We start from the raw sequence: 57,671 nt of genomic DNA on the forward strand, positions 1-57,671 counted from the left end.
TTCACCGGGATGCCCAGTCGATTGAGCCAGCGCCCCCAGTGGTGGGCGGAGCCGCAGGCTTCCATCACCACCAGCCCAATGCTCCGGTTCTGGAACCAGCGCTCGAACTGGTGTCGGGTCAGCCGCTGCTGCTCGACAAGCTTCCAATTGCCATCTGCAATAGCGATTTGGAATACACTCTTGGCCAGATCCACTGCAACGGTAGTAGCATGCATTTCGGACTCCTTTCGTCGAAACCCGATCCCCATCCCCATGAGCACCGGAGGCGCTTATTCCGCGCCAAAAAGACGGGGGAGTCCATCCCATCAGTCAACACGGACCGCCCGCAAGCTACGCTTGCGGGTTCCCTCCGCGCTTCGCGCTCCGGCGGCCGGTTACCTTCACGTTATGGCTCAGGAATGACACGCGCCTTTCTCTTCGCTCTCTTGTTACTTGTAACCCATTGCTCCTATGCCACAGCCCAAATACCAGAATTGATCGAATTGGATGGTGTGGAGCAAAGTCTTTTTTCTGAGCCGTTCACAACTTATTTGGCTAACAACCAGAATGAAATTCCCAAACTGGAGAAACTTGCACAAGACGTATGCACTGGGTCTTGGCGAAGGTATCAAGGTCGATGGTTTATTCTGGATAAGAAACTTTTTCTAAGGTCTCTCGCAGCGAACCCATGCAGAGAATCGCCGGAGCAGATTCCGCTCTCCGTCTTCTTTCCCGATGCCACAGGGCCCGTCCACGCGGAGTGGTATACGGGAAAACTTGTTGTCCCTCGTGGAAAGCGTGTGCGATATGTGCACATAGGCTATGAGTCGGAATTTGAGCAGTACTTGGTCTTTACTGTTCAGAACGGGCTAATTACCGCTCAAGAAGAAAGCAATACGAAACCAAAATGAGCCATAACATGGCTCTCAACCTCGCTCCCTTCGGTCGCTGGACGCTGCGCGATAAAGCTGCGCAGCGCCGGTTAGCTCTACGTTCCTGAACGACTGCTTTCCAAATCCAGTATGTCCGCAAAGGGTCGAATGTGTGAATTCGCAGGATAGAGAAGCTGTCGCTCGATGCCATCACCGCCTGAACGGCAGTTAACCACCACATTGCCGCCCGATACCGCAGGCTAGGCCAATGGCAGCAATGGCCGAACTCCCGCCCAATCCAATAACCAGCCCCTTCCATACCCATGCCCTCCCCCCACCCCCAACCAGCAAACCTCCGCCCCTGCCCTACCTGTGGGGCGCCGGAGATTTCCTGTCTGGCTCTGCTGCATTCGGCCCAGGGGATAGGCCCCCATCCCCGCTGCCGTCATTGCCGTGGGGCCTGGAGTGTTGGCTCCCGTTGGCAGGGGAATTACGCCGGCGCTTTGCTGCTGGCTTTTGTTTTTGCCGGGGCCTTGAGCGTCAAGCATCGCTCTTACCTGCCCTACCTATTGCTGCCCCTGGTCCTGGGCGGCGCTTCCCTGCTGGTCTGCCGTTTCGCCAGGGCCCGCCCGGTACTACCCATGGCGGCCTGGCTTAAATGGCTCCATTACCTGGTTCTGGTGCTGTTTCTGGTGGTGCTGCTGCGCTTTTGAGCGGGCCTACCGGGATGGCCCCCGGGGGCGGAAATGAGAAAGGCCGGCGCTAGGCCGGCCTTGGGGGGCTGAGGGGCGGGGTGGCTTATTTGCCAGACAGGGCCAGCATCAGGTCGTTGATGCGCTTCACGAAGCCGGCCGGGTCTTCCAGCTGGCCCCCTTCGGCCAGTTCGGCCTGTTCGAAGAGCAGGGCGGCCCAGTCGTCGAAGCGGGTTTCTTCGTACTTGAGGCGCTGCACGGCCGGGTGGCTGGGGTTGATTTCCAGGATGGGCTTCACCTCCGGGGCCTTCTGGCCGGCGGCCTTGAGGATGCGGGCCAGGTTGCCGGAAACGTCGAAGTCCTCGGTCACCAGGCAGGAGGGGGAGTCGGTCAGCCGGTGGGTGACGCGCACGTCCTTGACCCGTTCGCCCAGGGAGGTCTTGACCTTTTCGATCAGCTCCTTGTATTCGTCGGCGGCCTTTTCGGCTTCCTGCTTTTCGGCTTCGTCTTCCAGCTTGCCCAGGTCCAGGCCGCCCTTGGCCACGGATTGCAGGGGCTTGCCGTCGAACTCGGTGAGGTTGCCCACCACCCATTCATCGACCCGGTCGGAGAGCAGCAGCACTTCGATGCCCTTCTTCCTGAAGATTTCCAGGTGCGGGCTGTTCTGGGCGGCCTTGAAGGATTCGGCGGTGACGTAGTAGATCTTTTCCTGGCCTTCCTTCATGCGGCCGATGTAGTCCTTGAGGGAGACGGTTTCCTCGGGGGTGTCCCCGTGGGTGGAGGCAAAGCGCAGCAGGCCGGCGATCTTTTCCTTGTTGGCGAAGTCTTCGCCCACGCCTTCTTTCAGCACCTTGCCGAATTCGCCCCAGAACTTGGCGTACTTTTCCTTTTCTTCCGCCTCGTCGCTGTCGGCCAGGGCTTCCAGCATGGAGAGCACCTTGCGGCTGCAGCCGTTGCGGATGGCTTCGATGTCCTTGCTTTCCTGGAGGATTTCCCGGGAGACGTTGAGGGGCAGGTCGGCGGAATCCACCACGCCGCGCACGAAGCGCAGGTAGAGGGGCATCAGCTTTTCCGCGTCGTCCATGATGAAGACCCGCTTCACGTAGAGCTTCACCCCGTGGCGGGCGTTGCGGTCCCACAGGTCGAAGGGGGCCCGGGCGGGAATGTAGAGCAGCTGGGTGTATTCCTGCTTGCCTTCCACCTTGGCATGGACCCAGGTGAGCGGGTCCTCGAAGTCATGGCCCACGTGCTTGTAGAACTCCTTGTACTGCTCGTCGGTGATGTCCGACTTGCTGCGGGCCCACAGGGCGCTGGCCTGGTTGACAGTTTCGTCCTCGCCGCTGGGCACCTGTTCCTTCTTTTCCTCGTCCCACTTTTCGCCGGCCATCAGGATGGGCAGGGTGATGTGGTCGGAGTACTTGCGGATGATGGATTTCAGCCGCCAGGCATTGAGGAATTCGTCTTCCCCTTCGCGCAGGTGCAGGATCACGTCGGTGCCGCGCCCGGCCTTTTCCACCATTTCCACGGAGAAGTCGCCTTCGCCGCCGGATTCCCAGCACACGGCCTGGTCGGCGGGCAGCCCGGCACGGCGGGAAACCACGGTGACCCGGTCGGCGATGATGAAGGAGGAGTAGAAGCCGACCCCGAACTGGCCGATCAGGTGGGCGTCCTTGGCCTGGTCGCCGGTCAGGGCAGTAAAGAATTCCTTGGTGCCGGACTTGGCGATGGTGCCCAGGTGGGCAATGGCCTCTTCCCGGGACAGGCCGATGCCGTTGTCGGAGATGGTGATGGTGCGGGCTTCCTTGTCGAAGGCAACGCGGATCTTCAGTTCGGAGTCATCGCCATACAGGGCGGCGTTGTTGAGGGCTTCGAAGCGCAGCTTGTCGCAGGCGTCGGAAGCGTTGGAGATCAGCTCCCGGAGGAAGATTTCCTTGTTGCTGTAGAGGGAATGGATCATCAGATGCAGCAGCTGCTTCACTTCTGCCTGAAAGCCCAGGGTCTCCTTGGTCGCGGTAGTCATGTGTGGTGTTCTCCCATTGAAGGCAATGGAAGGGGAAATGCGGCCGGTTTACGCCATTTCAAGCCCCCGGCCGGAAAAAACCGGGCCCGGCCCCAAGCCGGGTCCCAACCGCCCTCAGAAGCGGCCCATGCCGCCGCCCATGTTGCCCCCCATCCCGCCACCGCCCATGCCGCCGCGGCCGCCGGGCCCCATGCCGCTCCGCTCGGGGCCGCCGCGCTCCTGGTTGCCGCCGCCCTGGCAGACCAGGCCCGAATAGAGGGCGGGCACCGTGGCCGGCAGGCGCTGGTCGGCCACCTTTTTCTGCTGCTCGTCCAGGGACTGGTAGAGCATCTCGGCCCGCTGGGCCAGGTCTTCCATAGCCGTGAGCCGGTTGCGCACCACCGCCACCCGGGCTTCGATCTGCCGGGGCGCATCCTGGCGCCGGGCCTGCACGGGTTCCAGCTTGAGCTGGTCGGCCATGAGGGCGGCCACGGCGTCCTGGTAGGCGTCCCAGAGCACCGCCTGCCGGGGTGTCAGCTTGAGCGCCTCGGCGGTGTCCCGCAGCTGTTGCTGCAGGGATTCCACCACCATCTGGCTGCCCCCGCCGCCGCCCCGCCCTGACTCCGGACCAGCCGGGCCACCTTCCCGTCCGCCCATGGGGGACGAACAGGCGCCCAGGGCGATGAAGCAGAGCAAGACAAAAAGACGGGAGAAGAAAGGGACCTGCATGCTGGACTCCGGTTGTGGGTGTGGCCGGAATTCTGCCGCCCCCCCGACGTGGCCGGAAGGGCGGTTCAGGCAAAAACAGGTAAATCCTGTTGCGCCAGGTTAAGCCGGGCCGCTCCAGCGGCCTGGCTCAGTCCAGGGGCTGGTAGCGCACTTCGAGGATGTCGATTTCCCGCACGCCGGCGGGGGTCTGGAAGCGGATGGCGTCGCCCTCCCGGGCCTTGATCAGGGCCCGGGCCAGGGGAGAAATCCAGCTGATGCGCCCCCGGGAGGCGTCCGCCTCGTCGATGCCGACGATGCTGAACACCTGTTCCGCCTCCCCGTCGAAACTCAGGGTCACCGTGGCCCCGAAGAAGATCTGGTCGTTTTCCCCCTGCAGGGTGGGGTCCACCACCTGGGCGTTGTCCAGGCGCTTGCCCAGGAAGCGGATGCGCCGGTCTATCTCCCGCAGGCGCTTCTTGCCGTACAGGTAATCGCCATTTTCGGAACGGTCCCCGTTGGAGGCGGCCCAGGCCACCACCTCCACCACCTTGGGGCGTTCCACCTTGATCAGGAACTCCTGCTCCTCCAGCAGGCGCGCATGGCCGGCCGGCGTGATGTAGTTCTTGCTGCCGGGGGGCAGCTTCAGGGACGGGGAGAGTTCGTCGTCCTCCTCATCCCCTTCCGGTTCCCGGGTGAAAGCCTTGCTCATAAACCTCTCGAAAAAAACAGGCTGCCCGGTCAGGCCGGGCAGCGGATGACAACCAGGGGGTCAGGAAAGCTCAGTAGCCCAGGCGCATGTGCTCCACGTCCACCCGCACCAGGTCACGCCCCAGGGTCAAGGCCACGTTGCGGGCATACTGCCGGGCCCACTCGTTTTCCTGGGAAAAACGGGATTCGCCCACGGTTCTGGCCACGGCCAGCAGCTTGTCGATGATCAGGATCTTGCCGGTGGGGCTGGTGATCTCGCATTTCAGGTCGGCGAACTCCTTGTCCAGCCAGCGTCTGGCCTCTTCCTGGGTGGTGACGCTGACCTCGCCGCTGGCCGACTTGAATTCGTAGGCACGGTCTTTGGCGAAACTGACGATGATGTGATAAGTCATGGCCCTCTCCTCTCTGTTCTTGGATACAGGCCGATTTTATGCCGGAAAGGAGGCTCGGCGTCACCTTTTGCTTGTCACAATTGCCCGCCCCCCGGGCACCATGGCCTGAATGCCCCGGGTTCGGAAGACGCTGTTCCCCTCGCCCCGGACGACTTTCACGGTAAGATGGCGCGGCACGGACTCCCACGGACACACCATGGCCAATCCCCCCCTGACCCCCGAGGACCTGGAGCGTTACCAGGCACGTCTGCAGGCCCTGATCATGGAACACCGGGACCTGGATCAGGTCATCAGCCACCTGGCGGAAAACCCGCCACCGGACCAGTTGCTGGTGCCCCGCCTGAAAAAGCGCAAGCTGCAGCTGCGCGACCAGATATGGGAAGTGGAAGCCCTGCTCACCCCGGACGAACCCGCCTGACTCCCCCCGCAGCCCGGGAGAGCCCGGGCCATGCATCAGCCGGCTAGCCCTGGTCTTCCGGCCCCTGCTCCTCCGCCCCGCCGCCGGCTGCGAAGAAGGCCCAGTAGGCTCCACCGATGGCACCCGCCAGGGCCAGCTCCCAGAGCACCGGCAGCCACCACACCAGCCCGGCCAGGGCCGCCAGGAACAACAGGTAGGCCAGCCCCCTCATGGCAGGAAGAACTGCCCGAGTTCCCAGGCCATGGCCGCGATCAGGGCGCAGCTGGGAATGGTCAGCACCCAGGCCCAGAGGATGCCTCCCGCCACCCCCCAGCGCACCCCGGACAGACGCCGGGCCGAGCCTACCCCGACGATGGAGCCGGTGATGGTATGGGTGGTGGAAATGGGTATCCCCAGGGAGGTGGCCACGAACAGGGTAAAGGCACCGCTGGTTTCGGCGCAGAAGCCCCCCATGGGGGTGAGCTTGGTGATGCGCTGCCCCATGGTCTTGACGATGCGCCAGCCCCCGAACAGGGTGCCCAGCCCCATGGCCAGATGGCAGACCACCACCACCCACAGGGGCACCGGGTCGTCGCTCTGGGACACGCCGGCCGCCAGCAGCAGCATCCAGATCACCCCTATGGTTTTCTGGGCGTCATTGCCCCCGTGCCCGAGGCTGTAGAGGGCGGCGGAAACCAGCTGCAGGCGCCGGAACCAGCGGTCCATGCGGCGCGGCATCTGGCGCCGGCACAGCCAGGAGACCAGCACCAGCATGCCGCCGCCCAGCAACATCCCCAGCAGGGGCGAGAGGACGATGAAGGCCAGCACCATGCCCAGCCCTTCCCACTGCAGGGCGGCGGGGCCGGCCTTGACCAGGGCGCCGCCCACCAGGCCGCCGATCAGGGCATGGGAGGCGGAAATGGGCAGGCCGAAATACCAGGTGATGAGGCTCCAGGCGATACCCGCCACCAGGGCGGCGAACACCACCATCTGATCCACGGCCCAGGCATCGACGATGCCGGTGCCTATGGTGGCCGCCACCTTGAGATGGAACACGAAGAGCGCCGCCACGTTGAAGAAGGCCGCCCACATCACCGCCTGATAGGGTTTCAGCACCCCGGTGGAAACGATGGTGGCGATGGAGTTGGCCGCGTCGTGAAACCCGTTGAGGAAGTCGAAGACCAGGGCCAGAAAAACCAGGAAGATCAGCGTCGCAAGGCTGATGTGCAGGGCATCCATGGGGTGCTCAGGAGTTTTCCAGCACGATGGCTTCGATGATGCCGGCCACGGTCTCGCAACGATCGGTCACGGCTTCGAGCAGTTCGTAGGCCACCTTGAGCTTGATCACCTGGCGCACGTCCGCCTCGTCCCGGAACAGCCGCGACATGGCGGTGCGCAGCACCCGGTCCGCGTCCGATTCCAGCTGGTGGATCTCGGCACAGGTCTTCATGATCCCGGTGGCGTTGTTCATGGAATCCAGCAGCCCCACCACGGTGCGCACCCGCAGGCAGCAGGACAGGCAGAGGTCGGCCAGCTGCCGGGCTTCCGGGGTGACCCGGCGGATGTCGTAGAGGGTCAGGGATTCGGCCACGTCCTGGATGGTGTCGAGAATGTCGTCCAGCCCGTTGGTGAGCTTATGGATCTCGTCCCGGTCGAAGGGGGTGATGAAGGAGGTGTGGATCAGGGCCAGGGTGTCGCTGGTGATCTTGTCCGCCTTGCTCTCGAACAGGTCGATGGCCTGGGCATGAGCCATGGCCTCCCGGGGGGAATCCACCAGGGAAGCCATCAGGGACACCAGGGCCTGCCCCCCATCCACCACCTGCTGGGCGTGGGCGTTGAACAGCTCGAAGAAGCGGCCCTCTTGGGGCATGAAGCGCGCGAACATGGGATAGGCCACGGAACAAGGTGGCCCGATTCTAGCAGCCTGCCGGACTCGGTGTGTTACAGCGGCAAAAGGGCGATGGCGCCCCGGCTCCGGCCGGGACTGCAAGCCGGGCGGGAGCGCGCCGGCAAACGCCAAACCGTGGTAAAAAGCCGCCCATGCAAGCCCCGCCCTCCTTCGACCCCGACGATCCCCGGGCCTTTGGCGACCCTTTCCGCCTGGAAGACCTGCCCCTGCCCCGCCCTGCCCATGGCTACGGCGTCCAGTACCTGGGCCGCGACCAGCTGCTGGACCAGGCCAGCCTCGGCTTCCTGCCCATCCGGGATGGCCGCCTGCAGGGACTGTTCCCCAGCTTTGCTGCCGCCCGGGAAGCCGCCCGGGCCTGGCTTGCCGCCCAGGGCCCGGAGGCGGCCCAGGCCCCCCTGGCCATCGTCCCGGTGGCCTTCGACCCGGTATCCGCCCGGCACGTGCTCATCTACGGGGTGCTGCAACCCCAGCTGCAGCCCTTCGAGGAAGCGGCCTACCTGCCCGAGTCCCCATGAAGAAACGGCGTTCCCGCCAGGAAACGCCGCTGCTCCTGCACCACCTCGGACTTCAGCCCATCAGCCCCTTGATCATGTAGAAGATCATGGCCGCCATGAGGGCGGAGGCCGGCACGGTGATCACCCAGGCTGCCGCAATCTTGATCAGCTGGGAACGCTTCACCAGCTCCTGGCGATACACCTTCTTCAAACCCTTGCGCTCCAGCTTGGAAAAGTTGGCCGGGTCCATCTGCAGCTTGGACTGCAGCTTCAGCTCCGCCAGCATCACCCCCTTCTGCTGCAGGGTGGCCGTCTTGAAGCGGGCCAGGAAGGCGTTGATGGCCAGCAGGTCCCCCTCCGGGTGGTGCGCCCGGATCTCGTCCTCCATGCGGGCATAGTTGGCCTTGAGGTATTCCCGCAGGAAGCCCACGCCGAACACCCCGCCCACGGCGATGTGGGTGGAGCTCACCGGCAGCCCCATCTGGCTCGCCACGATCACCGTGATGGTGGCCGCCATGGCGATGCAGTAGGCGCGCATCTTGTCCAGCTCGGTAATCTCCGACCCCACGGTGCGGATCACCTTGGGCCCGAACAGGGCCAGGCCGACGGAAATGCCCAGGGCCCCCACCATCATCACCCACAGGGGAATCGCCGCCTTGTCCGCCACCTGGCCACCGGCAGAACGCACGGCGTCAAAGATGGCCGCCAGGGGGCCGATGGCGTTGGCCACATCGTTGGCCCCGTGGGCGAAGCTGAGCAGCGCCGCCGAAAAGATCAGGGGTAGGGTAAACAGCTGATTGACGCTTTCCTTGGTGTTCTCGATGCGGTGCATGCGCGCCCGCAGCAGGGGGCGCAGCAGCGCCAGCACGGCCACCCCCACCCCCAGGCCCGCCAGGCTGGCAAACACCACGCTCACTTTCCAGACCTTGTTCAGCCCCTTGAGCATCAGGTAAGTGGTGAAAGTCCAGGCCATCAGCGCCACCAGGATGGGCACCATCTTCACGGCGGCCTGCACCATGTTCTGCTGGTAGGTGATGCTGCGCTTGATCAGGTACAAAAAGCCCGCCGCGAACACCCCGCCCAGGAGGGGCGACACCACCCAGCTGGCGATGATTTCCGTCATGGTGTCCCAGTTGACCACCTCCAGCCCTGCCGCCGCCGCCCCGGCCCCCAGCACCGCGCCGACGATGGAATGGGTGGTGGACACGGGCGCCCCCACGGCGGTGGCGAAGTTGAGCCACACGGCCCCGGCCAGCAGGGCCGCCATCATCAGCCAGACAAAGGTATCGCCGCTGGGAATGCGGCTGGGATCGATGATGCCGCTGCGGATCGTGGTCACCACATCCCCCCCGGCAATCAACGCTCCCGCCGCCTCGAAGATAGCGGCAATCAGCAGCGCCCCCCCCATGGTGATGGCGTGGGACCCCACCGCCGGCCCCACGTTGTTGGCCACATCGTTGGCGCCGATGTTCATGGCCATGTAACCGCCGATCATGGCGGCAATCACCAGCATCAGGCTGCCATGGCCGCTCACATCCAGGGTGCTCGAATAGAGCATCACCCCCACGATGAAGAGCAACGCGATCCCCAACCGGAACAACTCGCTCTGGCCCTTCCTGGTGGCCTTCTCTATGTCATTGATATGTTTGAGCTCCATGCCCTCTCCCGCTGTTCTTGAAGCGGGGCGTATTGTTTCACAGATGCTACAAACACGTTACAAGGATAGCGAATCAAGCCGCGCAGCCGGGACGGCCGGGCCTCCAGACAACATGACGACAAAACGCGATTTCATCGACACATCTACCCCATATGTCGTCCGTGACGACAGGTCAGGAAAACCTGTCGATTTTTCATGGAAATATCGACACATTAGCGGGACCACTAAAAAGACGACTTACTGCTGCAACCGATCATTCAAGAGCTCCAACCAAAAGGTGGAACACTACTATTCCAGGCGATTCCGGTAGCATTTGACGGGACGGCAAGTTTCGCCCCTTTCCTATTGGTGGCGGCAAATGGCGGAAATCGTCTAGTGATGCGTGTTTCCGAGCTTTTCCGACTCATTGAGGAAAGTCGCACTTGAATCACGATGAATTGTCCTGCCCCCCTAAACCATTAACAACAATGCCCCGCGCTTTGCCCTCGTCAAAGCCACATACAGAAGGCGGCGTTGCCCTGCAGTTTCTTCCATCGGATCCAGATAGGACTCAGGGGCAACTATGATGACGCAGTCAAACTCCAACCCCTTCGCGCGATGCATCGTGGCCAGATGCACCACATTACGAGCATCTGCATGGTTGCTCTGCGCAGTAATAGGGATAGAGGCGATGCCAGCAGCCTGAAGTTGCTGCCCCAAGGCGTCACGGCTCTTTTCGCTGTTGCTCACCACGCAGAAGGACAAGCTCTCATGCTCGGCTTGCTCACTACGCCAGTGCAGGATAAAGGCTGTGGCCGCTTGAGCAGCCTCCTCTATCCCCGATGTCTTCCGCATCTCTGGTTGCGGGCCATGTGACAAAGACTTGTAGCGTTTGCTTTCATCCTGGCCATCATCCAGGTCGTCGATTTCGCAGCCTTCCAACAACGCTACCGCCTGGTGGCGGATTTCGTCTGTGGTTCGGTAGTTCAGGTAGAGCTTGCGCGACCGACCACGGATGTCGATACCACAACGACTCATCGCCGCACGGTTGCGACTGTAGATGCGCTGATGCCCATCACCAACGAAGAAAAGGTCGTTGGGTCCTTGCACAATCATCGCGCGCAGCAGCTTCAAGGCCTGCGGCCCGAAATCCTGGGTCTCATCAACGACGATGGACGCATAGCCAAGGTCTGAGTCTTGCTCCGTCGCAATCATCTCAGAAATTTCCCGATAAGCGTCGTCGACCTCCTTGAGCTTACGCAACGCGAGTTGCCCGCGATACTCCTCAAAGACAGGCCACACCGCATCACGCTTGGCCCGGCTCAGAATCACGCCACGGCCAATCCGCCGGGCGGTTCGGTATTGCTCCAAAGTGGTGATGCCCTGTGCAAGCACTACCTGCTCAAGCTCATCCGAGTAAAAACTATCGGGAAGATCGAGCGTGGCGTCTTTGGTAGCCAGCGCTGATTGCCAAGCCTGCAGCGCCCCATCCTGCTTGCGGTCGTAGACGATGCGGTGCTCCAGTTTGCGCGTACGCATGAAGCCCCCCACCCAGGCATCAAGGTTCTTCACCTCAATTTTCGCCATCGTGTTCGCACTGCACAGGGTCTTCAGGTTCTCCTCGATGTCGAAGGCGAGGTTCCGCGTGAAGGTGGTAAAGAGCACTTTCTTGCCGCCCAGGGCGCGGTTCTCTGCCAGCCACTTGGCGCGGTGCATCGCGAGTACTGTCTTGCCTGTACCGGCACCGCCAAGCACTCGCACCGGACCGCTACGATCACCCCGTGCAAGCTTGTTCTGCGTCGGATGCAGGAAGACACGCCACTGAGCGAGCGGCGCGTTCATGATGGCCTGCATGGCCTCGTCGTCATCGACCACCACAAAGCGGGACTGTGATTCGGCCGTCGCCAACGCCGCGGCAAAGTCGCTGGTGTCGATGGTCTGATCCACCCGGGTTTCACGGGACTGCAGCACCAGGTTCACGCTATCGCCCGCCGCCACAAGGAACAGCCCCTCGTAGGCCTCGGCGGGCAGACGAGGCTGCAAGGCATCAAGAGCCTCCTCGGAACAAATCCTCCGCACGCTGGAGATAAGCTCCTTTGGCACCCCGAGACTCATCAGTTCCGTGTCGGAGAGCTCACCAAAAAGCGGCGCTGAAACCGGCTCAACAGCGGTAGCCGGGACGGCGTAATCGGGGGCTTGCTGCTCTGTAGGCCCTGTCCCGGCCGTCTGCTCAACCACCTGCTCAATCGTCACCATCTGCATTGCCCCGGTCACCGGATTGATGGTCAGCTTGCGGTTCTCCGCCCAGCGGTAGGCATCATCATGGTGATCAACATAGAGCAGCACATAGACATCGCCCTTTGACGGTTTAAACACAATGCCGCGCCAATCCTTGTCGAGACGAACCGACTTCAGGTTGGAGTCCCTGGCACCGTTGATGTTCTCGTAGTTGATACTTGAACTCGTCGGGTCAGCCTGAAACAGAATGGCCCATTTCATGACCTTTGAGTGCACCGACACCGGTAAGCGGGCTAGTTGCAATAAAAAATCCTGCGCCAGTGCGACTTTCGGCTTGAAGCTCATTGTTGTTCCTCCTTGTCCAGGATCAGACCCAGCGCAGTCGCCACCACACCCTCCCATGGAGCAGCCCCCACTGTGAGCAGTCCTTCGTCCAGTTCCACCACTTGCCACTGTGCCGCAGCCCAAACCTCGCTCAGATCTGCCTGATCGTCACGCAGCACAACTAATCTTTCACCAGGCCACGCCAGTTCCGCGTCAGCCAGCACCCGCCCCTTGTCATCTGCCAGCTCCAGTCCCACCTCAGGCACGGTGGCCCCCGCTTCGGCACAGCGACGCAGCCCGGGACGCAAGACATCTAGCGTTTGCGCCAGGGTTGTCTCCCAAACGGCGAGCATGGCTGCCTGCCCCAACGCACCAGCAGCGGGAGTTCCTGCCGCCTCCTGCTTGTTCAGGAGCACCTCATAGTCATGGCCATCGAGTCCGCTTCCTGTGGCCATCAACATACCTGGTAGAAACTGCATTGCGTTAAAAAGCTGCAGCCAGCGTCGCCACGCGGCATGACGCTGCTCAGCGTTCTCCACCGCCGTCTCATCGAGCACCACAACACCGGGCGCGCGCCAGTCCGACTCCGGCGGCGTCGGGCTGGCCCAGACCATGGGCCACCAGCCCACAACTGTGCAGCTCCCCGAGGACAATCCGAGACTGGGCGCAAATCCGCTTCCTGGCGTCTTAATCGTCTCGGGCAAACGCGGCAACCACTGCGCAAGCTGGCCATCACAAACCAGCTTGTCAGCCGGCGTCGAGGGAATCATCAGGAAACCCAGCCAGAGCGCATTGCGCTGGAGCTGCGCCTGTGCCACCGGATCCTTATCACTGTCCCCAGGTGTCGCCAACCACGCGAGTAGGCGTGCCACCGCATGCTGAGTGAAGGCTTTTTCCTGGGCTCGGGGTATATGCGGCGGCGCCTTGCTACCATCGTGGCGCGATAGCGCAACCAGTGGCGATTCCAGATCATGCTCAAGGCGGCCACCCAGTGCCTCCTTCACATCGTCATGGGTCACTGACCACACCCAGCACTGACCGCTGGCCACAATGGCACTGCGCTTCTGCGCATCTTCCCGCATGCTGTGCTGGTGATCCGTCCAGCCATCACAGAAAACCGCGACTGGCTTGCGTTTTGAAGTCACCGACCATGGCCAGATAACGAAATCCGGCTTGCTCCAGGTCGTCAAGTTCAACATCGGCCCCAGCTCACACTGGGGCTCTATACGATAACGCTGGTTGCCGACTTCCAGCACCCAACCCGCTTTGCCATTGACCACGTCCTGCACGAGTTTGACCAATGGAAGCCCGCCAACGCCACTAAGACGCTTAAGACTCTCAATGAAACGCGCCTCAAGCACCGAGTCGAAGTTCGGGTTGATGAAAATATCCGAAATCGTGTCGACCCGCTGCAACTGCCCCAAGGCCCCGACCAAGTCAGTCAGTACAGCCTTGGCATTGTCGCGTGACACCTGCTCCATGCTGCGACCCAGCCGATACTGATACAGGCAGCGATAGCAGCCATCTTTTTCCGGGTCAGCGTTGCAGGCACAGTTTGTCACCGCCTCCAGGGCCATCCGCAAAACATCTGCGAGCGTTCCCGCGTCATGAGCCAGCAACTGGTGCAGATAGCCCGTCCCGCCCGGCACGGAGTCGTACAGCATCACATAAGACTTACGTGGCCCACCATCCTTGCCCGGCTCATCCTGCTGCACCATGCGCAGGTGGTCCACCTTGCCGCCGAAGCGGCGCTTCAGACCCAGTTGCAAAGCCGCCATAAAGGACTGCACGACCCGTTCATCAACACCATTCTTGGTGTATGGCACCAGGATGCGCAGCGCCTCGGACTCGAACTCGCGATACAGATACAAGCACTCCAGCAGATTGGCTGGGTCATGGCTGTCGTGCTTGGGGCAGTCGAAGCTATGGTTCTGCTCTATCGCTTCTCCATTGCGCCGGGGCGGCTTCTGCACCTTGCCGCAGTATCGACACAAACGGAAACCCGGCCTTGACGCCTCCTTGTCGGCCACCTTGAAAGCCTCGCCAGGTTTGGCGATTTCGCCAAAGTTCACATCCCGGAAAGTCACCCGCGAGATGAACTCGAAACCAAACGGCAAGGCACCATCCGCAATCTGCCATGCTTCGCGCACACTGCCCGGTAGGAAGTCAGCCATCAGCTGGCGTACGTAATACTTCGGCTCGCGATCCTCTGCGCTATCGTCAATGCGCACTTCAGCATCATTGCTGTTAGCAATCGCCTGGCGGAAGCGAAGCAAGGTCCGGCGCTGTGCCGCATCGCCCCACATGGCATCATGACAGCGCGGACATACCGGATGCACATCCGGCTCCACGCTCAGGTTTTGCATGTGGTGGCAACTGGGGCAGAAGCGCCAATCCTCAGTTCTCGCCAGATTCATGTTGATCTGATCCACTTCCACGCGCCGCTGGTTGGCGTAGAAGCGATTTTCCGGAGCGAACTCAGACAGTGCCGACTGTGCCGGGCGCTCATACTTCAGCGTATTCAGCGTGACATAGTTGCCTTGACCAGGCTCGTCCGCGCCCCGTCGGCGCCACAACACCGACTTCAGCTGAACTCCGGCCTCTGGAAAAGCGTAGTTGGGAATCAGGCCGTAATCCGTCAGCGTCCCCAGCAGGTCGCGAGCATTGATTTCCTTGATGAGCTCAATGAACTTGTCGCGCTCACGCAGCAGATTGTCGATTTCTGCCTTGGTCGCCTCGTCCTGAGGCTTCTGCCTGAGCTGCTTGACCGCCTTGTCGAGCTCATCCTTGCGCTTCTTGTAGCTGCGCCGCTCTTCCAACAGTTCGGTCAGCGCCTTCATCAAGCGGCTACGCAACCCATCCGTGTCGCCCTGCCCCTGCATGAAATCCAGCAGCCGCGCCCGCACCACCTCATCCACATCGCCCTCCAGCAACTGCACGAAGCCATTGAAGAGGCGCTCCTCGTGGGCCAGCACATGGTCGATGAACAAATAGGGGAATCGGTCGAGCTTGCTCGCCTCCATCACGTCCAGCGCCTGGGATGTCTTATCCGGCAAGGCGTTCTGATTACCGAGACCGGCAACCCAGTCGTCCATGCAGAAGGCGAACAACTGCCGACGGAGCACCTCGGCCGCTTGCAGGAAAACCCCCGGCGGCGACACCTCGCCGGCAATCATCTCCTCGGTCTCGGCGAAGAAATAGAGGTCGTGCGGGCTGTTGCCATCAGCCAAGGTGGTGGTCATCGCATTGCCATCGCGGCGCCCTGCCCGGCCGACCCGTTGCAGAAAGCTTGCCTGGTTGGGCGGCACCGAGCACAGCAACACCGACGACAGACTGCCGATGTCCACCCCCATCTCCAGTGTCGGCGTGGCCGAAAGCAGATTCTCGTACCAAGGCTGGGGCTGCTTGTCCTTGAAACGGTTCTCCAGCGCTTCGCGCATCGAGCGTTCCAGCAGTCCAGTGTGCTCAGCTGGGATAACCCGCCGCAGATCCCCCTGACTAAACCGCCGTGCCCACCAGTCCTGTGCATCCGGAATCAATGCCTCGTAACACGCATCAAGGGCATCGAGGCAGGGCATACCCAGCAAACATTCTGCGTCCGTTCGCGGCACCGCCAGACGCCGCTTACCGCCTTCGGTCGCCACAAACGCCACCTCACCATACAGCGTCAATACATCCGGATTGAGTGCCAGCGTGTCGCCTTGGTGATGACTGGACTTGATCAGCACGCCGTCGGCCACCAGCAGGCGGATAGCCTCATCGTAGAGGTCCGCTGCCATGCCCTTCGCCAGTAGCATCTGCTGCCCAAGCACTACGTTCGCCCAACGCTCATACCAGGTCAGCCGGCCTGAGCCGACAAGCTTGTCGAAGTCAGTGTGCTTGCCGAGCGTTACGAAGATAGGCCGCGGCGTATTCGCGCCCATCCCTGGCAGCCACTCCCCCCGCCCTGCCGTCTTGGTCAGTGCAAAAACGTTGCCATCCGCCGCATACACGCTCAGCTCAGGATCCATGACCCCACCGCGCTGACGCATGCGGGTCAGCATGCCCCACAGCCATTGCGCAATGATGGCCTGCTCGATAGCTTGCGCACCGTACTGCTCGCGAAATACAGGCAACAAACGCTCCGCGAGGAGGTTGAGTCTCGCCCAGGGCACCGCCAGTACTGCCTTGCCGATACGTTCAAGGGTCCGGCCGCGCTGACTCAGGTAGGTCAAATCGCTGAACAGCTGCCACAGCAGGCGTTTCTTGACCTTGGCCGGCAAACGGCTGTCAGCGGGTAGGTGGTTCTTTTGCAGCAACTCGACGGACCAGTCGTGCTGCCAGGCCATGTTCGGCCCGAGAAACTCCGACACCAGCTGTGCTGGCTCCATGTGCAAGACAGAGCCTGGCTCATTGAAGCGGGCACGAGCCTGCTCAATGAAAGCTGACCAGGGCATGGCCTTGAGCCCCAGCTCATCCATGACATGCGCCCAGGCGGTACGCACGTTATTCATGTAGGTCCGCGCACCGAAGAAGCCCGCCCGGTGCGCCGCGTCCTGCACCGAATCCGAGAAGGCAATCAGCTTCTTGTCGTCGTTGAAAGGACTGGCCCAGCTGTTCTCCACCACCTGCGATCCCAGCGTCGCGTTACGCGCACCCAGCAGCTGCAGCTCACCACGTTCGCCACACGCCGGGCAGGTCGGGTCGTGATGGGTATATTGCGCCTGGCCCACTACGCGGGTCTGCTGTGCCGTCACCCGATAAATCGGCATCAAGGTCTGGTGACCGCAAGCGAGACACGCCGCCTTGCCTTGCTGCACATTGCCGCAGCTCACACACACCTGTTCTTCAATGCCCTCGGCCAGAGGGCGACCAATACTGCGAGCTGCGTAGAAACGGGTTGCCTCCGGGCGTCGAGAAAACCAGGTGTTGTAGATTTCTTCGAGGTTGGTCGAGAGCTTATTGCTGCCCTGCACCAGTCGGGAAATCCATCCGGTGGTGCGACACTGCCTGCACTGAACCATCGGCAGATACACCCCATCGCGCTCGCCCGGCAGATCCCGCTCGCTACGCAGCCTGAGCTCCTCCGGATCCGCCGCAAGCTTGCCGACCATGCGACGCAGCTCCCGAACCCACACCTGCACGCGCAGCGTCACCAGAGGCTGCCCGCCATCCCGCAAGGCCCAGGCCATCAACACCAGCAATGCATCGAGTACCTGCCGGATTTCAGACTTTCCAGCACTGGGCATGTTGCGCGCAAAAGCCTCGGTGAGTGTGTCGTAGCTTGCCACGCCGCCTTTGAGGAGCTTGAGCAAGTTCACAAATAGCTGGTGCCGCTTGAGCAAAGACCCCAGGCTCTTGCGCCAGGCGCGGTCAGTCACGTCCGCAGGTGCAGGCTGGTCGGGAAAGAAAAGACCAAACCAAGCAGCCACAGCCGCCTCCGGCGAGCGGTAGCAAACCGGGTCAAGTTTCTCCATCCACTCGCGATGGAAGCTGAACATGAAGTCCACCATCGCATCTTCCAGGAACACGCCGACCGACTGACGGCTTTCCACCACCACCGAATCCGGCTCGAAGGGCACGCCAAACACCTGGCGGGCATACTCGCGCAGTGGCGTAGCATCCGAACCGCTACCCAATGTTGCCGAGGTGCCAGCACAAATCAGGCGCTTCGGGTCAATCTGCAGGCGCGCCCGCAGTCGGCGCAGCAATAGCGCCAGGTCAGTGCCCTGCGCGCCGTCGAACGTATGCAATTCATCGACCACCACATAACGCAGCGTGGTTGGCGTATTCGATGCCCACAGCTCACGATCCAACGGCCGCAGCATCAGGTAGTCGAGCATCTTGTAGTTGGTGAGCAGGATGTCAGGCGGGTGCTTCCTGAGCGTCGCCCGGTCGGTGATGACCGAATGAGGCGTCATCACCATCCCCTCACCGCTCTTGCTGGCATTACCGCCCACATACAGGCCAACCCGCAGCCCTGCAAATGCGGGCACGCCCGCCACCAGCTCGGCGATACGCCGGGCCTGGTCGGTCGCTAGCGCATTCATCGGGTAAATGACCAGCGCCTTGATACCACCCTCCCCGGCCTGCAGGGCGCGGGCGCAATGGTCCAGCACCGGATACAGGAAACACTCCGTTTTGCCGCTGCCGGTGCCGGTTGCTACCAGGGTATTGGCCGCTTCATGCTGACTGGAAAGCCGCCGCCACGCCTGCTCCTGATGGCTGAAACCTGGAAACTCGGTCTGGAATCCGGCAAAGAAATCCCGCCCTGACGCACCCGGCACGAAGGGCAGGCCGACCTGCACATAAGGCCCCTTCAACCACGTACGCTCGTCCTCGACAAAACGCCGCATCAAGCCATGCATGAAGGGGTCTGCGGGTTCAAAAGCAGCCACGAGAAACTGCTTGAGGCCGGTCTGGATGTCTTTGGCGAGAAGCGAGGGAAGCATGTCGTCCTTATTTCTGTGTGGGGCTACTTGCGCTGGCCCCTGGTAGCATCTTTCGCTGAACCCGCCGCTGCAAGGCCCCAGCGCAAGGCCAGTTCATCTGCCAGTTCCCGATTATCAAACTGCTGGCTACTGGCAATTGAAGTCAGCATGTCCGCCAGAGAAAAGGCAGGGTCTTTGAAGTCAGTTGCCGTCTTCTGCAAGCTTTTGCTCACCCGCTCCGAGTCTGCCTGATAAACCAGTTGCAGCACATCACCGGGGTGCAAAGGAAACACGCCAAAGGGTTCCAGCAAACCGTCCGGCAAATCTTTCAGGTTATCTGTCACGAGCACCACATCCCGACCTTCGGTGTGTGCCCAATCTGCGGCAGCCAGTGCCACATGCACATCATCAGGGTCGGGCAACTGCATCAGCGAGGCAAAAGCATCCTTGCCTCTCAGCAGTTCAAGCCGGTCGCCGTCCTCATCCCAACCTGGCAGCCTGAAACCAGGCACCAGATACTTCTTGATTGGCACCAAGCGCTGTTGCGCCCAAACCAGGTCTTCGAAGGTCGTCTCGCGCTGATTGGCCTGTGCCCTCAAGCGAGCCCGATGCCTGGCGTATTCCACTTCGATCTGCGGAGTCCAGCGCAGGTCGACGATTCCGGCCTTGGCAAGGTCGAAAAAAACGTAAGACACCACGTCCTTGACCAGAATATTGGCGTCTGCAAGAACAAAAAGCGGCAACATCAGGAAGCAATACCCAGCTTCTTGGCCAGCGCCTGCGCCCTGGCGCGAGACTGCTTACGCTCCTTGGGCGGCGTACCCTCGCCATCATTCTGCCGATTCAAATCCACCGCCTTCCGAGCTTGAGCCAGCGTCCTGGGAGCCTCCGCAGAAGCCTTGGCCACCAGCGCCTCAAACTCGCTAGCCAGCACCTTGCGATGCCCGCCGGGCGTACGCTGCACTTTGCCCTGATAGGCCCCCGAATCGAGGAGCGCAGCCACAAAAGGTCGGGAAAAACCGCAACGGTTGGCCGCCTCCTGGGTGCTGATCCACTCCTCCCTGGAAACCACCTTGGCCTTCTCGCTTTTTTTACCCAGGGAGACATCGGCCAGCCTGTTCAATCGGCGGGCAAGCGAGGTGGCAATGGCATCAATATCTGCCTTCGGCAGCGTCGTGCCATGGGCCTCAAGCTCCTCCGGCAAGGCTGCGCGTAGCGTTGCTACACAACGCGCCTGAAACGAGGCGGTTGCATCGGCCGATGCCTTGACCGGCTTGTTGGGGTAGGTAGTAGTACGCATGGCCTGGCTCCGTGATTTCATGTGACACAGGTAAAAGCATACGCCAAAAAAACGAAAAAATCGAAATAACAAACTTCAGGCAGGCACAGCTTTCTTCAATTCTTCCAAAAGCGGCGCTGAGCTTTCTTGAACCCACTTCAGCTGCTTCTGAATCTCGTCCGGCAGCTTTGCGAAACCTTCTTGCGTTCGCGCATAATCGGCTACCGCATGACATGCCTTGAAATATCTTTCCAGCTTCGCCGCCAGTTCCTTGTCAAAACAGAAATACGCAGTGAAAACGTGGCGGTAAAACTGCCCGACGACGCCCAAGTCCGCCCTCTGCCCCCGGCAAGTCAGGTGCATACTCAGATCAAGAAAGGCATCGAACACCATGCGTCGCTCGTGGTAACGCGCAGCATGGTTCGCACGCTTGGCCTCTCTTGCCGACCGGTGGGCGCTCCACCCTGCCCAGGCCGCCAGCAACAAGGCACAGAACGCAATCGTGTCGGAAACCCCAGCCAGCTGGTCAGCATCTCCAGCCAGTTGCAGCTCACCCCACCCCCTCCTTGCCTTCAAAAAACGTCCAGGCTATGCGGTAATCCTCCTCCCGGTTGGCGCGGCCGAAGGGGGCGGTGTAGCTGCGCTCGACGGTGCGGGGGCCGCCGGGGAGGGTGTCGTCGGTGACCCACTGGGTGATGACGGTGCCGTCGGGCAGTTTGGGGGTGCCGCCCTGCTTCAGCGTGGCCTCGTCGGCGCCTTCGGCGGGGTAGCTCCACAGGTCTTCCCAGCCGAAGTTGCCTTCGCGCACCTGGCCATCGGGGGTGGTGATGCGGGTTTTGGGGCTGCTGCGGCTGCCCTTGCGCGGCAGGCCGACGCCGACCAGGCCCTTGCTGTTGGTGAAGACGATGCGGCCCTTGATGTCGTACCAAGTGTCGCGCTCGTAGCCCTGCATCACCGGGAACTGGACGCGGTAGATGAGCAGCAGTTCATCAAGCGTCAGGCCGAGCGCCTGGGCCACCAGCACGTCGATTTCCACCAGTGCCATGCGGCGGGCGCAGTCGCTGCGCAGGGCGCAGTCGCGGGTCCAGTCGCGGGTGAGGCTGGGCCAGAAGTCCTGCGGCAGGCGCGGGTTGTCGGGCTGGCTCCAGCGCTGGTCGGCGAAGTCGGGGTCGAAGATTTCTTCCCACAGGGGGGCGTAGTGGAAGGTGAGGCAGTTGAGGGCGAGAGTACGGGCCACAACGTGCGGCTGCCAGCCCGTTGGAATCGGTAACTGCCCAACCAGCGTGGTGTTGGCGTGCCCCATCCCCGTCGACTTCACGCGGAAATCGGCAAGCAGCGACTGGGTGTAAGCCAACGCGCCGCACAACTCTTTGTCATCCCGAAAAGCGTGGGCAAGAAGGGTGTTGATGTGAGCAGCACCCGGCGGCATCAGCGTAGTGATGAGCGTCCGCTCAGACGAAGGTCCAATCATTTCCCGGTTCACCAGCCGGAAAAACTCCGTCACCGCCCGCCCCTGTGTCTCGCCCTCTTCCACCCAGCTCACCCGCGGCGTGCGGCGCAGGTATTCGGCGCGGTCGGCCATGGGGCGGTAGTTGGTGCGCGGCAGGTAGTCGTCGGGCAGGGCTTCGAGGTCGAGTTGCGCGTAGGCCTTGTTCGACGTGCAGGCCTTGAACGGCGTTTTGTTGAAGGGGTTGGCGACGAAGAAATGCGGGCCGGAGAGCACCCAGTCTTCCGGGCTGGCAGGGAAACCGGCGTCGCTGGTGGGGCGGCGACGAATAGTGCCATCGTCTTGCGCCAGTTTTTCGTTCCAATGCTGGGTCGAGTAGTAATCCTCACCAAGGTCTGCAAGCCGGCGAGGATAGACTGCCAGCTTAGCCAGCACGCTGTTCAAGGTGCCTGCATGCAGGGCCGGCAAGCGGGCACGGCGGGCCGGAGTGCCGGGTTCGTCGTACAAGCGGGCAAAGGTGGCGAGCGCTGCCTCATCCACCCGCACGATGCGGTCGCGGTGGCCGGCGGTGTTCCATTTCCCTGCCTCGTTCTTGTAGCCTCCTACCGGCCCAGCTCCTTCGTGCTGGTAACAGGAATCAATGGTTGCAGGGACAAACAGGTTAGCCAGTTGGTCAAAGCCCGGTGCGGGGCGAGACGGTCCATAAACATTGATGCTGTAGCGCGTGTGGTTATCGACCTCCGCGAACAACAGCATTTCGTTTGTGAACTGGAAATGCCGCCGCAGCCGCGCATACACCGCCTCGCGCAGCGGGCCACCGTCAGGATCGTCATACGGCCCTTCCGGATGCAGCAACCCTGTCACCCCCTGCGCACTGTTCAGCCCCCAGGCCAGCGGCATGAAGCACTTGTAGAGGTTTGCCTTCATGCCCTGTAGCAGTGGGTAGTTCTGGACCGCATTCAGAAAGTTCTGAGCGCCTGATGCTTCCTGCAGCTCCTCGGTCCAAGCCGCCTGCAGGCCGGGAAAGTCCTCGAAGGCCTGCGCCCGCAGCTTGGCCAGCTCACTGGCGCTGACCTTGCGCACCGCGAATACCGGGTTTTGCTCGCCCAGAATGCCGGCCTCGTTCCATTCCACCTTGAGCCAGGGCGGGTTCCCCAGAATCAGGTCGAAGCCACCGCGCTGCAGCAACACATCCGCAAAACACAGCTCCCAGTGCAGAAAGCGCTGGGCGGCGGCGACTGCCTCGACCTCCCCGATACGCGGAAAGTGCTGGCGCAGTTTGCTGATGCGTAGCTGGCCGAACTTGTCGTGCAGGTTGGCGCCGGCGGGCCGGGTGGCGAGCGTGGGCTGCACCACGCCGAACAGGTCGTCCTGAATGTCCGGCAGCAGTTGCTGGGGCACCGCCGGTTCGGTGAAATCCAGCCCCGGTTGCGGCGCGAGGTCGACCACGTTGCCTTCGAGGATGGCACCGATCTCCAGCCACCATGCCTCGCGGCTGGGCAGCTTGCTGCTCTCGGTGATGGGCCAGAACCACAGAGCGCACCAGTAATCCATCACCAGCTTGAGGCGGCGGAAGGGGGTGGCATAGTCGCCGTCTTCATTGAAGAGGCCGGCGCGGCGGATGGCTTCTTTCTGGGCGCGGGTGATGGCCTCGCCAGAAGCGTTGTCCAAGGCGCCCACCTTATGCGGCCAGAGGTCGAGGGCGTCTTCGGTGCGCTCGCGGTCTCTGGCCAGTGCCTGGGTGTGTTCCTGCCACAGGGCCTGGACGCGCTCGCTCAACTGCTGCAGGCGGGCAACCTCATGCGGCTCCAGCGGGCGGGTGAAGTCCTTGCGCCAGCGCTTGAGGCGCTCGAAGTCGTCCAGGTACAGGGCCTTGGCGGCCTTGTCGGTGTAGTTGGCCATGCCTGGGTCCGGCAGCAGGAAGTGCCAGATTTCGTCCGGCTTGCGCGGGCCATCCAATGTGACCCGGCGCGGAGGTTCCTCATGCCAGGCGGGCTTGGCACCCTTCCTGAGCGCAGCGGCGTTATAGACCTGATGGCGGGCACCGATGAGGCTGTTGCCGGCAAAAAGCTGGTAGCCGAACCAGGGCACGCGGGCGGGCAGCGGCCGGCCCTGGGCGTCGGTGACGGGATTGCCGGCCTCGTCCAGCTCGCCATAGATGGCGTTGAGCCACAGGGAGACTTCGGCCAGCTCCACCGCCACCGGGTTCAAGTCCACGCCGAACACATTGCGGTCGGCCAGGTACATGCGCACCTTTTGCAGTTCCTGCGGGTAGCGGTCGTGGGGGATGCGGCGGCCGAGTTCCTGTTGCTTCTTCTCCAGATAAGCCTCGGCAAGCTGGTTGACCGCTTCGTTCAGGAACGCCGCGCTGCCCATGGCGGGCTCACAGACGGTGAGCGTGAGGATGTCGTCGGCCAGCTTCACCCGGCCGTTTTCCGGGGCCAGCAGTTCCTTTAGGGCGTATTTGACCAGGCACTGGGTGAGCACCTGCGGGGTGTAGTAGCTGGCGCTCTTCTGGCGGTCACGGCCCGCCAAGCGGTAGATGAAGCTGCCCTTGGGGTACATGCGCAGCTTGCGGTGGCCGGCGTCGGTAGTGTCGTAGACGCGCTCGTCTTCGGTGTATTCATTCAGGCGACTGGCGGGCACGAACCAGGCGGTGTCGAGCTTGTCGGCGTCTGAGGCGACACCACTGCCCTTGCGGCGACCGCGACCGGCGCTGTCGTCGACGGCCTCGTTGTCGCTGCTGTCGTCACTGCCTTCATCGTCGCTGTCGGCGTCATCGTCTTCGGCGGCAGCCTTGCCCTTCTTGGGCGCGGGCTTGACCTCGTACAAGTCGTCGGACGCGAAGAAGCCTCGGTAGCTCAACAGTGCCTCATACACCGCGCCGAGCTGGTTGATGGAGAGCAGCTGATAGCTGACCCGGCCACTGCGCCGACCCCGGCCCTGCCCTCGGGTGAGCGACATGAGGCGGATGACGGTCTGCCAGATGTGGTTGGGGAAGCGGACCTTGCCCAGCAGCGGCAGGGTGCTGTCGTCGAACAGGCGGCTGTCCAGCGGCGCCAGGGCGAAGGTTTCGCGGGCGCCGGCGACGGTGCTGCCGCTGTTGTTGCCAGCCACACCCAGCGCCTGCTGGGTCGGGCCGCCCAGGCCGGTGCCTTCGGCTACCAAGCTGAAGAGACGGCGCAGGGTGGCGTCGAAGTAGAAGCCCTCGCGAGCATTCGGCGTGGTGAGCGGCTGCATCTCCAGGTCGCGCAGGCTCTCCAGGCTGTAGCCCTTGAGGTAGATGTCGCTCTTGCCGATAGGCACGTAGCCGAGTTCCGGGCGGGCCTCGATGTAGAACATGAAGAGCAGTCGATAGACCAGGCGTAGGCATTCCAGACTGAGGTCGCCGGCATCGAGCTGGTCCTTGCCGCTGAAAATGCCTTTCTTGGCTGCGATGGCCTGCTCGCGCAGCTGGCGAGCGGCTTCGTTGCCGAGCAGCTCGATGGCTTCGCGCAGGTCGTGCTTGAGGTCTTCGCTGACACCGAAGGCGTGCTTGTGGGCGTTTTCGTCCAGGCTTTCCAGCAGGCTGTTGCCTTCGCCGGGCGCGAGACAGTCCTTATGCAAGAGCGCGGCGCAGGCCTTGAGGGTGTCGGCGTCCTTGCGGTCGAGAATGTCGGCCCAGTTGAAACGCAGGGCTCGGTTATTCGGCCACTTGTAGCGGTCGAGCAGCAGCCATTCGTCGAGCCCGCACAGCAGGACGTAGCGCGGCGGGGCGTCGGCACCGAAAACGGCGTCGGAGAGCAGGTCGGCCCAGGTTTCATGACGCAGGGCTTGCGGCACCGGCTCGCCGCCGTAGTGCAGGCTCATCAGGCCGTGGTCGAGCAGATCTTCGTTTTCCGCGCCGGGCTGGTAGGCGGGGATGAGGGCGAGCTGCGGCAGTTGCAGGTGCCAGAACGGCAAGGGCTGACCGGCGGCAAGTTCATGGGCGGTGGGCAGCTTGCCCGGCGCGGCGTGGCCGAGGGCCTGCAGCAAACCGGTCTGGAGCTGGGAGAACAGGCGCCAGCGTTCTGCAGGATCAGCCGCTCGTTGCACCTGACTACGCAGGGCAAACCACTTTTGCGCCCAGGATTGCAGGCGCTTGTGGGGAGCACGGTGGCGGTCATCCTCAGCATCCTCGGTCTGGCTGGATTCTGCTGCTTCCCAGGCGTCAAGCCGGGCCTTGATGTCGCCCTTGAAGACTTCGGCCAGATAGTGATGGCTGTAGAACTCGTTTTCGTTGGTGATGCCGGCGAAGGTTTGTACGGCTTCAAGTACAGGCATGGTCAGGCTCCGGCAACGGCAGCGGTGGAACTGGGATTGCAGACGGCAGCGAGCACCTGAATCCAGGGCTGGGGCTCGGTGGTGAGGGTGTCTTCCACCCAGCGCCGGTAATCATCGAAGACGCGGTGAATGTCACGGCTACGCTGCTCGAAGCGGCCGCGCTTGACGGTTTCGAGCTGCTTTTCGAGGTCGAGACTGAGCTGCTCCAACTGGCGCCACTGCAAGCGCTGCAAGTCGGCCAGCGTGCCTTCGAGGCGCTGGGCGAGCTCGACTGAGAAGGCAGCCTGCTGCTGGAGCATGTAAGCATGCATGGTGCGCACCGCAGCGGGCAAGGCGCTCTGCATGGCCTGGGTGGTGGCGGCAAGTTCTGGGGTGTGGCCACGGTTGGGTAAGCCACCCGCCTTGAGGCCGGCGCGGGCGATGAAGGCGTCAAAGGATTCCAGCTTAAACGGCGCAGCAACGCCCTGCCCTACCCGGCTGGCCACCTGCCACTCGACCAGCATGGGCTGGCCTTTCTTGTTGGGGATGAGGCTCATGAGGATAAAGGCCTGCTCACCCGGCGCGAGCTTGTGGCTTTGCAAGAGCGGCGCCCGGTGGCGGCCGAAGTGAGTGAGCACGCGGTCGCCCATCCATTCGATGATGGGGTGCTGTGGCCAGAGGTAGTGCAGTTTGGGCCAGGTATCTTGCTCGGCACGGGCCTGCCGTGCTACTTCGATGGCGTCTGCCATGCGCTTGGGGTCGGCGCAGAGGGCGTAGTGGTCGTTGTCGGCCTGAGCTTCAAATGGTAGTACGCCCATTCGTTGCCGATTACCGACTAACCGCTCCTTCAAATCCAGCGGCGCGGTGAGCGCAATCAGCTGCTCGGCTTCCTCAGCGTTCCACTGGCACAGGGTCTGTCCCTGGTTGAGCAGGGTCAGCGCGGTCTTGGCGTAGTGGAAGTCGCTGTCGAAGAGCGAGGCGGGCTCGGCGATGTGGTCGAGACTGCTGCTCGCGGCAGGTGCTGGCGTGGCGTCTTCGGTGGCGCTGCCGCCGCCGAAGAGGGTCATCAGCCAGTCGCCGTCATTGTCCGAATCGGAAGCGGCCGCTTCGTCCATGGTGGCCTCGACCGCTTCCGGGCTGAGGCCTTCAGCCATGAAGTCGGCGACCTTCTCCGCTTCCTTGTCCGGGTCGAAAACGTTGAGGAAGGCGGATGGGTCGCCCAGGTTGAAGTTGGCCTGCTCGTCCTTGCGCTCAAGGATTTCCAGGATGCGCAGGTCGCCCCTGATCTTTTCGTTTTCCGTCTCGGTGAAGAGATAGACGATGTGCGGCTGATGCTTCTGCCCGTAGCGGTCGACACGGCCGTTGCGCTGCTGGAAGACCATTAGCGACCAAGGCAAATCGAAGTGCACCAGGCGGTGGCAGAAATAGTGCAGGTTAAGACCTTCGCTGGCGACGTCCGAGCACAGCAGGATGCGCAGCGGGTCGTCGAGGCGGCCAAAGCGCTCAACCAGCTCCTGCTGCTCGGTGTCAGCCATCTGGCCGTGCAGCACTTCGAGTTGATTGGGCTTGAGCTTGAGATCAGCCGTGAGGTGCTCACGCAGCCAGCGCAGGGTTTCGATGCGCTCGGAGAAGATGACCAGGCGGTCTTCGGCGCTCTTCACGTCCCAACCGAAGTCGGCCGATTGCAGGTGCTGCTTGAGGCGCTGGTATTTGCTGAACTGGGTCGCTGCCGGGTCGGTGGCTAGCGGCACCAGGGCTTCCTCGAAATAGCAGAGGCTCTCGATTTCGGTGGCTTCATCCGGTGTAGAGCCGGACTTGCTCTGCAACAACGCAATGCGCTTCTTTGTGGATTCCAGCGCAGCAGCCGGACTGGAAAACAGCGCCTTTTGCATGGCGACACGCTGCAACTCCTGCTGCTTGCCGGCCTTGTGCTCACCGCCCTGGGTGAAAGGAATTTCCAGCAGGGCACGGTAAGCGGCTTCTTCCTGCACGCTGGCGGGTGCCCGCAGGCAGTTGGTGACACGCTCCTGAAAGTCGGCGCTGACCTGGTCGCGGATGTCCTTCTTGAAACGGCGGATGACCAGACCCTTGCTGCGGAAGTCGTCCGGCGTGTAGTCGTCGGGATCGGAGATGGCCGTGGGGTCCAAGAGGCTCATCAGTGAGGCGAAGCTGCGCGCCGAGCCGTCGTGTGGCGTGGCCGAGAGCAGCATCAGGGTATCCGAGCGGGTAGCGAGCAGCTTGGCGAGTTTCGCGCGGCGCGAGAGCCCAGACTCACCAGCCCGGGCAGCGACGTTATGGCATTCGTCGATGACGATGATGTCCCACCAAGCATTCTCAAGGTAGTTGCGGTACTCGAGGTTGCTCTTGAGGGTGTCGATGGAAATGATGCTGCGGTCGAAGTAATTGAACGGGTTGTGATTGGCGGGGATGCGGTTGCGCACCCGAGCCAGGCCCACCGAATCCAGCCGCACCAGCGGGATGGAAAAGCGGCTCCACCACTCCTTCTGGAACTGGGTGAGCATGGCCTTCTGCGTGACGACCAGGATGCGCTTGCCCCGGCCGCGCTGAATCAGTTCGGTGGCGAGCACCCCGGCTTCCAGCGTCTTGCCCAGACCGACCGCATCTGCAATCAGGATGCGCGAGCGCGGCTGCCGTAGCGCCTGCAGCGCTGGGTCGAGCTGATAAGGCACGAGATTCATCACGCCACGGTGGCCGAGGTGCACCTTGTCGTCATTGGCGACGTTGCGCCGGCGCAGGCTCTCGAGATAAAGGAGGCTCGCGTTGTAGGCCGGTGTATCGTCGGGGATGAGCTCGGTCTTTTCCGGGTCAAGAACGGCGATTTCATCTTCAAGGCTGGTCAGGAACAGCGCCGACTGGCTGCGCACCAGCTCGGAAATACCATCGCAGGTGAGGAGCCAACCACCGTCAGTAGCGGGGTCGATGCGGCGGACAAGCCATTCTTCGTCGCGAATGAGGACGCGGGAACCGGGAGCAAAGGGAAGCATCTGGGAGGCGGCTTATGAAGCTTGCTTAAATCAGACCCTGGATTATCTCAGAAGCAGTGAATCAGGAGAGAGCACGGATAGCAAAGGCAATGTTTAATTCAAGGTCAGCTTTGCCCGGGAAAATGCCGAACAGTTTCACCTTTATCGGCTCTTTGATTTCCGCCGCAGCCCCCGCCTGTTCGATCTGCCCGGTGTCGTGGAACAGCATTGCCAAATGCGCCCAAGCAACTACATCTGCCGATTTGCTTAACAGTAGCCGCCAGCAAATCCCCATGGCTTCGGGCGACATGCCTGACCCCTGCTAAAATCCGCCCTTTGCCCGATACCGACAATCCCATGAGCAAGTCCGCCGACAGCGCCAAGCACACCCCGATGATGCAGCAGTACCTGGCCCTCAAGGCCCAGCATCCGGACACCTTGCTGCTGTACCGCATGGGGGATTTCTACGAGCTGTTCTACGGGGATGCGGAGAAGGCAGCGCGGCTGCTGGACATCACCCTCACCACCCGGGGCCAGTCGGCCGGGGTGCCCATCAAGATGGCGGGCATTCCCTACCACGCGCTGGAAGGCTACCTGGCCAAGCTGGTGAAGCTGGGGGAGTCGGTGGTGATCTGCGAGCAGATCGGCGACCCGGCCACCAGCAAGGGGCCAGTGGAGCGGGCCGTGTCCCGCATCGTCACTCCGGGCACCCTTACCGATGCCTCCCTGCTGGATGAACGCCGGGATGTGCTGCTCCTGGCCCTGACCCAGGCGCGCCAGACGGTGGGCCTGGCCCGCTTGAACCTGGCCAGCGGCGAATTCATCCTCACCGAGATTCCCGCCGCCCAGCTGGGCGCCACCCTGGAGCGTATCCGCCCGGCCGAAATCCTGCTGCCGGATAGCCTGGAGATCGCCCTGCCCGAAGGGGTGGCCCGCACCCGCCGGCCGGACTGGCATTTCGAGCCGGACAGCGCCAAAGCCCTGCTCTGCGACCATTTCAAGGTGCGCTCCCTGGGCGGCTTCGGGGCCGACGACCTGGGCCCGGCCCTGGCGGCGGCCGGCGCCCTGCTCCAGTACGCCCAGGCCACCCAGGCCCGGGCCCTGCCCCACGTACAGGGCCTGCAGGTGGAGCTGGAAGGCGCCTACCTGGGGCTGGACACCGCCACCCGGCGCAACCTGGAACTCACCGAGACCCTGCGGGGCCAGCCGGCCCCCACCCTGTTTTCCCTGCTCGACACCTGCGTCACCAGCATGGGGGCCCGTTACCTGCGCCAGGCCCTGCACCATCCCCTGCGGGACCCGGCCCTGCCCGCCGCCCGCCAGGAGGCGGTGGCCGTATTGCTGGAAGACTACGGCCATCTGGCCGGGCAGGTGCGCCGGGCCTTGAAGGGCCAGGCCGACCTGGAGCGCATCGCCGGGCGCATTGCCCTGATGAATGCACGGCCCCGGGACCTGTCCGCCCTGCGGGATTCCCTGGCCCAGCTGCCGGAACTGGCGGCACCGCTTCTCCCCGCCCGGGAGGCCAGCCCCGTGCTGGCCCCCCTGCTCACCCAATTGGCGGCCGAGCTGGTGGCTCCGGGGGAAGCCCTGGAACTCCTGAGCCGGGCCATTGCCGCCGAGCCCGCCGCCCTGATCCGCGATGGCGGTGTGATCGCCCCGGGCTTTGATGCGGACCTGGACGAACTCCGGGCCCTGAACGACAACTGCGGCGCCTTCCTGATGGACCTGGAAGTGCGGGAGCGGGAACGCACCGGCATCGCCAGCCTCAAGGTGGAATACAACAAGGTGCATGGCTTCTACATCGAGGTGACCCACACCCATGTGGACAAGATTCCCGAGGATTACCGCCGCCGCCAGACCCTGAAGAACGCCGAGCGCTACATCACCCCGGAGTTGAAGGCCTTCGAGGACAAGGCCCTGTCCGCCCAGGAGCGGGGCCTGGCCCGGGAAAAGGCCCTGTTCGAGGACATCCTCAACCGCCTGCAGCCGGAAGTCAGCCGCCTGCTGGCCATCGCCCGGGCCGTGGCCCAGCTCGACATGCTGGCCAGCTTTGCCGACACGGCCCTGCGCCGCAACTGGTGCCGGCCCGAGTTCAGCAGCGAAGCGGGCATCCGCATCCAGGGCGGGCGCCACCCGGTGGTGGAAGGAGAAATGGAAGGCAGCGGCGACACCTTCATCGCCAACGACCTGGACCTCACCGACAGCCGCCGCCTGCTGCTCATCACCGGCCCCAACATGGGCGGTAAATCCACCTACATGCGCCAGACGGCCCTGATCGCCCTGCTCGCCCACGTGGGCAGCTTCGTGCCCGCCGCGGCCGCCACGCTAGGCCCCCTGGACCGCATCTTCACCCGCATCGGCGCCTCCGACGACCTGGCTTCGGGCCGCTCCACCTTCATGGTGGAAATGACCGAGGCCGCCGCCATCCTGCACCACGCCAGCCCCAACAGCCTGGTGCTGATGGACGAGATCGGCCGGGGCACCTCCACCTTCGACGGCCTGGCCCTGGCCTTTGCCATCTGCCGCCACCTGCTGGAGAAGAACCGCAGCCTGACCTTGTTCGCCACCCACTATTTCGAGCTCACCCGCCTGGCCCAGGACTACCCGACCCTGGCCAACGTGCATCTGGACGCGGTGGAGCACGGGGAGCGCATCGTCTTCCTGCACGCGGTGGAGGAAGGCCCGGCCAACCAGAGCTACGGGATTCAGGTGGCGGCCCTGGCCGGCATGCCCGGGGCCGTGGTGCGGGCGGCGAAAAAGCAGTTGCGGGACCTGGAGCAGAAGGCTTCGGAAAATCCCCTGCAGCCCGACCTGTTCGCCAGCGCCCCGGCCCTGGAGCCGGAAGTGCACACCGAACCCCACCCGGTGCTGGACCAGCTCGAAGCCCTGGACCCGGACAGCCTTACCCCCCGGGAAGCCCTGGAGGCCCTGTACGCCCTGAAGGGGCTGCTGCATTGAGCCTGAGCGCACGCCAGGTCACGCTGCTGCTGGGGCTCCTGCTGGGGCTGCAGGCCGCCCTCCCGGCCCGGGCCGAGGGCCTGCCCGCCCCCACCTGGCGCGTTGCCCTGATCGGTGATGTGCCCTACTCGGAAGCCGAACGCCGGGAACTCCCCCTGATGCTGGAAGCCATCGCCCAGGCCGATACCCGGGTCGTCATCCACGTGGGGGACATCAAGCACGGCGGCGGCCGCTGCGATGACGCGGTATTCGCCGACCGGCTGGCCCTCTTCCAGGCCAGCCCGGTGCCCCTGGTTTATGTGCCCGGGGACAACGACTGGACCGACTGCCACCGGGCCAGCAACGGCAGCTACGAGCCCGAGGAACGGCTGGAACAACTGCGCCGCCTGTTCTGGACCGACAACCGCAGCCTGGGCCGGAAGAAACTGAGCCTGGAACGCCAGGCCGGCCCCTACCGGGAACACAGCCGCTTCATCCTGGGCCCGGTGCTGTTCGTCACCCTCAACCTGCCCGGCGGCGACAACAACTGGGGCAAGACCGACGTACCCTCCGAAGAATTCCGCCAGCGCCACCCGGCGGTGCTCGACTGGCTCACCAACTCCTTCGCCCTGGCCCGGCGCAAGAAGCTCGCGGGGGTGGTGGTACTGATCCAGGCCAACCCGGGGCTCAAGCACTTCGCCCAGGGGCTGGGCCACCGCTCTTACCTGCAGTTCCTGGAAACCCTGCGCGGCGAGACCGAGCGCTTCAAGGGCCAGGTGGTCCTGGTGCACGGGGACACCCACCAGGCCCGGGTGGACCATCCCCTGCTCGACCCGTCCCGGCGGCCCCAGCAACGCTTCACCCGGGTGGAAAGCTACGGCTACCCGAGCATGGGCTGGATCGAGGCGGTGATCGACCCGAACACCCCGGAACTGTTCAGCTTCACCCTGCACCCCTGGCCGCCGATACCGACGCCAATGCCGTCCCCAGCTCAATGAGAAAAGGCCCCGTCGGGGCCTTTTCAGTCAGGAAAGCGGCTTACTTGCCCGCTTCGGGAGGCTGCTCCCCCGCTTCTGCTGCGCCGTCCTCTTCGCTGCCGCGCGACAGGGCTGCCGCCTCGTCGATCAGCTTGGAGAGACTGGCGCCCCGCTCCAGGGAATCATCGTGCACGAAGTGCAGCTCGGGCAGGGTGTGGATGCGCACCCGGCGCCCCAGCTCCCGGCGCATGAAACCGCTGGCGCGGCGCAGGCCGGCCTGGATCTCAGGCAGGTGGGAGATGTCCAGGGTGGTGAAATAGATTTTGGCGTGGGCGTAATCGGGGGTCAGCTCCACGGCGGTGAGGCTGATCATGCCGATGCGGGGGTCCTTCAGTTCGCCACGGATGATGTCGGCCAGATCGCGGCGGATCTGCTCGCAGACCCGGTCGGCACGGGAAAAATTCTTCATGTCTAGACTCCGGGAAAAATGAAGCGAGGCCGGGGCTGTTCAGCCTCGCCTCGCCCCATGGTTTCCTTTGCTTGCTGCTTAAAGGGTACGGGCCACTTCCTGGATCTCGTAGGCTTCCAGCATGTCGCCTTCCTTGATCTCGTTGAAGTGCTTCAGGGACAGGCCGCATTCGAAGCCAGCCTTGACTTCCTTGGCGTCGTCCTTGAAGCGCTTGAGGGAGTCCAGCTCGCCATCCCAGGTGACCACGTTGTTGCGCAGCAGCCGGATGCGGGAAGTGCGCTTGACCACGCCTTCTTGCACCAGACAGCCGGCAATGGCGCCCACCTTGGAGATGAGGAACACCTGGCGGATTTCCACCATGCCGGTGATGACTTCCCGCTTTTCCGGGGCCAGCATGCCGGACAGGGCGGCCTTCACGTCATCCACGGCGTCGTAGATGATGTTGTAGTAGCGGATATCGACGCCGAAGCTTTCGGCCAGCTTGCGGGCACCGGCGTCGGCCCGGGTGTTGAAGCCGATGATGACGGCACCGGAGGCCTGGGCCAGGTTCACGTCGGATTCGCTGATGCCGCCCACGGCGCCGTGGATCACGTTCACCCGCACTTCCTCGTTGGAAAGCTTGGTCAGGGTCTGCACCAGGGCTTCCTGGGAACCCTGCACGTCGGCCTTGACGATCAGGGCCAGGGACTTCACTTCCCCTTCGCCCATCTGCTCGAACATGGATTCCAGCTTGGCAGCCTGCTGCTTGGCCAGCTTCACGTCGCGGAACTTGCCTTGACGGAACAGGGCGATTTCCCGGGCCTTCTTCTCGTCGGTCATCACCATGGCTTCCTCGCCGGCGGCCGGCACATCGGAAAGCCCCAGGATTTCCACGGGGATGGAGGGACCGGCTTCCTTGATGGGCTTGCCGTTCTCGTCGAGCATGGCGCGGATGCGGCCGAACACCGGGCCGGCCAGCACCACGTCACCCTGCTTCAGGGTGCCGGACTGCACCAGCATGGTGGCCACGGGGCCGCGGCCCTTGTCCAGACGGGCTTCGATGATCAAGCCCTTGGCCGGGGCATCCTTGGCGGACTTGAGTTCCAGCACTTCCGCCTGGAGCAGCACGTTTTCCAGCAGCTCGTCGATGCCCAGGCCCTTCTTGGCCGAGACCGGCATGAAGGGGGAATCGCCGCCGTATTCTTCGGGGATCACCCCTTCGGCCACCAGTTCCTGCTTGACCCGGTCCGGGTTGGCTTCGGGCTTGTCGATCTTGTTGACCGCCACCACGATGGGCACACCGGCCGCCTTGGCGTGGTGGATGGCTTCCTTGGTCTGGGGCATCACGCCGTCGTCGGCGGCCACCACCAGGATGACGATATCGGTGGCCTTGGCGCCGCGGGCCCGCATGGCCGTGAAGGCCTCGTGACCCGGGGTGTCCAGGAAGGTGATCATGCCGCGATCGGTTTCCACGTGGTAGGCGCCGATGTGCTGGGTGATGCCGCCGGCTTCACCCGCGGCCACCTTGGCGCGCCGGATGCAGTCCAGCAGGGAGGTCTTGCCGTGGTCCACGTGGCCCATGACGGTGACCACGGGAGCGCGGGGCTCCAGGGGCACGTCCTTGTGCTCGGCGTGATGATCGTCCAGGAAGGCATCCGGGTCGTCCAGCTTGGCGGCAACCGCCACGTGGCCCATTTCTTCCACCACGATCATGGCGGTTTCCTGGTCCAGAACCTGGTTGATGGTGACCATGGAGCCCATCTTCATCAGGGCCTTGATGACTTCGGTGGCCTTGATGGCCATCTTGTGGGCCAGGTCGGCCACGGAGATGGTCTCGGGCACATGCACTTCGCGCACGATGGGTTCGGTGGGGGCCTGGAAGCCGCCTTCGCTCTCGCCCTTGGGGGAGCTCTTCTTGCCGTGCTTGCCGCCCTCCTTCCAGCCGGTGCCACCCACGGTGCCACGGGTCTTGAGGCCGCCCTTCTTCTTGCCGTCGTCCCAGCCGTCCTTGCCCTTGACGCCCTTCTTGTCGTCGGCCTTCTTGTGCAGGGTCTTGTCGGTGGGCTTGGCATCGCTGGCGGCGCCCTGGGCTGCGGCCGCCTGCTTGGCGGCTTCGGCGGCCTTGGCGGCAGCGGCCTTCTCTTCGGCTTCGCGGCGCAGACGGGCCAGTTCGGCCTGGCGTTCCTGCTTTTCCTTCAGTTCCCGGGCCTGCATTTCCAGCAGGGCCCGGTGGCGGCGCTCTTCCTCGGCCCGGGCCTTCAGCTCGGCTTCACCCAGGAAGGATTGCTTGACCACGGTCTTGGTCTTGCGCACCGGGGCCGGAGCGGCCTCGGCGACAGGTTCGGGGGCTGCCTGAGGGGCGGCTTGGGGAGCGGGTTCAGGCTCGGGGGCCTGGACCACGGGCTCGGGCTCCGGCTCGGGTTCCGGCGCTTCCTGCACGGGCTCGGGCACGGGTTCCGGTTCCACCACCGGGGCGGGCTCGGGCTCGACGGCCACGGGGGTCTCGATGACGGGCTCGGGCACGGGTTCCGGGGCCAGTTCGGGCGCGGAGACGGGGGCCACAACGGGCTCGGCCACGGCTTCGGCCGCCTTGGCTTCGCCGGCCAGCAGCTCGGCGGCGGGGTCCCGCTTCACCAGCACCCGCTTCTTGCGCACTTCCACCTGCACGGTACGGGCCCGGCCATGGGCGTCGGTGGCCTTGATCTCGGAGGTTTCCTTGCGGGTCAGGGTGATCTTGGTCTTGGTCTCCCCTTCCCCGTGGGAGCGGCGCAGGAATTCCAGCAGCCGGGCCTTGTCCTGATCGGTGAGGCTGTCCTGGGGCCCCTGTTTGTTGACCCCTGCCTTCGCCAGTTGCTCCAGCAGGGAATCCACAGGCATTTTCAGTTCATTGGCGAACTGGGAAACGATGGTTGTCGACATATATTGCTATCCCCCTTACTCGAACCAATGTTCCCGGGCCTTGAGAATCATGGCCTTCGCCTTTTCTTCCTCCATACCCGTGATATCGGTGAGTTCATCCACGGCCAGTTCGGCCAGGTCATCCCGCGTCTTGATGCCATGGCCCGCCAGTTTGGCAGCCATTTCCTTGTCCATGCCTTCCAGGTTCAGGAGGTCTTCGGCCACCTGCTCGAGCTGTTCCTCGGCGGCGATGGCTTCCGTCAGCAAAACGTTGCGGGCACGATTGCGGAGCTCATTGACGATATCCTCGTCCAGCCCCTCGATTTCGAGCATTTCGGCCAGCGGCACATAGGCCACTTCCTCCAGGGTGGAGAAGCCTTCCTCGATCAGCAGATCCGCCAGTTCCTCGTCGATGTCCAGCTTTTCCATGAACAGCAGACGGGTGGCGGCGGATTCGGCCTCGGAACGCTTTTCGGACTCTTCCTGGGTCATCAGGTTGATGGTCCAGCCGGTCAGTTCGGAGGCCAGACGCACATTCTGGCCGCTACGGCCGATGGCGATGGCCAGGTTGTCCTCGTCCACCACCACGTCCATGGCGTGCCGGTCTTCGTCCACCACGATGGAGGAGACTTCGGCCGGGGACAGGGCGCCGATCACGAACTGGGCCGGGTCGGCGGACCACAGCACGATGTCGATGTTTTCGCCGCCGATCTCGTTCCTGACGGCGGTGACCCGGGTACCGCGCATGCCGACGCAGGTGCCGATGGGGTCTACCCGGGGATCATTGGACTTGACAGCGATCTTGGCGCGCAGACCGGGGTCCCGGGCGCAGGCCTTGAGCTCCATCAGGCCGTCCTCGATTTCCGGCACTTCGATTTCGAAGAGGCGGATGATGAATTCGGGCGCGGTGCGGGAGAGGATGATCTGGGGACCGCGGGCACCCCGGTCGATGCGCAGCAGATAGGCCTTGACCCGGTCGCCGACGCGCAGGTTTTCCTTGGGGATCATCTGGTCCCGGGGCAGCAGGGCTTCGATCTTGCCGGCTTCGACGATGGCGTTGCCGCGCTCCATGCGCTTGATGGTGCCGGAGACGATGTGCTCCTTGCGTTCCAGGAAGTCGGCCAGAATCTGTTCCCGCTCGGCGTCGCGGATCTTCTGCAGGATCACCTGCTTGGCGGCCTGGGCGCCGATGCGGCCGAAGTCGATGGGCTCCAGGGCCTCTTCCAGGTAATCCCCCACTTCCACGTCCGGATCGTCCTTCTGGGCATCGGAAAGGGGAATCTGGGTGAATTCGTTCACATACTCGCTGTCGGCGACCACCTGCCAGCGGCGGAAGGACTCATAGTTCCCCGTGTTGCGGTCGATGGTCACCCATACATCCGCTTCATCGTGGATACGCTTCTTGGTAGCAGAAGCCAGGGCCATTTCCAGGGCGCCAAACACCACGTCCTTGGCCACATTCTTTTCCCGTGCCAGGGCATCCACCAGCAACAACATTTCACGGCTCATCGTCAGACCTCCTAATCCGCCAGGCTCAACCGAAGTCGGGCACCAGACGTGCTTTCTCGATATTTTCCAGATCCAGTTCCACTTCGCCCGAATCCAGGCGCAGCGCCACCTTGCCATCCCTCAGACCCAGGAGTTCCCCCTGGAAGTTGCGCCGCCCGTTCAAAGGCATGCGGACACGCAACTGGATGTCCTGACCGGCAAAGCGTTGAAAATCCTCAGGCTTCTTGACGGGCCTATCCAGGCCCGGGGACGACACCTCCAGACGGTCGTAATCCACATTCTCGACTTCCAGCACCCGGGACAGCTGATTGGAGACCGTGACGCAGTCGTCCACGTCGATACCGCCCTCCTTGTCCTGTTTGTCGATGAAGACACGCAGGGTCCGCCCCTTGGGGGAGAGCTCCAGATCGACCAGCTCGTAACCGAGGCCGTTGACCGTTTTTTCCAGAAGATTGTGCAAATCCATAGCCAAAATAAAAAAATGGGCGCGAAGCCCATCCCAAAAAAAGCCGCGCCGGGAAATCGGCCGGCGGAACAAACCACAGAATTATAACGACTTTTGCCGTCCGAGCCAAGGCCCGGACGGCATCAGGCATCCGGCCCGGAAGCCGGAGGGGAGCGTTCAGAAAAGGGAACTCAGGGAGTTTCGCCCTGGGCCGGCCTGGGGGCCGCAGCCTTCAGCCCCGCCATCAGCCGCTTCACGTCCGCCTCTTCCAGTTCCCGGCTCTGGCCCCGTTTCAGCCAGGGGGGCAGCAGGAAAGGCCCGTAACGCACCCGCATCAGGCGGCTCACCTTGCTGCCCACGGCCTCGAACATGCGCCGCACTTCCCGGTTGCGCCCCTCGTAAAGGCTGACCCGGTACCAGTGGTTGGCGCCCTGCCCGCCCCCATCCTCCAGGGAGGCGAACTGGGCCGGGCCGTCTTCGAGCATCACCCCGTCCAGGAGCTGGCGCTGGGTTTCGATGGAAAGCTCCCCCAGCACCCGCACCGCGTACTCGCGCAGCAGTTCGGAACCCGGGTGCATGAGCTGGTTGGCCAGTTCGCCGGAGGTGGTAAACAGGATCAGCCCCGAGGTGTTCAGGTCCAGGCGGCCCACGGCCACCCAGCGGCCGCCGCGCAGGCGCGGCAGGTTGGCAAAGACGTTGGGACGGCCTTCCGGATCGTCCCGGGAGACGATCTCTCCCTCGGGCTTGTGGTAGAGGATCACCCGGGGCAGGCGGCTGGAGAAATGCAGATTCACCAGCCGGCCGTTCACCTTGACCCGGTCCCTGGGGCCGACGCTCTGGCCCACGTGGGCGGGCTCCCCGTTGACCTGCACCCGGCCTTCGGCGATCCAGGCTTCCATTTCCCGGCGGGAACCGATGCCGGCCTGGGCCAGGACCTTGTGCAGGCGCTCGCTGGCAGGTTCCGGCGCCGCCGGACCGGAGCGGCGCGGGTTGCCGCCCCGGCCGGGGGCGGCGGGACGGGGTGACGGGCCGCGCCGGGCCGCCGGACTGGTGTCGTCTTCAGGGGCCGGGCCGGCGTCTTCGGGCCCGGCAGCGCCCCGCCCCCGCCGTCCTGCGGGAGGCGCGGTCTTGGAGGGGGGACGGAAAGGGGTTTTCTTAGGCCGCATCGGCGAGCTCCAGCAAGGTTGGGTTATGGGGGTTCACGGCCTCCAGGGCCGGCAATTCACTCAGGCTTCTCAGGCCCAGGTCGTCGAGGAACTTGCGCGTGGTGGCGTAGAGGGCGGGCCGCCCCGGGGTTTCCCGGTGTCCCACCACATCGATCCAGCCCCGTTCTTCCAGGGCCCGGATGGCGTTGGTGTTCACCGCCACCCCCCGGATTTCCTCGATATCGCCCCGGGTCACAGGCTGACGATAGGCGATGATGGACAGGGTTTCCAGCACCGCCCGGGAATATCTGGGCGGCTTGTCCGGGTTGAGCCGCTCCAGGTAGGGCATGTACTCCACCCGGGTGCGAAAGCGCCAGCCGGAGGCCAGCTGCACCAGCTCCGCCGGTTTGTCCTTCCAGTCGTCCCGGAGTTCATCGAGCAGCTTGCGCAGCAGGTCGTTGGCCAGTTCCTCGTCGAACATCTGCTTCAGGTCGTTGAGGCCCAGGGGTTCCTGGGCCGCCAGCAGGGCGGCTTCCAGGATCAGCTTAAGCCTGGTCAGATCCATAATTCACCTCGCTCTCGGCGTTACGGCTGGCCTGTTTCACGTAAATGGGCTGAAAGGCCTCGGTCTGGGTGATTTCCACCAGGCGCTCCCGGGCCAGCTCCAGCATGGCGATGAAGTGCACCACCAGGCCCGGAGGCCCCATGCGCGGGTCGAACAGGTCCTCGAAAGCCACATGCCCGCCCTGCTCCTGGAGCTGGCGCAGGATCAGGCCCATGTGCTCGCGCACCGACAGCTCCTCGCGGCGGATCTGGTGGTGCTTGTGCAGGGAGGCCTGGCGCAGGATGCCGCGCCAGGCCTCCTGGAGATCCGCCAGACTCACTTCCGGATAGCGCTTGATCAGGGTCTTTTCCACCAGGGTCTCGACCCAGAGGAAATCCCGCTCGGCCTGGTCCAGGGTGTTGAGTTTCTGGGAGGCGAGCTTGATCTGCTCGTACTCCATCAGGCGGCGCACCAGTTCGGCCCGGGGGTCCTCGGCTTCTTCTCCCTCGGCGGGCTTGGGCCGGGGCAGCAGCATGCGCGACTTGATCTCGATCAACATGGCCGCCATGACCAGGTATTCGGCCGCCAGCTCCAGGTTCTGGGCCCGCATGGTCTCCACGTAATCCAGGTACTGGCGGGTGAGCGGCGCCATGGGGATGTCGAGGATATCCACATTGGCCTTGCGGATCAGGTAGAGGAGCAGGTCCAGGGGGCCTTCGAAGGCATCCAGCATCACCTCCAGGGCGTCGGGAGGGATGTACAGGTCCAGGGGCATCTGCACCAGGGGCTGGCCGTAGATGCGCGCCAGGGCCGGGATATCCACCACGGCGCCGGCCTCCAGCTCCACCACCTGGCTCATGGAGCTTCCCGCTCCTGCTCCCGGTGCCGGTAGATGAGCATCAGGTTGCGCACGTAGATGAGCAGCCCCAGGCCCTGGCCGAAGATGAATACCGGGTCCTTGCGGTACACCGCGTAGGCGGTGAGCACCGCGCCGCCGGCAATGCTGAAGTACCAGAACGACAGGGGCACGACGCTCTTCCCGGCCTTCTCGCTGGAAAGCCACTGGATGATGAAGCGGGCCGAGAACAGGGCCTGGCCGAGAAAGCCGATGGCGATCCAGACCAGCGCCTCGTCGAGGGTGAAATCCATCAGCTGTAATCCAGGCCCATGGCCTCGCGCACGTCACGCATGGTTTCCCGGGCCAGGTCCCGGGCCTTCTCGCAACCGTCGTTGATGATGCGCTTCACCAGGTCCGGATCTTCCTGGTAGTAGCGGGCCCGCTCCCGCATGGGCGCCTGTTCCTTGAGGATACCTTCGATCACCGGCTGCTTGCAGTCGATGCAGCCGATCCCGGCGCTCTTGCAGCCTTCCTGGACCCAGGCCCGGCAGGTGTCGTCGGAATAGACCAGGTGCAGCTGCCAGACCGGGCATTTCAGGGGATCACCCGGATCGGTGCGGCGCATCCGGGCCGGATCGGTGGGCATGGAGCGCACCTTCTTGGCCACCGAATCCTCGGCTTCCCGCAGGGTGATGGTGTTGTTGTAGGACTTGCTCATCTTCTGCCCGTCCAGGCCCGGCATGCGCGAGGCCTCCGTGAGCAGGGCGCCGGGTTCAGCCAGGATCATCTTGCCCGTGCCTTCCAGGTAGCCGAACAGCCGCTCCCGGTCAGCCACGGACAGGTGCTGGATCTCGTCCAGCAGGGCATGGGCCTGCTCCACGGCTTCCTTGTCCCCCTTCTGCTGAAAACGGGTACGCAGATCGTCGTACAGCCGGGCCCGCTTGCTGCCCAGCTTCTTTACCGCCTCCCTGGCCTTTTCCTCGAAGCCGGGTTCGCGGCCGTACATGTGGTTGAAGCGGCGCACCAGCTCCCGGGTGAATTCCACGTGGGGCAGCTGATCCTCGCCCACCGGCACCTTGTCGGCCCGGTAGATCAGGATGTCGGCACTCATCAGGAGCGGATAGCCGAGGAAACCGTAGGTGGACAGGTCCTTGCTGGAGAGCTTTTCCTGCTGGTCCTTGTAGGTGGGCACCCGCTCCAGCCAGCCCAGGGGCGTCATCATGGAGAGCAGCAGGTGCAGTTCCGCATGCTCGGGCACCCGGGACTGGATGAAGATGGTGGCCTGGCTCGGGTCCACCCCCGCCGCCAGCCAATCCACCACCATCTCCATGCTGTTCTGGTGGATCAGCCGGGGATCGTCGTACTGGGTGGTCAGGGCATGCCAGTCGGCCACGAAGAACAGGCAGGGATACTGATGCTGGAGCTTGACCCAGTTGGCCAGCACCCCGTGGTAATGGCCCAGGTGCAGGGCGCCCGTGGGGCGCATGCCGGAAAGAACTCGTTCTGCGTACATGATGGTTTCAATACAACTGGAAAAGGGTTTGGATGAGGCGGGTCATCAGCTCGACGACGGGCCACAGGATGGATTTCAGGATGCCGGTAAACAGCAGCAGGATCAGGATGGGGAAACCGAAGGGCTCGACCCGGGCCAGCAGCCTGGACTGGGCCATGGGCAGCAGGCTGACGGCGATGCGCCCCCCGTCCAGGGGCGGCAGGGGCAGCAGGTTGAGGACCATCAGCACCAGGTTGATGGAAATGCCGATCTTGCTCATTTCCGACAGGGGCAGGGTGTACAGGTGGGTCGGCATTTCCCAGGCCAGCTTCAGGAGCCCCGCCCAGAACAGGGCCATCACCAGATTGGCGGCCGGCCCCGCCGCCGCCACCCAGAACATGTCCTGCTTGGGACGGCGCAGGCGGTTGAAATTCACCGGCACCGGCTTGGCGTAGCCGAACAGCAAGCTGCCGAAGGAGAGCACCAGGATGCCGACGGGCAGCAGGATGGTGCCGAACAGGTCGATGTGGCGCAGGGGGTTGAGACTGATGCGCCCCGCCTGCCAGGCGGTGGGATCACCGAAATGGCGGGCGGCGTAACCGTGGGCGGCCTCGTGCAGGGTGATGGCGAAGATCACCGGCAGGGCCGCCAGGGCCAGGGTCTGGATCACGCTTTCCATGGCATGCCACAAAAAGCGGTCATGGTAGCAGAGGCGCCGGCTTTCATTCCGGGCTCAGCCCGAAGGGTTCCAGGGCTCCCCGGCCCTGGCGTACCAGGACCGGCGCCGGGCCGGTCAGGTCCACCACCGTGGTGGGCTCGGTGCCGCACTGGCCGCCGTCCAGGATCAGCTCGATACGCCCGGCCAGAGCATCCTGGATTTCCCATCCCTCGGTGAGAGGATCTTCGCTCCCGGGCAGCAGCAGGGTGCTGGTGAGCAGAGGCTCGCCCAGCTCCTCCAGCAGGGCCAGGGCCACCGGATGCTCGGGCACCCGCAGGCCTATGGTCTTGCGCTTGGGATGCATGACCCGGCGCGGCAGCTCCTTGGTGCCTTCGAGGATGAACACGTAGCTGCCCGGGGTGGCCGCCTTGAGCAGCCGGTACTGGGCATTGTCCACCCGGGCATACTTGGCGATCTCGGACAGGTCCCGGCACATCAGGGTCAGGTGATGGCGCTCATCCATCTCCCGGATGATGCGCAGCCGGTCCAGGGCTTCCTTGTCCCCCAGATGGCAGGCCAGGGCGTAGCAGGAATCGGTGGGAAAGGCGATGACCGCCCCGTCCCGGAGCAGTTCGGCGGCCCGGGCCAGATGGCGCGGCTGGGGATTGTCGGCGTGGACAGCAAGCAATTGCGGCATGGTGAGTTCTTTTTAGAGATCCAGCAGGCGCCAGACCGGTTTCAGGTCTTCCGGCAGGGGTGCCAAACGGCCCAGGTCCACATAGCTTTCCTCCGGCCCATGAAAATCGGAGCCCCGGGAAGCATGGAATTCGAACTGCCGGGCCAGGCGCGCAAAATGCAGCACATGGTCGGCGTTATGACTGCCGCACACCACCTCCAGGGCGGCTCCACCCAGGTCCTTGAAGTCCCCCAGGAAGCGGCGCATCTCGCCGCCGGACATGCGGTAACGGCCCGGATGGGCCACCACGGCCACCCCGCCCGCGGCGCGGATCCAGCCCACGGCATCGGCCAGGCTGGCCCAGCGGTGCTCCACATACCCTGGCTTGCCCGGCACCAGATAGTGCTCGAAGACGTTGCGGGGCTCCTTGAACAGGCCGATCTCCACCAGGTAGCGGGCGAAATGGGCCCGGGAGATCAGGAGGGGATTGCCCGCATAGCGCATGGCCCCCTCGAACACCCCGGGGATGCCGATGGCGGCAAAGGATTCCCCCATGCGCCGGGCCCGTTCCACCCGGCCGCCCCGCACCGAGGCCAGCCCGGCCACGAAACCCGGATGCAGGGGATCGAAGCCCAGACCCACCACGTGGATGGGGCAATCCTCCCACTCAATGGAAATTTCCACGCCATTGACCAGCACCACCCCGGCTTCCAGGGCAGCCTCCCGGGCCTCGGGCAGGCCGTCCACATCATCGTGGTCGGTCAGGGCCAGATGGCTGACCCCCAGGCTGGCAGCCCGATGCACCACCTGGGCAGGCGGCAGCAGACCGTCGGAGACAGTGGAATGGCAGTGAAAATCGAAATTGGTGGGGGAGGACACGGGGCAGGAGACACAGCAAAACGCGGATGCTAGCACATTCCCGCCAGCCCTTCCCCGGCCGGGGCGGGGCGGAGGCCCGCGAGCCGCCGTATTCGCCTCAGAGCACGCCCCCTTCGGGGTTTTCCTGTTCGGCCTTGACCCGCTCCAGGGCGGCCTCCAGGGCTTCGAGGCTGACCGGGCTGACCTGGAGCCGCCGGGCCTCGGCGCGGACGATGGCCTGGGCCTCCACCTCGCTGTCCAGATAACGGCGCAGCTTGCGCTGCAGGCTGCGACGGCGTTTCACCGTCGCCATCAGGGATGGGGCCACTTGTTGCTGCTTGCGGCGCTGGCGATGGTGGCGGTAGGCCAGCCCCAGGGCCATCAGCCCGGCAGCCGGAAGTATCAGGGTGAGCATGGCACGCCTCCATGAATGATGAAAATGCCCCCGGCGCCGGGGACGTGAAGGCCCGGATTGTACGGCCCGGAAAATGCCATGAAAATACGACGAATGACTTAATACCCCAAACAGCAGGAGGCCTCCCCCGCCGCCGCCCCACTTTTCTCCCCGGGGAATTCCAGCAACGGCGCGGCCTCTTCCCTGGACAGTTGCCAGCCTTACGCCCCCCCTTTATAGTTCGCCCGTTCCATGGGAGAGGGTCGGCTCCGGGCCGGCCGCCGAAGGCGCAACGCACCCGCAAACGCTCAGGCAAAAGGACCGTGGAACCAGCCGTGCAAACCGGCTGAAACTCTGGAGAGCTGGCGCCCGTCCCGCGGCGCCCACCGATGGGGCAAACGGCCTGTAACACCCGGGCTGCAATCTCTCAGGTATCGAGGACAGAGGGGTGAATCGCATGCCTTTGCGATGCCTGGCATCCGATTCACCCTTTTTCTCGAAACCGCGTTGGAAGACGCCTGCAAGGGGTTGATTATGCTCAAGACCACGGTTCTCAATGCTGCCCACCGGGCCCTCGGCGCCCGCATGGTGGATTTCGGCGGCTGGGACATGCCCGTCAATTACGGCTCCCAGATCGAGGAGCACCACGCCGTACGCCGCGACTGCGGCATGTTCGATGTGTCCCACATGTGCGCTGTGGATGCCGTCGGCCCCGGCGTGAAGACCTTCCTGCTGCGCCTGATCGCCAACAACGTGGGCAAGCTCAAGACCCCCGGCAAGGCCCTCTACAGCGCCATGCTGAACGAGGCCGGGGGCGTGGTGGACGACCTGATCGTCTATTACCTCTCCGACAGCCACTACCGTATCGTCATCAACGCCGGCACCGCCGACAAGGACCTGGACTGGATGGCCGCCCGCCTGGGCGAGTGGCAGCTGGACGTGACCCTGACGCCCCTGCGCATGGGTCCCAAGGCCGTGGGCATGATTGCCGTCCAGGGTCCCAAGGCCAAGGCCAAGGTCTGGGAAGTGCTGCCGGAAGCAAAAGCCGCCACCGAAAACCTGGGCCCCTTCTTCGGTGTTCAGGTAGGCCAGCTCTTCATCGCCACCACCGGTTACACCGGGGAGGACGGTTTCGAGATCACCGTGCCTGCCGGCAAGGCCGAAGCCCTCTGGAACGCCCTGCTGGAAGTGGGCGTAAAACCCTGTGGTCTGGGCGCCCGGGACACCCTGCGCCTGGAGGCCGGCATGAACCTCTACGGCCAGGACATGGATGAAACCGTCTCCCCCCTGGATGCTGGCCTGGCCTGGACCGTCGATCTCAAATCCGAGCGGGACTTCGTCGGCAAGGCCGCCCTGCTGGCCCACGGCCAGAAGTGGCAGTTCCTGGGCCTGAAGCTGCTGGACAAGGGTGTGCTGCGCGCCCACCAGAAGGTCACGACCGCCCAGGGCGAAGGCGAAATCACCAGCGGCAGCTTCTCCCCCACCCTGGAAGTGTCCGTGGCCCTGGCCCGGCTGCCCCTGGGGGTCGCCATCGGCGACACGGTGCAGGTGGACATCCGCGGCAAGCTCTTGAACGCACTGGTCACCAAACCCGTCTTTGCCCGCCACGGCAAGGGCCTTATTTAACCTCTGTTGAACCACAGGGACACCGAGAAAAAACAAGACGTGCTCTGGAGCGCCCTGGCACCATCCGGGTGAGCGCAGAAGGCCATGCAAGAAATTTTTTGAGAACCCCTCTGTGTCTTTGTGTCTCTGTGGTGGAGTTTTCAGGTTTAATTTTCCCCAGTTTTCAACATTCATCCATTAACGGAGTTTTCCATGAACATCCCCGCCGAACTCAAGTACACCGCCTCCCATGAATGGGTCCGCGTTGAAGCCGATGGCTCCATCACCGTGGGCATCACCGATCACGCCCAGGACCTGCTGGGGGACCTGGTCTTCGTGGAACTCCCCGAAGTGGGCAAGGAACTGGCTGCCGCCCAGGAAACCTGCGTGGTGGAATCGGTGAAGGCCGCCGCCGACGTCTACGCCCCGGTGGCCGGGACCGTCACCGCCATCAACGAGGCCGTGGTGGATGCCCCCGAGAGCGTGAACCAGGACGCCTACGCCGCCTGGCTGTTCAAGCTGGCCCCCGCCAATGCCGCCGACCTGGCGGGCCTCCTGGATGCGGCTGGCTACAAGGCCGCCGTCGACGCGGCCTGATGCACTACCGCTGCACCGCCCGCTCCAGCTGAGCTGAAGCCCTGCTCCGGGGCGGCCCCGCCGCCCCGGAATCTCCGCGACCTTCCTGTGCGCCCGGATTCCCCATGACCACACCTGCCCCCCGCCTCGCCGACCTGGAACAACAGGACGAATTCATTGCCCGCCACCTGGGCCCCTGCCCCGCCGAACAGGCCGCCATGCTGGCCGCCATCGGTGCCGGCAGCCTGGATGAGCTGATTGCCCAGACTGTCCCCGTCGCCATCCGCCTGCCCGCCGATTTGCCGTTGCCGGCGCCCCGCCGGGAACACCAGGCCCTGGCCGACCTGCAGGTCCTGGCAAGGAAGAACCAGCTGCAGAAAAATCTGATCGGTCTCGGTTACTACGAAACCCTGACCCCCAAGGTGATCCTCAGGAACGTCATGGAAAACCCGGGCTGGTACACCGCCTACACCCCCTACCAGGCGGAAATCGCCCAGGGCCGCCTGGAAGCGCTGCTCAATTTCCAGCAGATGGTCATCGACCTGACCGGCCTGGAGCTCGCCAACGCCTCCCTGCTGGACGAGGCCACCGCCGCCGCCGAAGCCATGGCCATGGCCCGGCGGGTGAGCAAGTCCAGCTCCATGCGCTTCTTCGTGGATCAGGCCTGTTTCCCCCAGACCGTGGACGTGCTCAAGACCCGGGCCGGCTACTTCGGGTTCGAACTGGTGTACGGCAGTGCCGCCGAAGCCGGGGCCCAGGAATGTTTCGGCGCCCTGCTCCAGTACCCGGGTGAAACCGGCCAGGTGGACGACCTGAGCGCTACCATCGCCGCCCTGAAGGCGAGCGGCGCCGTGGTGGCCGTGGCCACCGACCTGATGGCCCTGGTGCTGCTCAAGTCTCCCGGCGCCATGGGGGCCGACATCGCCCTGGGCTCCAGCCAGCGCTTCGGCATCCCCATGGGTTTCGGCGGCCCCCACGCGGCCTTCTTCGCCACCCGGGAAGCCCACGTGCGTTCCATGCCCGGCCGCATCATCGGCGTCTCCCGGGACGCCCGGGGCAACCGGGCCCTGCGCATGACCCTGCAGACCCGGGAACAGCACATCCGCCGGGAAAAGGCCAACTCCAACATCTGCACCTCCCAGGTCCTGCTCGCCAACATGGCCGGCATGTACGCGGTCTATCACGGACCCCAGGGCCTGAAGACCATCGCCGGGCGCATCCACCGGCTCGCCGCCATCCTCGCCCTGGGCCTGGAAGCAGCCGGAGTGCGGCAGCTCAACAGCCGCTACTTCGATACCCTGCACGTGGCCCTGGGCAGCGCCGCCGTGGCGGCCGCCCAGGAGGCCGGTTTCAACCTGCGCGACCTGGGCGACGGCACCCTGGGCATCGCCATCGGGGAGAAGACCACCGGGGCCGACGTGGCCGCCCTGCTCCAGGTCCTGACCGGCAAGCCCGCCGACCTGGCCGCCCTGGATGCCCAGGCCGCCGCCCGGGACGTGCTCGCCGGACTGCTGCGGCAGGACGCCATCCTCACCCATCCCGTGTTCAACACCCACCACACGGAACACGAGATGCTGCGCTACCTGAAGCAGCTGCAGAACCGGGACCTGGCCATGGACCACGCCATGATCTCCCTGGGTTCCTGCACCATGAAGCTCAATGCCACCAGCGAGATGATCCCCGTCACCTGGCCCGAATTCGGCGACCTGCATCCCTTCGCCCCCGTCGAGCAGGCCCGGGGTTGCCTGGAAATGATCGGCCAGCTCTCCGGCTGGCTGCAGACCATCACCGGCTTTGACGCCGTATGCATGCAGCCCAATTCCGGCGCCCAGGGGGAGTACGCCGGCCTGGTGGCCATCCGCCGCTACCACGCCAGCCGGGGCGAAGCCCGGCGCAACATCTGCCTGATTCCCAGGTCCGCCCACGGCACCAACCCGGCCACCGCCCAGATGGCCGGCATGCAGGTGGTGGTGGTGGAGTGTGACGAAAACGGCAACGTGGACGTGGCCGACCTGAAGGCCAAGGCCGAACAGCACAGCGCCAACCTGGGCTGCCTGATGCTCACCTACCCCTCCACCCACGGGGTGTTCGAAGAAGCGGTGCGGGAAATCTGCGCCATCGTGCACGCCCACGGGGGTCAGGTGTACATGGACGGGGCCAATCTGAATGCCCAGGTAGGCCTCACCGCCCCCGGCTACATCGGCGCCGACGTCTCCCACATGAACCTGCACAAGACCTTCGCCATCCCCCACGGGGGCGGCGGACCGGGCATGGGCCCCATCGGCCTGAAAGCCCATCTGGCCCCCTTCATGGCCGACCACGTGCTGCAAGCCACCGGCCCGGCTGGCCGGGTGAATGCGGGCCAGGGCGCGGTGTCCGCCGCTCCCTTCGGCTCCGCCTCCATCCTGCCCATTTCCTGGATGTACATCGCCATGCTGGGCGGCCGGGGCCTGAAGCAGGCCACCCAGACCGCGATCCTCAACGCCAACTACGTGGCCAGCCGGCTCCAGGCCCACTATCCGGTGCTCTACGTGGGCAGCCAGGGGCGGGTGGCCCACGAGTGCATCCTGGACATCCGCCCGGTCAAGGCCGCCACCGGCATCACCGAGACGGACATCGCCAAGCGTCTGATGGACTACGGCTTCCACGCCCCCACGGTGAGCTTCCCGGTAGCCGGCACCATCATGGTGGAGCCCACGGAATCCGAATCCAAGGCCGAACTGGACCGTTTCATCGAGGCCCTGATCAGCATCCGCAACGAAATCCGCAAGATCGAGGCGGGGGAATGGCCGGCGGACAACAATCCCCTGAAGCATGCCCCCCACACCCAGAAGGACGTGGTGGACGCCGGGTGGAGCCGTCCCTACAGCCGGGAAGAAGCCTGCTTCCCCCTGCCCTGGGTGGCGGAAAACAAGTTCTGGCCCAGCGTGAACCGCATCGACGACGTGTACGGGGACCGAAACCTCTGCTGCGCCTGCCCGCCGCCGGAGGCTTACCGCTGAATTTGCCACTGAATCTGCCACTGAATCTGCCGCCGGCCTTGATCCTGAGCTTGATCCTGATTAAGGCCGGCGCCCCGCCCGCGGGGGAAAATCAGCCCTTTTTCAGCCCCCACTCCCCATGAGTCTGCGCCAAGTCCACATGCCCAAATTCCCTGAGTGCTGGCAAAGCTGCGGCAGCTGCGCCCAGGGGGATGTGTTCATCCTCGAAGTGCTGGTCCAGCCTGGGGACCGGGTGGAGCGGGACGACAACATCCTCACCCTGGAAACCGGCAAGGTGGCCCTGGACATTCCCTCTCCCTGGGCCGGCATCGTCCAGGAGGTGTGGATCACCGCCGGAGACCACGTCCAGGAAGGGGCGCCCCTGATCAGCCTGCAGGAAGATTGAGCCCCCCGGCACCAGAACGGTGCATCGCCCGTCCCCGGGCACCATCAGCAGGCCCCGCCGGCCGCCCTCCCCCCCACCATCCCGCCGCTCTTGCCCCGGGCCGCCCCCCACGGACAGGGAGCGGTTCTTGCTTCTAGCTCAGCCCTCCCAAGTCTTGGTAGCGCTCATGGCACTCTATAAAGGCATACGTGTGGATTCCACCCTGCGCCAGTTCCTGCCCCACATGCCCCTGGTGGAGGAATACCGGGAATCCCTGCAGACCCTCCAGGCGGTGTGGGACAACCTCAACCTGCTGGGGCAGATGTCCGGCACCACCACGGAGATGACCCGCACCCGGGAATCCTTCTCCAGGCTCACCAGCAGCCTGCTCAACAACCTGGCCCAGCGCACCCTGGCCCGCCGGGTTCAGGACATTTCCGGCAAGGCCCAGGTGGCCATCGACATCCTGGTGCGCAACCTGTTCGAGCGCACGGCCGATATCGGCTTCCTGGCCACCGACCAGAGCGTGCGCCGCTATGGAGCCCTGGCGGGCTGCGGCGACCAGGCCGGCCGGCACGAGATGGGCAGCCGCTTCCGGGCCTATGTGGATAAGTACTCGGTGTATTTCGACGTGATCCTGCTCTCCCCCGCTGGCCAGGTGCTGGCCCGCCTGGACGAGGAGCGCAGCGTCGCCCACAGCCATGCATCCCTGATCCGCCAGGCCCTGGAGACCAAGGCCGCCTACGTGGAAAGCTATGCCCCCGTAGATCTGTTCCCGGGCGGGGAACCGGTGCTGATCTACGCCTACCGGGTGGATGACGGCCTGGGTAAGCCCCTGGGGGTGCTCTGCCTGTGCTTCGACTTCGCCGACGAGGTGGCGCGCATCTTCAACGATCTCGCCCGCCCCGGGGACTGGAGCGTCATCACCCTGCTGGACGAGCGCCATCAGGTGATCGCCAGCAGCGACCCCTATCTGGTGCCCGTGGGCGCCCGCTTTCCCGAATCAGCCGGGGACGGGCACATCCTGCGCTTTGCCGGGCGCAGCTACCTGGCCACCCGGCGCAACACCCAGGGCTACCAGGGTTACCTGGGACCAGGCTGGAGCGCCCTGGTGCTGCTGCCCCTGGAACACGCCTTCACCCAGGACGAGGATCAGCTGGAGCAGCTCGACCTGCCCGGCGAACTGTTTGCCGCCGTGCTCCGGCACGGCACCATCTTTCCCCCCGAGCTCCAGGACATTCCCCTGCAGGCCGAGGCCATCCAGCAGGAGCTGGAGCGCTCGGTCTGGAACGGCAACGTGCGCCAGAGCCAGTCCCGCAACCAGGCCCTGAACCCGGCTTTCTCCAAGATCCTGCTGTGGGAAATCAGCCGTACCGGGATGCGCATGAAGGATGTGTTCTCCCGCTCCATCGGCAACCTCCAGTCCACGGTGGTGGCCTCCCTGCTGGAGGACTGCCGTTTCCTGGCCTCCCTGGCCATAGACATCATGGACCGCAACCTCTACGAGCGGGCCAATGACTGCCGCTGGTGGGCCCTGGACCCGGCCCTGTGCCGGCTGCTGGAAGATCCCCTGACCTCCCAGCGGCAGCAGGCCATGACCACCCGGCTGGCAGGCATCAACGCGCTGTACACGGTGTACGACAAGCTGGTGCTGTTCAATGCTGAGCAGCGCATCGTGGCCACCTCCCGCCCGGATGCGGGCAGTCTCGTGGATCAGGTGATCGACGCCCCCTGGGCCGGCGCCACCCTGCAGCTGACCCGGCCCGAGCACTACACGGTCTCCGACTTCGTCCCCTCCGGCCTGTACGGCGGCCGGCCCAGCTACATCTACGCCGCCGCCCTGTTCGGCAGCCAGGGGCAGACCCTGGGGGGCATAGGCATCGTCTTCGACAGCGCCCCCCAGTTCGCCGCCATGCTTCGGGACGCCCTGCCCCAGGACATGCCCGGGGCCTTCGGCCTGTTCGTGGACCAGGAGGGCCGGGTGATCGCCAGTTCCAGCCCCGACTACCGCCCCGGCCAGGTGCTGGAACTACCTCCAGGCCTCCTGGCCGCCGCCCAGCGCAACGGCGGCGAATCGCGCCTGGCCCTGCTGGGGGGCCAGGTGGTGGCCCTGGGGGCGCGCCGCTCCACCGGCTACCGGGAATACAAGGGGGAACACGACCCCTACCGCAACGAGCTCACCGCCCTGATCTGCGTACCCCTGGGCCCCTGTGCCGAGACCGGGGAAACGGTGCCGGAACCCGTGGCCCGGGCCCAGGAGGGATCGGCTTTCGCCGCCGGCAGCACCCCGGGGGAGCGGGCCGAGATCGCCACCTTCCACGTGGGCGGCCACTGGCTGGGACTGCCGGTGCAGGTGGTGCAGGAGGCCGTGGAGCTGCAGGGCTACACCCGCCTGCCCGGCGCTCCGGCCCAGGTGTTCGGCTCCATGCTGCACCGCAACGAGGCGATTCCCCTCTACAACCTCCACGCCGCCCTGGGCCTGCCGGAGCAGGGGCGCCCGGAGGAACTGCAGGTGGTGGTGATCGACAGCGGCGCCGGGCGGCCCTTCGGCATCCTGGTGGACCGCCTGGGGGAGATTCCGGAAGTCCCTGTGGATCACATCGCCCCGGTGAGCAACATCTTCGTGGGTGCCACCCCGGTACTCGCCTCCCTGGTCAAACCTACGGACCCGGAACACAAAGGCGCCATGCTCACCCTGCTGTCGGTGGAACACATGCACGCCATCCTCAGGGACCTCTGAGACGAAGATCCGCCCCGGGGCCCTCCCGAATTTTGGCAGGGCCACCCGGGACTGCTAAGCTGCCAGCTTTTGCGGGAGCCCTGTCATGTTCGGCATCACCGACTACGGCGCCTTCCTGGTCGCTATCCTGCTCTTCCTGTTCCTGCCCGGCCCCGGCAACCTGGCCCTGCTTAGCGCCACCGGCAAGGGCGGCATCCGGGGCGGACTGGGTGCCGCCCTGGGGCTGCTGGCCGGGGACCAGATCCTGATCTGGCTGGCGGTGGCCGGCGTGGCCGCCCTGCTGGCCGCCCACCCCACCCTGTTTCACGGCATGCGCTGGCTGGGGGCCGCCTACCTGGCCTGGCTCGGCCTGCGCCTGATCCTGGCCCGGCCGGGCAGTGCCCCGGTCCTGCAGATGCGGCCCCGCCACTATTTCCGCCAGGCTCTGGTGATCACCCTGCTCAACCCCAAAGCCATCATCTTCTACATGGCCTTCTTTCCCCTGTTCATCGACCCGGCCCGGCACCAGGGCGGACTCACCTTCGTGGCCATGGCCCTGAGCGTGGCCCTGCTCACCCTGATCTACTGCCTGGTGATGATCCTCCTGGTGCACCATCTGGCGGCACGGCTGCGCGCCTCCCCCCGCCTGGGCCAGATCCTGGAAAAGGCCACTGGCCTGCTGCTGGTGGGCTTCAGCCTGCGCCTGGCCCAGAACGGCTGAGCCGGCGCAGGGGCTCGAGCAGATGCCCCAGGCCGTTGTGATCCAGCTCGTGCATCAGGGCCAGGAGCCGCCCCAGCTCACCCGGGGGAAAACCTTCCCGGGCAAACCAGTTCAGGTAGTGGCCGGGCAGGTCCGCCAGCAACCGTCCCTTGTACTTGCCGTAGGGCATGGCCAGGGTGACCAGTTTTTCCAGGCTGGCTGCATCCATCAGCGGATGAACTCCTGCAGCACCTGGCGGAAGTCCGCCGTGTTGGCCCGCTGCAGCCACTCGAAGGCCACCATCTCCCGGGAGACGATGTCGGCCCCGTGCTGACGCATGCGCTCCAGGGCCAGCGCTTTGTCCCGCTCCCGGCGGGAGCCCACCCCCTCGTCCACCACAAATACCCGACGCCCGGCCGCCAGCAGGTCCAGGACCGTCTGCTGCACGCAGACATGGGTCTCGGTGCCGGTGACGATCCACTGGTGCCGGTCCCCGCCGGGAGCCTTGAGCAGATGCCCTTCCCCCAGGGCGGAGAAATGTTCCTTGCTGACGAACTGGCGGGCATCGAGCCGTTCCCGCAGGGCCGGCACGGAAGCGCCCAGGCCCTGGGGATACTGCTCCGTAGCCAGGACCGGAACCCCCAGGCGGCGGGCCACGCCGGCCAGCCAGAGGATATGCTGCACCACCTCCTCGCCCTGGTGGATGGCGGGCAGCAGACGTTCCTGGATGTCGATCACCAGCAGGACGGACTGGTCGGCACACATGCGCATGGGGAACTCCCGAAAACTGGAAAGCCCAAGGATATCAGTGGAAGTCGCGGCTGCGGGTGGCCACGGCCCCCAACCAGGGACTCAGATCCACCAGGCGCCGGGCCAGCAGATGCACGACCTCCCCCTGCCGCTGGAGCTGGCCGAACACCCCCAGCAGACGGCTCACCAGCACCTCCCGGCGGTAGCGTTCCACCAGGCTGCCCGGCAGCACCACATTGACCACGCCCGTCTCGTCTTCCAGGGTGATGAACACCACGCCGCTGGCCGTTCCCGGCCGCTGCCGGTGGGTGACGATGCCGGCGCCCCGGACCAGGGCCCGGTCCCCCAGCGCCATGATCTGGGCGGCACTGAGGAAACGCCGCCCGGCCAGACGGGAGCGCAGCAGGGCCAGGGGATGCCGGCGCAGGCTGAAGCCCAGGCTGCGGTAGTCGGCGGCGATCTCCCCGCCCTCGCCTGCCGCCGGCAGCTGCACCGGCTCGGCGGACTCCAGACCGGCGAACAGGTCCCCCTGCCCCCGGGGCCGGGCCGCCGCCCAGGCCGCCTGACGCCGATGGCCGGCCAGGGTGCCCAAGGCATCCCCGGCAGCCAGGCGATCCAGCTCGCTGCGCTCCAGCCGGGCCCGCTGCGCCAGATCGGCCAGGTGGGCAAAGGGCCCCTGGGCCCGGGCGGCGACGATGCGGGCCCCGGCCTGGGCCGACAGCCCCGCCACCAGGCCCAGGCCCAGGCGCACCCGCCCCGGCGCCAGGGGCAGGCTGTCCCAGTCGCTGGCGGTCACGTCGGGGGGCAGCAGCTCCACCCCGTGACGGCGGGCGTCCTGAAGCAGCTGGGCCGGGCCATAGAAGCCCATGGGCTGGCTGTTGAGCAGGGCGCAGAGGAACAGGTCCGGGTGATGGCACTTGAACCAGGCCGAGGCATAGACCAGCAGGGCGAAGCTGGCCGCGTGGGATTCGGGAAAGCCGTAATCGCCGAAGCCCTCGATCTGGCGGAACAGCCGCTGGGCGAAGACCGGGTCGTAGCCCCGTGCCGCCATGCCCTGGAGCAGTTTTTCCCGGAACCCCTCCACCGCCCCCTGGCGGCGCCAGGCGCCCATGGCCCGGCGCAGCTGGTCGGCCTCTCCCGGGGTGAAGCCGGCGGCGACGATGGCCAGCTGCATGGCCTGCTCCTGGAAGATGGGTACGCCGCAGGTGCGTTCCAGTACCGCCCGGATTTCCGGCCCCATGGGGTCGATGGGCGCCTGCCCATGCCGGCGCTTCAGGTAGGGATGCACCATGTCTCCCTGGATCGGCCCGGGACGGACGATGGCCACCTGCACCACCAGGTCGTAGAAGGCCCGGGGCCGCAGCCGGGGCAGCATGGCCATCTGGGCCCGGGATTCCACCTGGAACACCCCCATGGTGTCCGCCCGGCAGAGCATGTCGTAGACCCTTGGGTCCTCGGCCGGCAGGTCTGCCAGTTGCCCCCGGGCCGGACGCCCCTGACGCCGGGCCAGGAGGTCGAGCATGCGGCGCAGGGCCGACAGCATGCCCAGGGCCAGCACATCCACCTTCATCAGCCCCAGGGCGTCCAGGTCGTCCTTGTCCCACTGGATGACGCTGCGCTCGGCCATGGCGGCGTTCTCGATGGGCACCAGCCGCGACAGGTGCCCCCGGGCGATCACGAAGCCGCCCACGTGCTGGGACAGGTGCCGGGGAAAGCCCTTCAGTTCCCGGGCCAGGTGCAGCCACTGGCGCACCCTGGGGGCCTCCGGGTCCAGGCCCGCCTCGCGGAAGCGCTCCGGCAGGGCCTCGCCCCGGTCCCACCAGGCCAGGTGCCGGGCCAGGGCGTCGATCTGGGCCCGGCCAAAGCCCAGGGCCCGCCCCACGTCACGCAAGGCCCCCCGGGTGCGGTAGGTGATCAGGGCTGCCGCCAGGGCGGCCCGGTCCCGGCCATACTTGCCGTACAGGTACTGGATCACCTCTTCCCGCCGCTCATGCTCGAAATCCACGTCGATGTCGGGAGGCTCCCCCCGCTCCCGGGAGATGAAGCGCTCGAACAGCAGGCTGGAGCGGGCCGGGTCCACCTCGGTGATGCCCAGGGCGAAACAGACCGCCGAGTTGGCAGCCGAACCCCGCCCCTGGCAGAGAATGCCCCGCCCCCGGGCAAAACGGACGATGTCATACACGGTGAGGAAATAGGCGGCAAACCCCAGCTCCCCAATCAGGGCCAGCTCCCCTTCCACTTGGCCGCTGACCGCAGCCGGCACCCCTTGCGGATAGCGGGCCGCCAGCCCCCGGAGCACTTCCTGCCGCAGATAGTCCATGGGGCTCTGGCCATGGGGCACCACCTCGTCCGGGTAGTCATAGCGGATCTCGTCGAGCTGGAAGCTGCAGCGCCGGGCCACCCTCAGGGTCTCGGCCAGCAACTCTGGCGGGTAGCAGCGCCCCAGCCGCAGGCGGGAACGCAGGTGGCGCTCCCCGTTGGCAAACAGGGCATGGCCGGCTTCGGCCACCGTGGTGCCCAGGCGCAGGGCGGTGAGGACATCCTGCAGGGGGCGCCGGGCCCGCACATGCATATGCACATCGCCGCAGGCTACGGCGGGAAGGCCGCAGTCTCGGGCCAGCTGCAGCAGGGCTTCCAGGCGCCCGGCGTCGTCCGCCCCGCCATGCAGTTCCAGCGCCAGCCAGGCCCGTCCGGGAAAGCGCTGGGCCAGCCAGCGCCCGGCTCCCCGGCCCGCCTCTCCGGCCAGCTCTTCCGGCGCCGGACACCACAGGGCCAGGCAGTCGGGCAGGCCGCCCCGGGGGGAGAGGCCCTCCAGATCGCCCCGGCTCAGGTGGTATTCCCCCTTGGCGGAGCGCCGCCGGGCCAGGGTGATGAGGCTGGAGAGATTGCCGTAACCGGCCAGATTGCAGGCCAGGAACACCAGCTTCATGCCGCAGGCCAGGCGGATTTCGCTGCCGATGATCAGCTGCAGCGCGGTTCCCCGGGCCGCCCGCCAGGCCCGCACCACCCCGGCTAGGGAGCATTCGTCGGTCAGGGCCAGGGCCCGGTAACCCTGGCTCAGGGCCTGCTGCACCAGCTCCTCCGGGTGGGAGGCGCCGCGCAGGAAGGTGAAGTTGGAGAGGCAGTGCAGCTCCGCGTATTCAGGCAAAGAGGCCATGCAGGAACCATCCTTTCCGATCCCGGAACACCCAGGCCCGCTCACCACTCGCACAACCGGCCACGAAATAGTCCCGGCGCAGGTCCCCCTGGCCCTCCACGTCCCACCAGCCGCTTTCGATGCGTTCCGGCGGACTGAGCAGCTGCAGGTATTTCCGCCCCAGGGGCCCCTGCCGGCTCAGGAGTCCCCGACGGGTTTCCTCCAGGGCCAGGGGCTCGGGCAGCAGCCAG

The 57,671-nt window shown here is 64.8% G+C and carries 44 protein-coding genes, 1 pseudogene and 2 riboswitches (1 of these 47 running past the window's edge); of the genes and pseudogenes, 11 read left to right on the plus strand and 34 right to left on the minus strand.

The genetic code is table 11. From position 1 onward, the window contains the following. A pseudogene (locus G474_RS23965) lies at positions 1 to 215 on the minus strand (IS110 family transposase); the annotation flags it as partial. Between the two features lie 1,169 nt (positions 216 to 1,384). Between G474_RS23965 and G474_RS0116110 the strand changes: the two are divergent. Further along, the gene (locus tag G474_RS0116110) at positions 1,385 to 1,564 is read left to right on the plus strand and encodes a hypothetical protein (RefSeq protein ID WP_156919311.1); all 180 of its coding nucleotides are present in this window, start codon (positions 1,385 to 1,387) and stop codon (positions 1,562 to 1,564) included. A gap of 85 nt (positions 1,565 to 1,649) precedes the next feature. Here the strand turns inward: G474_RS0116110 and htpG are convergent, their stop codons facing one another. The 4 genes from htpG to G474_RS0116130 all read right to left on the minus strand — a co-directional run bounded on the left by htpG (position 1,650) and on the right by G474_RS0116130 (position 5,350). Then, positions 1,650 to 3,563, minus strand: a complete 1,914-nt coding sequence (gene htpG / locus G474_RS0116115; protein WP_026687867.1) for a molecular chaperone HtpG — start codon at positions 3,561 to 3,563, stop codon at positions 1,650 to 1,652. Between the two features lie 114 nt (positions 3,564 to 3,677). Then, complete coding sequence (locus G474_RS21255) at positions 3,678 to 4,271, minus strand: Spy/CpxP family protein refolding chaperone (protein WP_211228135.1); 594 nt, start codon at positions 4,269 to 4,271, stop codon at positions 3,678 to 3,680. Positions 4,272 to 4,398: 127 nt separating this feature from the next. Further along, positions 4,399 to 4,959: a transcription elongation factor GreB gene (gene greB, locus G474_RS0116125; RefSeq protein WP_026687868.1), complete on the minus strand. Its 561-nt coding sequence runs from the start codon at positions 4,957 to 4,959 to the stop codon at positions 4,399 to 4,401. Between the two features lie 70 nt (positions 4,960 to 5,029). Next, entirely contained in the window at positions 5,030 to 5,350 is a 321-nt protein-coding gene (locus G474_RS0116130; protein WP_026687869.1) for a hypothetical protein, read from the minus strand. Positions 5,351 to 5,546: 196 nt separating this feature from the next. On the opposite strand from G474_RS0116130, the gene G474_RS0116135 reads away from it, so the two are divergent. Further along, positions 5,547 to 5,768 (plus strand): YdcH family protein, encoded by a 222-nt coding sequence (locus G474_RS0116135; RefSeq protein WP_026687870.1) that lies wholly within the window; start codon positions 5,547 to 5,549, stop codon positions 5,766 to 5,768. A 43-nt stretch (positions 5,769 to 5,811) separates the two neighbouring features. Here G474_RS0116135 and G474_RS23575 read toward each other — a convergent pair whose 3' ends face one another. Genes G474_RS23575 through G474_RS0116150 form a run of 3 tightly spaced genes read right to left on the minus strand, consistent with a single transcriptional unit; the run spans position 5,812 to position 7,617 of the window. Then, entirely contained in the window at positions 5,812 to 5,979 is a 168-nt protein-coding gene (locus G474_RS23575) for a flagellar basal body-associated FliL family protein (protein WP_156919312.1), read from the minus strand. After that, positions 5,976 to 6,986 carry an inorganic phosphate transporter gene (locus G474_RS0116145; RefSeq protein WP_026687871.1) on the minus strand — a complete coding sequence of 337 codons (1,011 nt, stop codon included), beginning with the start codon at positions 6,984 to 6,986 and terminating at the stop codon, positions 5,976 to 5,978. Before G474_RS0116145 ends, G474_RS23575 begins: the two co-directional genes overlap by 4 nt. Positions 6,987 to 6,993: 7 nt before the next feature. After that, a complete protein-coding gene (locus G474_RS0116150) occupies positions 6,994 to 7,617 on the minus strand; it encodes a DUF47 domain-containing protein (protein WP_245589386.1) in 624 nt (207 codons plus the stop codon). Between the two features lie 170 nt (positions 7,618 to 7,787). Between G474_RS0116150 and G474_RS0116155 the strand changes: the two genes are divergently transcribed. Next, a complete protein-coding gene (locus G474_RS0116155; RefSeq protein WP_026687873.1) occupies positions 7,788 to 8,171 on the plus strand; it encodes a hypothetical protein in 384 nt (127 codons plus the stop codon). Between the two features lie 52 nt (positions 8,172 to 8,223). Here G474_RS0116155 and G474_RS0116160 read toward each other — a convergent pair whose 3' ends face one another. From G474_RS0116160 to G474_RS0116200, 9 genes are all read right to left on the minus strand, one after another. Beyond that, the gene (locus tag G474_RS0116160; RefSeq protein ID WP_026687874.1) at positions 8,224 to 9,807 is read right to left on the minus strand and encodes an inorganic phosphate transporter; all 1,584 of its coding nucleotides are present in this window, start codon (positions 9,805 to 9,807) and stop codon (positions 8,224 to 8,226) included. 450 nt (positions 9,808 to 10,257) lie between these two features. After that, on the minus strand, positions 10,258 to 12,369 hold the full coding sequence (locus G474_RS0116165; protein ID WP_026687875.1) for a UvrD-helicase domain-containing protein: 2,112 nt from the start codon (positions 12,367 to 12,369) through the stop codon (positions 10,258 to 10,260). Continuing rightward, the gene (locus G474_RS0116170; RefSeq protein WP_026687876.1) at positions 12,366 to 18,779 is read right to left on the minus strand and encodes a DEAD/DEAH box helicase; all 6,414 of its coding nucleotides are present in this window, start codon (positions 18,777 to 18,779) and stop codon (positions 12,366 to 12,368) included. The genes G474_RS0116165 and G474_RS0116170 overlap by 4 nt, the downstream gene beginning before the upstream one ends. Before the next feature lie 23 nt (positions 18,780 to 18,802). After that, a complete protein-coding gene (locus G474_RS0116175; protein ID WP_026687877.1) occupies positions 18,803 to 19,504 on the minus strand; it encodes a PIN domain-containing protein in 702 nt (233 codons plus the stop codon). Continuing rightward, complete coding sequence (locus G474_RS0116180; RefSeq protein WP_026687878.1) at positions 19,504 to 20,058, minus strand: hypothetical protein; 555 nt, start codon at positions 20,056 to 20,058, stop codon at positions 19,504 to 19,506. The genes G474_RS0116175 and G474_RS0116180 overlap by 1 nt, the downstream gene beginning before the upstream one ends. Positions 20,059 to 20,133: 75 nt before the next feature. Then, entirely contained in the window at positions 20,134 to 20,430 is a 297-nt protein-coding gene (locus tag G474_RS23580) for a hypothetical protein (RefSeq protein WP_156919313.1), read from the minus strand. Positions 20,431 to 20,587: 157 nt separating this feature from the next. Then, positions 20,588 to 25,786 (minus strand): DNA methyltransferase family protein, encoded by a 5,199-nt coding sequence (locus G474_RS0116190; RefSeq protein WP_026687880.1) that lies wholly within the window; start codon positions 25,784 to 25,786, stop codon positions 20,588 to 20,590. Between the two features lie 2 nt (positions 25,787 to 25,788). Further along, positions 25,789 to 28,770: a DEAD/DEAH box helicase gene (locus tag G474_RS21260; RefSeq protein WP_043464897.1), complete on the minus strand. Its 2,982-nt coding sequence runs from the start codon at positions 28,768 to 28,770 to the stop codon at positions 25,789 to 25,791. 61 nt (positions 28,771 to 28,831) lie between these two features. Further along, complete coding sequence (locus G474_RS0116200) at positions 28,832 to 29,059, minus strand: hypothetical protein (RefSeq protein WP_026687881.1); 228 nt, start codon at positions 29,057 to 29,059, stop codon at positions 28,832 to 28,834. 47 nt (positions 29,060 to 29,106) lie between these two features. Between G474_RS0116200 and mutS the strand changes: the two genes are divergently transcribed. Next, entirely contained in the window at positions 29,107 to 31,707 is a 2,601-nt protein-coding gene (gene mutS / locus G474_RS0116205; RefSeq protein ID WP_051282374.1) for a DNA mismatch repair protein MutS, read from the plus strand. Then, complete coding sequence (locus tag G474_RS21265) at positions 31,704 to 32,684, plus strand: metallophosphoesterase family protein (RefSeq protein ID WP_051282370.1); 981 nt, start codon at positions 31,704 to 31,706, stop codon at positions 32,682 to 32,684. The genes mutS and G474_RS21265 overlap by 4 nt, the downstream gene beginning before the upstream one ends. Positions 32,685 to 32,724: 40 nt before the next feature. Here G474_RS21265 and rbfA read toward each other — a convergent pair whose 3' ends face one another. From rbfA to G474_RS0116275, 13 genes are all read right to left on the minus strand, one after another. Then, complete coding sequence (rbfA, locus tag G474_RS0116215; RefSeq protein ID WP_026687883.1) at positions 32,725 to 33,132, minus strand: 30S ribosome-binding factor RbfA; 408 nt, start codon at positions 33,130 to 33,132, stop codon at positions 32,725 to 32,727. A gap of 78 nt (positions 33,133 to 33,210) precedes the next feature. Further along, positions 33,211 to 36,030, minus strand: coding sequence for a translation initiation factor IF-2 (gene infB, locus G474_RS0116220; protein ID WP_026687884.1), 2,820 nt, complete (start codon positions 36,028 to 36,030; stop codon positions 33,211 to 33,213). Positions 36,031 to 36,045: 15 nt separating this feature from the next. Continuing rightward, positions 36,046 to 37,518, minus strand: coding sequence for a transcription termination factor NusA (nusA, locus tag G474_RS0116225; RefSeq protein WP_026687885.1), 1,473 nt, complete (start codon positions 37,516 to 37,518; stop codon positions 36,046 to 36,048). A gap of 25 nt (positions 37,519 to 37,543) precedes the next feature. Beyond that, positions 37,544 to 37,984 carry a ribosome maturation factor RimP gene (gene rimP / locus G474_RS0116230; RefSeq protein WP_026687886.1) on the minus strand — a complete coding sequence of 147 codons (441 nt, stop codon included), beginning with the start codon at positions 37,982 to 37,984 and terminating at the stop codon, positions 37,544 to 37,546. 170 nt (positions 37,985 to 38,154) lie between these two features. Next, positions 38,155 to 39,129, minus strand: coding sequence for a 23S rRNA pseudouridine(2605) synthase RluB (gene rluB / locus G474_RS21270; RefSeq protein ID WP_084513812.1), 975 nt, complete (start codon positions 39,127 to 39,129; stop codon positions 38,155 to 38,157). Further along, positions 39,119 to 39,673 (minus strand): SMC-Scp complex subunit ScpB, encoded by a 555-nt coding sequence (gene scpB / locus G474_RS21275; RefSeq protein ID WP_043464900.1) that lies wholly within the window; start codon positions 39,671 to 39,673, stop codon positions 39,119 to 39,121. The genes rluB and scpB overlap by 11 nt, the downstream gene beginning before the upstream one ends. Further along, entirely contained in the window at positions 39,654 to 40,511 is an 858-nt protein-coding gene (locus G474_RS0116245) for a segregation and condensation protein A (protein ID WP_026687887.1), read from the minus strand. The genes scpB and G474_RS0116245 overlap by 20 nt, the downstream gene beginning before the upstream one ends. Continuing rightward, on the minus strand, positions 40,508 to 40,801 hold the full coding sequence (locus tag G474_RS0116250) for a lipid-A-disaccharide synthase N-terminal domain-containing protein (RefSeq protein WP_043464903.1): 294 nt from the start codon (positions 40,799 to 40,801) through the stop codon (positions 40,508 to 40,510). The genes G474_RS0116245 and G474_RS0116250 overlap by 4 nt, the downstream gene beginning before the upstream one ends. Next, positions 40,801 to 42,003, minus strand: coding sequence for a tryptophan--tRNA ligase (locus tag G474_RS0116255; protein ID WP_026687889.1), 1,203 nt, complete (start codon positions 42,001 to 42,003; stop codon positions 40,801 to 40,803). Before G474_RS0116255 ends, G474_RS0116250 begins: the two co-directional genes overlap by 1 nt. 7 nt (positions 42,004 to 42,010) lie before the next feature. Further along, positions 42,011 to 42,661, minus strand: a complete 651-nt coding sequence (locus tag G474_RS0116260; RefSeq protein WP_026687890.1) for a site-2 protease family protein — start codon at positions 42,659 to 42,661, stop codon at positions 42,011 to 42,013. 43 nt (positions 42,662 to 42,704) lie between these two features. Further along, entirely contained in the window at positions 42,705 to 43,337 is a 633-nt protein-coding gene (locus tag G474_RS0116265; protein WP_026687891.1) for an L-threonylcarbamoyladenylate synthase, read from the minus strand. A 12-nt stretch (positions 43,338 to 43,349) separates the two neighbouring features. Continuing rightward, complete coding sequence (locus tag G474_RS0116270) at positions 43,350 to 44,195, minus strand: 3',5'-nucleoside bisphosphate phosphatase (RefSeq protein WP_026687892.1); 846 nt, start codon at positions 44,193 to 44,195, stop codon at positions 43,350 to 43,352. A 97-nt stretch (positions 44,196 to 44,292) separates the two neighbouring features. Further along, the gene (locus tag G474_RS0116275) at positions 44,293 to 44,589 is read right to left on the minus strand and encodes a hypothetical protein (RefSeq protein ID WP_026687893.1); all 297 of its coding nucleotides are present in this window, start codon (positions 44,587 to 44,589) and stop codon (positions 44,293 to 44,295) included. 222 nt (positions 44,590 to 44,811) lie between these two features. Further along, positions 44,812 to 44,902: riboswitch (glycine riboswitch) on the plus strand. A gap of 10 nt (positions 44,903 to 44,912) precedes the next feature. After that, a riboswitch (glycine riboswitch) is annotated at positions 44,913 to 45,022 on the plus strand. An 80-nt stretch (positions 45,023 to 45,102) separates the two neighbouring features. Between G474_RS0116275 and gcvT the strand changes: the two genes are divergently transcribed. The 6 genes from gcvT (at position 45,103) to leuE (ending at position 53,555) form a co-directional block, all read left to right on the plus strand. Next, on the plus strand, positions 45,103 to 46,194 hold the full coding sequence (gene gcvT, locus G474_RS0116280; RefSeq protein WP_026687894.1) for a glycine cleavage system aminomethyltransferase GcvT: 1,092 nt from the start codon (positions 45,103 to 45,105) through the stop codon (positions 46,192 to 46,194). A 192-nt stretch (positions 46,195 to 46,386) separates the two neighbouring features. Continuing rightward, positions 46,387 to 46,770 carry a glycine cleavage system protein GcvH gene (gene gcvH / locus G474_RS0116285; protein WP_043464906.1) on the plus strand — a complete coding sequence of 128 codons (384 nt, stop codon included), beginning with the start codon at positions 46,387 to 46,389 and terminating at the stop codon, positions 46,768 to 46,770. A gap of 104 nt (positions 46,771 to 46,874) precedes the next feature. After that, entirely contained in the window at positions 46,875 to 49,751 is a 2,877-nt protein-coding gene (gene gcvP, locus G474_RS0116290; RefSeq protein WP_026687896.1) for an aminomethyl-transferring glycine dehydrogenase, read from the plus strand. Positions 49,752 to 49,890: 139 nt separating this feature from the next. After that, a complete protein-coding gene (locus G474_RS0116295; protein ID WP_245589387.1) occupies positions 49,891 to 50,136 on the plus strand; it encodes a biotin/lipoyl-containing protein in 246 nt (81 codons plus the stop codon). A 166-nt stretch (positions 50,137 to 50,302) separates the two neighbouring features. Beyond that, the gene (locus tag G474_RS21280) at positions 50,303 to 52,855 is read left to right on the plus strand and encodes a chemotaxis protein CheW (protein ID WP_051282371.1); all 2,553 of its coding nucleotides are present in this window, start codon (positions 50,303 to 50,305) and stop codon (positions 52,853 to 52,855) included. Positions 52,856 to 52,940: 85 nt separating this feature from the next. Then, positions 52,941 to 53,555 carry a leucine efflux protein LeuE gene (gene leuE / locus G474_RS0116305; RefSeq protein WP_026687898.1) on the plus strand — a complete coding sequence of 205 codons (615 nt, stop codon included), beginning with the start codon at positions 52,941 to 52,943 and terminating at the stop codon, positions 53,553 to 53,555. Here the strand turns inward: leuE and G474_RS0116310 are convergent. The 4 genes in view from G474_RS0116310 to G474_RS0116325 are tightly spaced (at most 34 nt apart) and all read right to left on the minus strand, a layout consistent with a single transcriptional unit that may run on beyond the window. Continuing rightward, positions 53,527 to 53,763 (minus strand): DUF3820 family protein, encoded by a 237-nt coding sequence (locus G474_RS0116310; RefSeq protein WP_043464910.1) that lies wholly within the window; start codon positions 53,761 to 53,763, stop codon positions 53,527 to 53,529. The two genes, leuE and G474_RS0116310, sit on opposite strands and share 29 nt — an antisense overlap. After that, positions 53,763 to 54,305, minus strand: coding sequence for a hydrolase (locus G474_RS0116315; protein WP_026687900.1), 543 nt, complete (start codon positions 54,303 to 54,305; stop codon positions 53,763 to 53,765). The genes G474_RS0116310 and G474_RS0116315 overlap by 1 nt, the downstream gene beginning before the upstream one ends. Before the next feature lie 34 nt (positions 54,306 to 54,339). After that, on the minus strand, positions 54,340 to 57,441 hold the full coding sequence (locus G474_RS0116320; RefSeq protein ID WP_026687901.1) for an error-prone DNA polymerase: 3,102 nt from the start codon (positions 57,439 to 57,441) through the stop codon (positions 54,340 to 54,342). Beyond that, on the minus strand, positions 57,425 to 57,671 hold the end of the coding sequence (locus G474_RS0116325; protein ID WP_026687902.1) for a Y-family DNA polymerase. 1,220 nt of this gene lie beyond the right edge of the window; only the last 247 of its 1,467 coding nucleotides appear in the window; the start codon falls outside the window, past its right edge; it ends in the stop codon at positions 57,425 to 57,427. The genes G474_RS0116320 and G474_RS0116325 overlap by 17 nt, the downstream gene beginning before the upstream one ends.

It is taken from the genome of Azovibrio restrictus DSM 23866, assembly GCF_000429665.1.
Taxonomy (GTDB): Bacteria; Pseudomonadota; Gammaproteobacteria; order Burkholderiales; family Rhodocyclaceae; genus Azovibrio; species Azovibrio restrictus.

Excerpts from the sequence above, each read along its gene's own strand:
- htpG (WP_026687867.1), bottom strand. The coding sequence starts at position 3,563 with ATGACTACCGCGACCAAGGAGACCCTGGGCTTTCAGGCAGAAGTGAAG.
- G474_RS21255 (WP_211228135.1), bottom strand. The coding sequence starts at position 4,271 with ATGCAGGTCCCTTTCTTCTCCCGTCTTTTTGTCTTGCTCTGCTTCATC.
- greB (WP_026687868.1), bottom strand. The coding sequence starts at position 4,959 with ATGAGCAAGGCTTTCACCCGGGAACCGGAAGGGGATGAGGAGGACGAC.
- G474_RS0116130 (WP_026687869.1), bottom strand. The coding sequence starts at position 5,350 with ATGACTTATCACATCATCGTCAGTTTCGCCAAAGACCGTGCCTACGAA.
- G474_RS0116135 (WP_026687870.1), top strand. The coding sequence starts at position 5,547 with ATGGCCAATCCCCCCCTGACCCCCGAGGACCTGGAGCGTTACCAGGCA.
- G474_RS23575 (WP_156919312.1), bottom strand. The coding sequence starts at position 5,979 with ATGAGGGGGCTGGCCTACCTGTTGTTCCTGGCGGCCCTGGCCGGGCTG.
- G474_RS0116145 (WP_026687871.1), bottom strand. The coding sequence starts at position 6,986 with ATGGATGCCCTGCACATCAGCCTTGCGACGCTGATCTTCCTGGTTTTT.
- G474_RS0116150 (WP_245589386.1), bottom strand. The coding sequence starts at position 7,617 with ATGCCCCAAGAGGGCCGCTTCTTCGAGCTGTTCAACGCCCACGCCCAG.
- G474_RS0116155 (WP_026687873.1), top strand. The coding sequence starts at position 7,788 with ATGCAAGCCCCGCCCTCCTTCGACCCCGACGATCCCCGGGCCTTTGGC.
- G474_RS0116160 (WP_026687874.1), bottom strand. The coding sequence starts at position 9,807 with ATGGAGCTCAAACATATCAATGACATAGAGAAGGCCACCAGGAAGGGC.
- G474_RS0116165 (WP_026687875.1), bottom strand. The coding sequence starts at position 12,369 with ATGAGCTTCAAGCCGAAAGTCGCACTGGCGCAGGATTTTTTATTGCAA.
- G474_RS0116170 (WP_026687876.1), bottom strand. The coding sequence starts at position 18,779 with ATGCTTCCCTCGCTTCTCGCCAAAGACATCCAGACCGGCCTCAAGCAG.
- G474_RS0116175 (WP_026687877.1), bottom strand. The coding sequence starts at position 19,504 with ATGTTGCCGCTTTTTGTTCTTGCAGACGCCAATATTCTGGTCAAGGAC.
- G474_RS0116180 (WP_026687878.1), bottom strand. The coding sequence starts at position 20,058 with ATGCGTACTACTACCTACCCCAACAAGCCGGTCAAGGCATCGGCCGAT.
- G474_RS23580 (WP_156919313.1), bottom strand. The coding sequence starts at position 20,430 with ATGGTGTTCGATGCCTTTCTTGATCTGAGTATGCACCTGACTTGCCGG.
- G474_RS0116190 (WP_026687880.1), bottom strand. The coding sequence starts at position 25,786 with ATGCCTGTACTTGAAGCCGTACAAACCTTCGCCGGCATCACCAACGAA.
- G474_RS21260 (WP_043464897.1), bottom strand. The coding sequence starts at position 28,770 with ATGCTTCCCTTTGCTCCCGGTTCCCGCGTCCTCATTCGCGACGAAGAA.
- G474_RS0116200 (WP_026687881.1), bottom strand. The coding sequence starts at position 29,059 with ATGTCGCCCGAAGCCATGGGGATTTGCTGGCGGCTACTGTTAAGCAAA.
- mutS (WP_051282374.1), top strand. The coding sequence starts at position 29,107 with ATGAGCAAGTCCGCCGACAGCGCCAAGCACACCCCGATGATGCAGCAG.
- rbfA (WP_026687883.1), bottom strand. The coding sequence starts at position 33,132 with ATGAAGAATTTTTCCCGTGCCGACCGGGTCTGCGAGCAGATCCGCCGC.
- infB (WP_026687884.1), bottom strand. The coding sequence starts at position 36,030 with ATGTCGACAACCATCGTTTCCCAGTTCGCCAATGAACTGAAAATGCCT.
- nusA (WP_026687885.1), bottom strand. The coding sequence starts at position 37,518 with ATGAGCCGTGAAATGTTGTTGCTGGTGGATGCCCTGGCACGGGAAAAG.
- rimP (WP_026687886.1), bottom strand. The coding sequence starts at position 37,984 with ATGGATTTGCACAATCTTCTGGAAAAAACGGTCAACGGCCTCGGTTAC.
- rluB (WP_084513812.1), bottom strand. The coding sequence starts at position 39,129 with ATGCGGCCTAAGAAAACCCCTTTCCGTCCCCCCTCCAAGACCGCGCCT.
- scpB (WP_043464900.1), bottom strand. The coding sequence starts at position 39,673 with ATGGATCTGACCAGGCTTAAGCTGATCCTGGAAGCCGCCCTGCTGGCG.
- G474_RS0116245 (WP_026687887.1), bottom strand. The coding sequence starts at position 40,511 with ATGAGCCAGGTGGTGGAGCTGGAGGCCGGCGCCGTGGTGGATATCCCG.
- G474_RS0116250 (WP_043464903.1), bottom strand. The coding sequence starts at position 40,801 with ATGGATTTCACCCTCGACGAGGCGCTGGTCTGGATCGCCATCGGCTTT.
- G474_RS0116255 (WP_026687889.1), bottom strand. The coding sequence starts at position 42,003 with ATGTACGCAGAACGAGTTCTTTCCGGCATGCGCCCCACGGGCGCCCTG.
- G474_RS0116260 (WP_026687890.1), bottom strand. The coding sequence starts at position 42,661 with ATGGAAAGCGTGATCCAGACCCTGGCCCTGGCGGCCCTGCCGGTGATC.
- G474_RS0116265 (WP_026687891.1), bottom strand. The coding sequence starts at position 43,337 with ATGCCGCAATTGCTTGCTGTCCACGCCGACAATCCCCAGCCGCGCCAT.
- G474_RS0116275 (WP_026687893.1), bottom strand. The coding sequence starts at position 44,589 with ATGCTCACCCTGATACTTCCGGCTGCCGGGCTGATGGCCCTGGGGCTG.
- gcvT (WP_026687894.1), top strand. The coding sequence starts at position 45,103 with ATGCTCAAGACCACGGTTCTCAATGCTGCCCACCGGGCCCTCGGCGCC.
- gcvH (WP_043464906.1), top strand. The coding sequence starts at position 46,387 with ATGAACATCCCCGCCGAACTCAAGTACACCGCCTCCCATGAATGGGTC.
- gcvP (WP_026687896.1), top strand. The coding sequence starts at position 46,875 with ATGACCACACCTGCCCCCCGCCTCGCCGACCTGGAACAACAGGACGAA.
- G474_RS0116295 (WP_245589387.1), top strand. The coding sequence starts at position 49,891 with ATGCCCAAATTCCCTGAGTGCTGGCAAAGCTGCGGCAGCTGCGCCCAG.
- G474_RS21280 (WP_051282371.1), top strand. The coding sequence starts at position 50,303 with ATGGCACTCTATAAAGGCATACGTGTGGATTCCACCCTGCGCCAGTTC.
- leuE (WP_026687898.1), top strand. The coding sequence starts at position 52,941 with ATGTTCGGCATCACCGACTACGGCGCCTTCCTGGTCGCTATCCTGCTC.
- G474_RS0116310 (WP_043464910.1), bottom strand. The coding sequence starts at position 53,763 with ATGGATGCAGCCAGCCTGGAAAAACTGGTCACCCTGGCCATGCCCTAC.
- G474_RS0116315 (WP_026687900.1), bottom strand. The coding sequence starts at position 54,305 with ATGCGCATGTGTGCCGACCAGTCCGTCCTGCTGGTGATCGACATCCAG.
- G474_RS0116320 (WP_026687901.1), bottom strand. The coding sequence starts at position 57,441 with ATGGCCTCTTTGCCTGAATACGCGGAGCTGCACTGCCTCTCCAACTTC.